General features: G+C 45.5%; 30 protein-coding genes. 13 read left to right on the forward strand and 17 right to left on the reverse strand.

Translation table 11 applies throughout. From position 1 onward, the window contains the following. Nucleotides 1-388 precede the first annotated feature (388 nt). The 11 genes from I3248_RS08470 to I3248_RS08515 all read right to left on the reverse strand — a co-directional run bounded on the left by I3248_RS08470 (nt 389) and on the right by I3248_RS08515 (nt 17,632). Entirely contained in the window at nt 389-3,052 is a 2,664-nt protein-coding gene (locus tag I3248_RS08470; RefSeq protein WP_238063292.1) for a TrlF family AAA-like ATPase, read from the reverse strand. Between the two features lie 80 nt (nt 3,053-3,132). After that, nucleotides 3,133-3,288, reverse strand: coding sequence for a DUF2256 domain-containing protein (locus tag I3248_RS08475; RefSeq protein WP_238063293.1), 156 nt, complete (start codon nt 3,286-3,288; stop codon nt 3,133-3,135). A 147-nt stretch (nt 3,289-3,435) separates the two neighbouring features. Continuing rightward, nucleotides 3,436-3,597, reverse strand: a complete 162-nt coding sequence (locus tag I3248_RS08480) for a DUF2256 domain-containing protein (RefSeq protein WP_075106903.1) — start codon at nt 3,595-3,597, stop codon at nt 3,436-3,438. 80 nt (nt 3,598-3,677) lie between these two features. Continuing rightward, on the reverse strand, nt 3,678-9,884 hold the full coding sequence (locus tag I3248_RS08485) for a DNA repair ATPase (protein WP_238063294.1): 6,207 nt from the start codon (nt 9,882-9,884) through the stop codon (nt 3,678-3,680). A gap of 255 nt (nt 9,885-10,139) precedes the next feature. Further along, a complete protein-coding gene (locus I3248_RS08490; RefSeq protein WP_238063295.1) occupies nt 10,140-12,149 on the reverse strand; it encodes a hypothetical protein in 2,010 nt (669 codons plus the stop codon). A 118-nt stretch (nt 12,150-12,267) separates the two neighbouring features. Then, on the reverse strand, nt 12,268-12,936 hold the full coding sequence (locus tag I3248_RS08495) for a hypothetical protein (RefSeq protein WP_238063296.1): 669 nt from the start codon (nt 12,934-12,936) through the stop codon (nt 12,268-12,270). Between the two features lie 182 nt (nt 12,937-13,118). Then, nucleotides 13,119-14,141 (reverse strand): Xaa-Pro aminopeptidase, encoded by a 1,023-nt coding sequence (locus tag I3248_RS08500; RefSeq protein WP_238063297.1) that lies wholly within the window; start codon nt 14,139-14,141, stop codon nt 13,119-13,121. 156 nt (nt 14,142-14,297) lie between these two features. Next, complete coding sequence (locus I3248_RS08505) at nt 14,298-14,783, reverse strand: META domain-containing protein (protein WP_238063298.1); 486 nt, start codon at nt 14,781-14,783, stop codon at nt 14,298-14,300. 345 nt (nt 14,784-15,128) lie between these two features. Continuing rightward, nucleotides 15,129-15,251 carry a hypothetical protein gene (locus I3248_RS12130; RefSeq protein ID WP_264673187.1) on the reverse strand — a complete coding sequence of 41 codons (123 nt, stop codon included), beginning with the start codon at nt 15,249-15,251 and terminating at the stop codon, nt 15,129-15,131. 176 nt (nt 15,252-15,427) lie between these two features. Further along, entirely contained in the window at nt 15,428-16,531 is a 1,104-nt protein-coding gene (locus I3248_RS08510) for a lipase secretion chaperone (protein WP_238063299.1), read from the reverse strand. Between the two features lie 27 nt (nt 16,532-16,558). Continuing rightward, on the reverse strand, nt 16,559-17,632 hold the full coding sequence (locus tag I3248_RS08515; RefSeq protein ID WP_238063300.1) for a triacylglycerol lipase: 1,074 nt from the start codon (nt 17,630-17,632) through the stop codon (nt 16,559-16,561). 343 nt (nt 17,633-17,975) lie between these two features. Here I3248_RS08515 and map point away from each other — a divergent pair, with 343 nt between their 5' ends. Both map and glnD read left to right on the forward strand, forming a co-directional pair. Continuing rightward, nucleotides 17,976-18,767 carry a type I methionyl aminopeptidase gene (gene map / locus I3248_RS08520; protein WP_238063301.1) on the forward strand — a complete coding sequence of 264 codons (792 nt, stop codon included), beginning with the start codon at nt 17,976-17,978 and terminating at the stop codon, nt 18,765-18,767. A gap of 150 nt (nt 18,768-18,917) precedes the next feature. Further along, the gene (gene glnD / locus I3248_RS08525) at nt 18,918-21,668 is read left to right on the forward strand and encodes a [protein-PII] uridylyltransferase (RefSeq protein ID WP_238063302.1); all 2,751 of its coding nucleotides are present in this window, start codon (nt 18,918-18,920) and stop codon (nt 21,666-21,668) included. A 147-nt stretch (nt 21,669-21,815) separates the two neighbouring features. Here the strand turns inward: glnD and I3248_RS08530 are convergent, their stop codons facing one another. Then, entirely contained in the window at nt 21,816-22,892 is a 1,077-nt protein-coding gene (locus tag I3248_RS08530; RefSeq protein WP_238063303.1) for a transposase, read from the reverse strand. 99 nt (nt 22,893-22,991) lie between these two features. Continuing rightward, complete coding sequence (locus I3248_RS08535; protein WP_238063304.1) at nt 22,992-23,693, reverse strand: hypothetical protein; 702 nt, start codon at nt 23,691-23,693, stop codon at nt 22,992-22,994. A 246-nt stretch (nt 23,694-23,939) separates the two neighbouring features. Here I3248_RS08535 and dapC point away from each other — a divergent pair, with 246 nt between their 5' ends. From dapC to I3248_RS08565, 6 genes are all read left to right on the forward strand, one after another. Further along, complete coding sequence (gene dapC, locus I3248_RS08540; RefSeq protein WP_238063305.1) at nt 23,940-25,193, forward strand: succinyldiaminopimelate transaminase; 1,254 nt, start codon at nt 23,940-23,942, stop codon at nt 25,191-25,193. Between the two features lie 159 nt (nt 25,194-25,352). Further along, nucleotides 25,353-27,278, forward strand: a complete 1,926-nt coding sequence (locus tag I3248_RS08545) for a DUF294 nucleotidyltransferase-like domain-containing protein (protein ID WP_238063306.1) — start codon at nt 25,353-25,355, stop codon at nt 27,276-27,278. 68 nt (nt 27,279-27,346) lie between these two features. Next, complete coding sequence (locus I3248_RS08550) at nt 27,347-27,952, forward strand: 3'-5' exonuclease (RefSeq protein WP_238063307.1); 606 nt, start codon at nt 27,347-27,349, stop codon at nt 27,950-27,952. A gap of 95 nt (nt 27,953-28,047) precedes the next feature. Then, a complete protein-coding gene (locus I3248_RS08555) occupies nt 28,048-30,096 on the forward strand; it encodes a D-alanyl-D-alanine carboxypeptidase (RefSeq protein WP_238063308.1) in 2,049 nt (682 codons plus the stop codon). A gap of 47 nt (nt 30,097-30,143) precedes the next feature. After that, nucleotides 30,144-30,608: an ABZJ_00895 family protein gene (locus I3248_RS08560; protein ID WP_238063309.1), complete on the forward strand. Its 465-nt coding sequence runs from the start codon at nt 30,144-30,146 to the stop codon at nt 30,606-30,608. Nucleotides 30,609-30,871: 263 nt separating this feature from the next. Continuing rightward, entirely contained in the window at nt 30,872-31,417 is a 546-nt protein-coding gene (locus I3248_RS08565) for a YetF domain-containing protein (protein ID WP_238063310.1), read from the forward strand. Nucleotides 31,418-31,542: 125 nt separating this feature from the next. Here I3248_RS08565 and I3248_RS08570 read toward each other — a convergent pair whose 3' ends face one another. Further along, entirely contained in the window at nt 31,543-31,989 is a 447-nt protein-coding gene (locus tag I3248_RS08570; protein WP_238063311.1) for a DUF2147 domain-containing protein, read from the reverse strand. Between the two features lie 199 nt (nt 31,990-32,188). On the opposite strand from I3248_RS08570, the gene rlmH reads away from it, so the two are divergent. Further along, nucleotides 32,189-32,677: a 23S rRNA (pseudouridine(1915)-N(3))-methyltransferase RlmH gene (gene rlmH / locus I3248_RS08575; RefSeq protein ID WP_025646669.1), complete on the forward strand. Its 489-nt coding sequence runs from the start codon at nt 32,189-32,191 to the stop codon at nt 32,675-32,677. A gap of 65 nt (nt 32,678-32,742) precedes the next feature. After that, nucleotides 32,743-33,633 carry a class III extradiol ring-cleavage dioxygenase gene (locus tag I3248_RS08580; protein ID WP_238063312.1) on the forward strand — a complete coding sequence of 297 codons (891 nt, stop codon included), beginning with the start codon at nt 32,743-32,745 and terminating at the stop codon, nt 33,631-33,633. A gap of 15 nt (nt 33,634-33,648) precedes the next feature. Here I3248_RS08580 and I3248_RS08585 read toward each other — a convergent pair whose 3' ends face one another. Both I3248_RS08585 and I3248_RS12175 read right to left on the reverse strand, forming a co-directional pair. After that, nucleotides 33,649-35,142, reverse strand: coding sequence for an amidase (locus I3248_RS08585; RefSeq protein WP_238063313.1), 1,494 nt, complete (start codon nt 35,140-35,142; stop codon nt 33,649-33,651). A gap of 142 nt (nt 35,143-35,284) precedes the next feature. After that, the gene (locus tag I3248_RS12175; RefSeq protein ID WP_238063314.1) at nt 35,285-38,725 is read right to left on the reverse strand and encodes a DNA translocase FtsK 4TM domain-containing protein; all 3,441 of its coding nucleotides are present in this window, start codon (nt 38,723-38,725) and stop codon (nt 35,285-35,287) included. Between the two features lie 463 nt (nt 38,726-39,188). On the opposite strand from I3248_RS12175, the gene trxB reads away from it, so the two are divergent. The 3 genes from trxB (at nt 39,189) to I3248_RS08605 (ending at nt 41,561) form a co-directional block, all read left to right on the forward strand. Continuing rightward, on the forward strand, nt 39,189-40,202 hold the full coding sequence (trxB, locus tag I3248_RS08595) for a thioredoxin-disulfide reductase (protein ID WP_238063315.1): 1,014 nt from the start codon (nt 39,189-39,191) through the stop codon (nt 40,200-40,202). A 41-nt stretch (nt 40,203-40,243) separates the two neighbouring features. Further along, entirely contained in the window at nt 40,244-41,050 is an 807-nt protein-coding gene (gene aat / locus I3248_RS08600) for a leucyl/phenylalanyl-tRNA--protein transferase (protein WP_238063316.1), read from the forward strand. A gap of 67 nt (nt 41,051-41,117) precedes the next feature. Then, nucleotides 41,118-41,561: a MerR family transcriptional regulator gene (locus I3248_RS08605; RefSeq protein WP_201600234.1), complete on the forward strand. Its 444-nt coding sequence runs from the start codon at nt 41,118-41,120 to the stop codon at nt 41,559-41,561. Between the two features lie 2 nt (nt 41,562-41,563). Here I3248_RS08605 and rimI read toward each other — a convergent pair whose 3' ends face one another. Continuing rightward, on the reverse strand, nt 41,564-42,055 hold the full coding sequence (rimI, locus tag I3248_RS08610; protein ID WP_238063317.1) for a ribosomal protein S18-alanine N-acetyltransferase: 492 nt from the start codon (nt 42,053-42,055) through the stop codon (nt 41,564-41,566). Nucleotides 42,056-42,293: the final 238 nt, after the last annotated feature.

The raw sequence follows: 42,293 nt of genomic DNA on the forward strand, positions 1-42,293 counted from the left end.
TTTGCTGGTATCATTAATTCCGAGCTTAAACTATGACTTTTGCAAGAGGTCTAATACATCTGCAGATCTAAGAAAACCTGAGATTACCAAATGCTGAACAGGTATGTCATATGCTTGAATATCATGCCCAAAAAAGCCGATATATCCGTCTCTAAACCAATAACCATACCAATAGAAAAATACTGTTAAGATTGATACTATAACTGGCCAACTAAAAATATTTTTCATTATTTATATCAATCTCCTAGAATATAAAAAATCTTTTCTTCTATTGGTAGAAGAAAATTTTAATTTAATAAATTCTAACGATAAAATTTATTTATTAATATTTAATATTGTATTTTTAATTCAAAATTTTATCTTGAACTATAAAAAATATATTTCTATTTTAACTAAAACCATATTTCTCTCTACGTATATTAAAAGCTGTTTCACCTCCTTCTAATATTTTGGCTGCAAGCTTTTGGACTGTGGGTACGTCGATAGCACCTTGTTGCTCAGTTAAGATTTTACCTTTATTTTCCTCAACACTAAGTACCCCAATCCATTCAGCATCTCCAAAAACTGGAATATTTGCATTATGAGTTGCGAATAAAAATTGTCGCGTTAGCTTAGCATCACGTACTTCATGGACAATGCGATCTGCAATAAATGCATTGTCCAAATTATCCTCCGGTTGATCAAGAATTAGAGGATCATTATTTTCTAGTAATAGAAGATGGAGAACTGCTGTACATTGCTGACCAGTCGATAGATCTTCAATTGAACGATAGATTGGTTGTTCTTCTTCATCATGTGTTACATTAAGATCAATTGACATAGTGTCAGGGATTATAAACTCCTCTAACTCTAATAGTTTAGATTCTGGCAAAAGGCCAAAGGCACGAACTATAGAATCTACAATACTAAATTTATTTTTTAATTCCTGTTCACCCTTGCGTATAGTAGCGGCTAAATTTGCTGGCGAAAATTCTTGGTCTTTAACCCATTCAAGTCGCCTTTCACCTATTTTATCAAGATTACATTTATTTAGAAAATCTACTAAAGCCTGTCGATCTCCTTCTGAGACTAGCTTTAGCTGTACTTTTTTAGATAATTTATTTGTCAGTCTTTTCACTAGTTTTTGCATAGCACTTGCTCTTAAACTTGACAGCTGACTTAGTTCAAGTAATAGCTTTTGACGTCTTGAATATAAATTTTTAATAGTATGTTCAATCTCTGAATATTCTTCCTGTTTAGGTTGGATTTTCTCAATTTGTGTTAACAAATCTTGATACTCAACCCCAATTTGGCTACCACTCTTACCATGAGATGAGGGAATACCTTTAAAGGTCTTCTTTAGTTGTTCGTCTTCTTCATTTATCTTGACAACTAATTCATCTTCCAATGCCTCTATCTGAATACGGGAATCTTTAATACTAATTTCCTGTTTTTCTATATACTCTAGTAACGATATGTTTAGTGCATTCACAATACCACGTTGACTCTCGAAAATTTTCGAATGAGGTAATTGACTTATTACATCATCACTTAAATAATCAATACCTTTTATATTTTCTTTGAATAGACCAAGGGAGCTCTCAACCAATTCAATTTCAGCTGAAATACGACTATTAATCTGTTTTTCTTTTTCTAACTTTGGAATAATCTCAAGCTTATCGTCAATACCAAATTTTTTGTACTGTTCGACCCGATCTTTTAATTTTGGTAACTTCTCGACTTCTTGCTCAATATCGTCTTTTTGTCGAAAAACACGAATAATAGATTCTCTATTATCTTTAAGTTTTTCTAAACATTTGGCTATATCTTCATCAAATTGTTCATAGGAATCTTTTAAAAACCTTTTTATCAGTTGTGTTCTACTACTTTCTTTTCTAGTCATATCATAAATTTCATTTTGACCATATAGCTCAATATTTGGTAATAGATCTCTAGGGTAATGAGGCGAGATATTCCCTTGGTCATCAGTTACAATAGCATCATCTCCATACCTTCTGCTTATTACAAACCTGCGACCATGCATTGCTGCAGAACGGATTGTTACCTCAACAATACCCTTTTCACTACCTAAGTTACTTTTTATAATTGATTCATGCTGTCTTTTAGCTTCAAGACCAAATGGTTCTAAATTGAGCGCGAATCTAATACATTCAATCAATGTTGACTTACCAGTTCCCCTACCTCCTATAACAGCATTTAGATGATCTGATAACTCTATATCCACCTCATCTAAATAGCCACCTACAAATTTTATTTTTTCAATTGCAGACGCATAAGTCACAGTAAAGTCTGAGTGCAAACGAACTCTTGATCCTGCATCTAAAAAAGCTTGTTTAAAAGATGAAAAGCATGGCTTAGTCATTTTTATCAAGCATGAAGCTCCAATTTTTTTAATATCTTCTGGAGTAGACACATCTGCAGAGTTTATTACTGATATTTTCCTTTCTCTTTCATAGTTTGGATCTTTATTTAGTATAACTCTTCGATAGAAGTCGCTTTCAACTCCTTTCAAATCTTCGATAGAACCAGGAATTTGTGCAGCCAATAAGTGTGGATTTAACCAAATATTGTTCATACGTTTTTTCAGGACACCGTCATCATTTGTACAGTGAGCTGCAAAAACAAAGCCACCTTGATCATTAACATACTTTATAATTTCACTAGAGGCTAACTCTACTGGAGCAGCAGTATTATCTAAATCAACTTTCAAACCACCTAAATACATTGTAAGCTGGGTTGAAGTTGTGGATTCATCAAATAAGCATACAAAATGAACTTTCTCACTTGATGCAATTTCGAATCCCGGAAATACAACAATATTGTTTTGCGAGAAAAGTTCTTTTATTGCATCAAACCCATCTACGGAACCATGATCAGCAAGACCAATTATCTTTATGTCCGCTTCAAGGGCAGCGCTGAGTAACTGGTTATTGTATTCACTTTCAGAAAGTTGCTGCTCTTGGCCTCGGTATTCGATATAACTGAATGGATTAACCTGTAGGGCACATTTAAAAAAACTTGCTTTAGTGTAAACATTTTTATTTGGATTCATTCCATTCCCCTTTAGTAACTAGCTCATAGTTAAGCACTAAAACAAAAAATTTAAATTTTATAAAGTGTTATTAAGTATTTTTAAACTCTTAATTCTTTCAAATCCTTCCCCCGCCGACACCGCTCAGAACAATACACCACCTGCTCCCAGTCTTTCTCCCACTTCTTGCGCCACGTAAACGGACGCTGGCAGACGGGGCAGGTTTTTTGCGGTAAGTTTACTTTTTTATGTGCCATAACTGCCCTACCTTATCTATTCGACCTATGAATTATCCATACCATACACAAAAATTAGAGTAGCAAGGAAAAAGAGCGCCAGTACTACGCATTGTAGGCTAAGCGATTTTGACACAGCTAATCGTATTTTTGGCGTTTGGTATCATCTTACTTTTGATGCTCTACGCCCTCATACTTCTTGATTCGACGGCATTGGTCTGAGCAGTAGACCATGCTCTCCCAGTTTTTATCCAGCTTTTTAGTCCAACTAAACTCACGCTCACAGACGGGACAGAGTTTTTTTCGGACGTTCTTTTTTTTGTGCGCCATACATTTCTCATTGGTTTATTTACGACATCAGTCACGTGTCACTATAGCCTACTACGTATCATTGCTATTAGTCACAGTGACTAGTCATAATCGTCAAATATTTTATTTAGGCGATTGAGACTGTTGACGATCAGCTTACCAGATTGATCAGTACTACTATCAATCGCGAGCTTCTCATCCATGCGCATCGTCAGTGGTGCCAGCGCCTGCTTGAGGGCATTTGCCATCAGTGTGGTCTGCTCATGGATATCAGGCGCATCGCTACCTGTGGCTTTACTATCATCATTTTTAATCAGGCTTTCGGCTAAACTACGAGACAAGCTATCCGCCATATTGTGTGCCAGTTGCTCCACGGCATCGACCAGCTGCACCATCAGCGCTTTTTGCGCGTCCTGGTTTTGCTTGAGGTACTCGCCCTCGGCTTTGTGGTCATGCTTATATATTTGTAGCAATTGGCTCACGCTTTTCTCAAAGCCATTATCGATACTATCGCTGACGACTTTGGCATTGTTAATCACGCTATCGGCGAGGATTTTTTGTGAGGCTAATTGCGCCTCTATCTGAGTCTCTAACTGAGTTTGGCGCTCCACCTCTCGTAAGCGCGCGATTTGCTCTGGATCGTTTTTGGTTAAGTACGTCTCAAACTGACGACTGATGGCATTGAAGCCACTCGCCAAGTCGACCAACTGCGCGACGATACGCGCGCCTGTATCGCCGTCTTCGCCGCCCATGGCTTTATTACGTAAGAAGTCGGCTTTGATTTGCGCCCAACGTTCTTTTTCTGCCTCAGTTAAGGTACCGCGCATCTCGCCAAGCTTGAGCAAGTTGCTTTCTGCGCCTTGGGTCAATAGCTGCGACTCGCCCAGATAGTGATCGTCTATCAGCTGGTTTAGCTCACTCTCATTCATGACCGCCGACAGCTTTTCGGTCATCTTATTCATATTACGATAACTGCCTTGTAGCTTAAATATTGGCTCGACACGATACTTATCATCTTGCGAGGCGGAGGCGATATAGGCTTGGTTGACATCCAAAATGACTGCTTGCACGGCAAACATATGACGCAAGATGGCGACAATCTCATTAATCTCTGAGGTGCTATACGGATAGGTTAGATCGCTACTTTGCGCTTGGGCGAGGTTGGCATTGTCCGTTTTAGCCATTTTAATCAGGCGATGCACATCGCTTAGGTCACGGTTTGCCAGTGGCGCGAGGACACTATTAGAAGTGAGTGCGTTTTCGATATAACTGAGGGCAAAGACGTCTTCCATACCGCTCATGATGTCGCCTAAGTTGTAGATATCGGCACGGTTGGCGAGCATGTCAGGCACTTTAAAGGCTTCGCCGCTCTCGGTATAAGGGTTACCCGCCATGACCACGCAGAACTTTTTGCCGCGCATGTCATAAGTTTTGGTCTTGCCTTGCCAGACGCCATCGATACGGCGCGTCCCATCGCCGAGTGAGATGAACTTCTGCAAAAATTCCGCGTGCGTATGCTGAATATCATCAAGATACAGCATGACGTTGTTACCCATCTCAAAGGCTAAATTTATTTTATTCAGCTCTTCTCTTGCTGTGGCATTTGGGGCTTTTTCTGGGTCTAATGAGGTGACGTCATGACCGAGTGATGGACAGTTAATCTTCATAAAGATCAGGCCAAGACGATTGGCCACATACTCCATCAAGGTGGTTTTACCATACCCTGGTGGCGATATCATCATGAGGATACCCATCAAATCCGTCCGCTTATCCTCGCCGACCGTGCCCATCTGTTTGGCAAGGTTATCGCCGATAAGCGGTAGGTAGCTCTCGTTAATCAGACGGTTACGCACAAATGAAGACAAAGGACGCGGCATAAATTCGTCCAGTCGCAAGGTTTCTTTTGACGCGTGTAATATCTCTGAGCGCATCGCCAGATAACGTCGATAGGCAGGAATCACTTGGGTGTCATGGTGATGTAAACGGTTTAAAAAGTCATCAACGGCGAAGGTTAGGCTCTGCTGATGAATACGCGAATGCTCACCCAGTAGATTATTGACTTGTATCTCAAGCGATACCTTGCCCGTGTGACGCGCAAAGCTTTGCACTTGATTAAGCGGGTTATTGATACTGGTCAGTGACGTTGATGATGACGCTGAAGGTGAGGAGAACGACAAGGTGGAAGCGGCATTAGCTGTGCCTTTATGCGCGCCGCCTTTATCAAAACTCGCGCCCGAATCAATGAGTCGTTGTACCAAGGCTTCACGCTGAGCATCATTTAACTGGGTAAGTAAAACGGCAATCGCCTCAGGCACATAATGACGACCGCTTTCTAGCTGCTGCTTGCGTAGTGCCTCTTTTTCTTGACGTTCAGCCAGCTGCGCTTCACTGAGCGCCTCGCCTGCCTCATTCAGGCCATCATCTGCTACGTTAGCCGACTCACTATTACTGTAAGTCTTATCAAGCAGTGCATGAAACCATGTGGCTAGTAGCTCGTAGGCTGATTTGGGTTGGAAACCCAGCTTACCAATTGAGGACTGTAGCTGCGCAAAACTGGCCGTATTTTGCATACTGACGGGCGAGCTACTCAGCGTTTGGCTTAGCTGCTCACACAGCTGCTCGGCCTGCCTACTGGTTTGCCAGTTTATTGTGTTATATGCGGCGGCATTTGGTTCTGCTGACTGACCCATGACACTGACTAAATATTCGCAAGCCAGCTGCACGTAGCTAGGTTTAAAGATATTGGTATTATGAATATCGCTGGTCGTTGAGTCTGACTCTGACTCCAATGCAGCGCCTGATGGCTGCTTAGCATCATGACTACTACCAATACGTTCGTCACGATAGGCTGTGACAAAACGGTGCATCACTTGGCTCATATCCTCGACCAGTAAGGATTTGGCAGTGTCGCTACCAAGGGCACGGCGCAACTGCTCGGCGGTCGCCGCTCTATCCGTCCAGTTGCTCGCGCGAGTCAGCACAGATTCGTTCAGCCAATTGTCGTAGCCAAATTGACGTAGGCTGTCTAAACCCAGCGCTTGTACGATATTTAACTGCCAATAGAATAATTGCGCCAGTGCGCGGACTTGCGGGGTATAAATCAGTAGCCCGGCCTCACGCAAGGTCGGTAGTATCTGCATCAATAGTAGCGTGGCATCATGGTCATGAATGCCTTTGTCAAACCCAAGCTGATAGCGCGGGGTTGCGTAGGCTTTGACCAGTTTTGCCAGCGGACTGTCATTATCAATATCACCATTGACGTCCAAAGTAATGACGGTTTCGTCGTATGCTTGGTAGAGACGCGTTTCGGTCAGACCGTCTTGACTATTTTTGGCACTCTCGATGATGCTATAGGCCAAGTACTCGGCGCGGTATACCTTGTCGGACTCGGAGGCGATATTCATCTCCCAATACGGACGTAAAGCATTTAACTCAGCGTTGTTAAGTACTTCATAATAGTCAGTGCCCGTCAGATGCAAATTGAGCACACGCGTGCCATCTGATTGCTGACGACTGAGTAAGGTTAAGTCTAGCGGTTGGGTGTTGACCGAAAAGCGATGCTTGCCAAGCTTGATGATCTGACCGCCATCTTCGAATAAGTCCGATTTGTCTTTTAGACTCTTATAGCTTTCAACCTGAATGGCTTTTAGGCGCGCATCAATGTCATCGGCTTTGACGCTAAAGCCCATCGCCTGTAACTCTTTTGCGATGTTGCGGACTTTTTGCACCAGACCATCTGACGCAAAGTACGTATTGAGCGCTTCTTCCTCGGTAAAGCCCGTGACGCCTGTGCTTTGCGTGCGCTTTTTAATACTCTCAAGCATCCGCAGCGCGCCATCGCCTAGGTTTTGCGCTTTGCGATTGCGGGCATCAAGCAGTTGCTGCTTATGATTTTCAAAAGTTTCGTAAATCTCTTCACGTTTACTGATGATATCGGCTAAAAACTGATCGCCGCTATTGGTCTCAGGATCCGCGAACTGGCTTTCTAATTCCTCTAACTGCACGAGTAGCTTTGCCATTTGCTCATCTGATTTCTCAGGCGTATTGGCAATGGATAAAGCATTGGCAATCGATTGTCCGAACAGCTTAAACTGCGCGCCAAATTGCGCGACCGCTTCAGCCGATCCTAAGTTTTTGCGTTTATGATTGAGCTTGGCTTTGCTCTGGTTGAGGCTAGCATAAATAGTCGAGATGTCATCGATGATTTGGGTGCGTACCGTGGCATCAGCAACATCCAACGTACCGAGCAGCTCGGTCAATAAATCTAACCCTTGCGCCGTATCGTCAATTTTATCCAGCACTGGCTTTAATTCAGCATTGGTCTCCGCCGTGTTTAAGCGCTCACTGACATCGACCAATATCCCTTCGTAGCTTGATAGCGCTTTATCACCGCTTAAAAACAGTACGGTTTTTTCGGCAAGATCGCTTTCTGCTTCTTCTAGCTGCGCTTGTAACGCTTCTAATTTATCGCTGTCTAAATAACGCAAATCCTCTAGGCTAACCAAACGACCTTTTTGTCGTCTTAATGCCGACAGCTGATCGACATAGTCACTGGCAGACTCAAACGTCGTGACCCGTATCAGCCGCAAAATCTCATTTTGCTGAGATTCGGCATCGGCAAGCGCGGTTTGGGTTTGCTTTTGGATACTTTGTACTTTGGCAAACTCATCAATGACCATCTCAGCGGTCGCCGTCACTTCTTTAATACTACTGGCGACGTCGCTCAGCTCAGGCTCAGACAGCCAGTAGTAGCTATCAAAGAGGCGACTGGTATTGTCCGACAGCTCTTCATAGAGTTTTTGCGACACGCTTTGATTGTCGATTAGGCGGGTAATGCTATAAAGATCTGAGATACCGCGCACTAGCTCTTTGTTGCCGATTTTGCCATAGAAGCTCGTGCTTTCAGGCAATTCGCTCACATACTCAGGCGAGGCGTAAGGGGTGTGCCATATCTGCATCGGATGAATGCGCGACGGCTCGCTTTGGTCGCTAAACAGCACCAAGCGACCATTGTCTGCCAAGGCCATACCATTACAATAAATCGGGTTTGCCAGCTGTTTTTTGATCAGATTATAAGGGAATAATCCCGTGATGCCCAACTCTCTGTCATAAAATAAGAAGAGAACGTCTTCACCATTTGTCGAGATAATCTTGCGCTTAAACTTTAGGTTTTTGGCACCGACACTATTGGCATCGAACAGCTTATACTCGCCCGTCTGTAGATAATACCCACCCGGAAATATAATGCCGTGATCTTCGGGCAACTGTACGCAGGACTGGCCAATCGCATCCAAACGCAGCACCGCTTCGGTCAAGGTGTTATAAACAAAGTAACGATAACTGTCCTCGCGGTAAGGCAATATTTTGAGGAGGATTAAGCTACCGACTTTGGCATAAGCAATTTCAGCATCGGTGAGCGACTGGGTACGGTCATTAACAGGCTCGCTATAGATACCATTCCCTGACTGGGTGTTGTCCTCAATCTTGATGGTCAAATCGCCGCCAACCGTTTCCACAAATATCGTGTCCAAGATATTCATGTGCGGATATTTGCCATTGATCATCTGCTCACGCGTGGTCTCTATCCACTCAAAATCATAAGCAGGTGGTAGCTCAATATCGCGCTCACCGCGATTGTCGACATAAGCCACTTGCGCCGCCTCTGGTGTGCCTTGGCTAAAATCTAATGCAAAACGAAACACGCGAATATCGGTGATGCGCTCACCGATTTGGAACGCCATGAGCAGCTTGCTGTCTTTCACGGTTAGCTGAATCAGGCGTGTTTGCTTGTAATAGCGATAGAGCTCATTGAAGTCTTGTACAAAAGCATCTTGATCTAAAAAAGTGCCTTTTAAATCGACCTCTTCGAGCTGATACTCTTGTTCTGCACTATCACCACCAACATTGCCCTGCGGACTCTCATCGCTGTCGCCTTTATCAGCAGGGTCTATCAAGCGATATAGCGACAATACATCCTTGACATTGCTAGCGCGCTTTAGCCCCATAAATACGTTATAGCCAAACAGCAGATAGTCGCCAACTTGCACCATATCCTGCGCCACACAGTTATGCTCGGTACGGATGCGCGTGCGAGCGATCACCTGCATCTGAGTACTGCCGAACTCCGTCAGGCGTGCAGCATTTAGTTTGGCGGTCAGTTGCTCTAGACGGCTACCTTGCTCTGTCAAGCGTTTTTTGATGAGCTCATAAGCATTACCGGCGGCCACTGCCTGATCGGTTTGAGTTGCTTGGTTCGCGTTAGGATCACTGTTGCTATCTGAATTGGTTTGGTTTTGCGTGTCCGCCATCGTTGCTCGTCCATTTCTATATTTTGGCAATAAGGAATCATTGAAGGTAAAGAAGCGCTTGGCTAATCTAAAAAATCGCATCACTTCTACTGATTTTTTAGATTAGCCAACTCATCATAAACAATGAGTTGGCTATCGCGCTTTAACACGCTTAGCGCGAATGAGTCATAGCTAGCACGCTGCGACCTAAATGACAGCATGCTTATAAATGCAACGTACTTATAAATACTGACATGTATACCAGTCGCACATCACTTAAGCAGTTCTGTCATCATTTGACTGGTTCGCTTTCATGACTTGGTTCGCCATGACCCCATTGATGATACCGCTTAACGTGTCTGACTTACCCGCTAGACCATCAATGGCTTTACCGATAGACAATGATTTGGCAAAGTTATCAAAGAAATGCGCTTCACCGCCGACGATATCGATTTTGGCTTTTTGTAAGGCTACTGCCAAGACTTCGGCGTTTTCTTTGGCAATCTCTTTACCTGCATCAATAGAAGCCATCGCTTCTTGTAGCGCGGTCTCAAGCCCCATACGGAACTCCTCGTGCTCACGAGCCTCTTTACTCATGCTGCCCATGGCGTTGAACTTCTCGACCAGACCATCTGCTTCAGCTTGGAAGTGCGCACGAGTGACTTCGGCTTTTGCCAGTCCAACGTCACGCTCGGCCTTGGCGTTTGACTCACCGCGAGCGGCGATAACTTCAGCATTGGCCATACCGACATCACGTTCGGCTTTGGCATTAGACTCACCGCGAGCCGCGATAACTTCGGCTTCAGCCATGCCTTTTTCACGGTCTGTTTGAGCCTGAGCCTGTCCCGTCGCTTTGATGACATTGGCTCTCGCAATACCTTCTTTTTCAAGCGATACTGATTTGGCTTCTTGAATCGCGGCTTCAGCAAAGCCGTGCGCTGACTCTTCTGCTTTGATACCTTCTGCCATCTTGATTTTTGCTTCGGCATCTTTCGCAGAGGCTTCCAGATTGGCATTGGCAAGCGTGGTAATCTCGACGGCTTTATGCTTCGCTGACAGCTCTTCAGCTTCGGCTTTTTTCACCTGGCGCACTTTGAGCTCTTCAGCATCTGCTTCCGCCGCCAGTACGCGTGTTTGCTTAGAGCGATCCGCTTCGCTGACTTCACGAACTTCTTTGATACGTTCTTCTTCTTGCGCCACGGTTTTGTCGACCGCGATACGCTCACGAATGACGTTGGCGATTTCTTTTTTCTCAAGCTCAATCGCGCGCTCAGCTTCGATCTTTTGTAAGTCAACTTCACGCTCACGCGAGACAATTTCTAGATCGCGAGCACGCGTGACTTTTTCTTCTTCGATGACCACAGCGCGCAGACGGTTCTGACCCGCCACTTCGATTTCGCGTTGCTGATTCTCACGCTGAATCGCCACATCTTGCTCTACCATGATGATGGCGGTTTCTGACTTTTTGCGTTCTTCTTCTTCAATCTTGCGAGTTTCAGCGGTTTCACGAGCGATGACTGATGAGATTTCACGCTTTTGTTTGGCTTCGGCATCGGCTTGTTGACGCTCTAGCTCCAGCATTGCCTCTCGGGTTTCGACGTTCTTTTTCTTAACCGCTAGCTCTTCGTCACGCTCAAGCTCATTGGTAATGACATTTTGAAAAGCCGTGAGCTGAGTGATCTTTTTGATACCCTCAGCATCTAGGATATTGCTGGAGTCCAACGATACTTTTGGCGTTTGCTCTAGATAGTCAATCGCCACATCTTCTAAGACATAACCGTTCAGATCGTTACCGATTTCTTGGACGATACTGTCACGGAACTGACTGCGGTTTTCGAACAGTTTGACAAAATCAATCTGCTTACCGACCGTCTTTAACGCTTCAGAAAACTTGGCATTGAATAGCTCATTGACCGCGACTTTATCAGACGCTCTCTCTACGCCAACGGATTTGGCAACTTTGAGGACGTCCTCTTCGGTTTCATTCACTCGCAGATAAAATGCGACTGTGATATCGGCACGCATGTTATCCGCGCAAATCAAGCCTTCTTTACCGCGTCTGTCCACCTCTAAGGTGATCAGCGAGATTTTCATCAGCTCTTTTTTGTTGATGACAGGCCAAACAAACCCGCCATCAAAGCGCACGGCGATTTTACTCACCCCGTTGATAATGAGTGCTTTGCCTTGCTCAACCTTCACATAAAAGGCTTTGAGCATCAAAAGTGCGACCATCATAAAAACAAACGCCAGCACCACAACCACGCCGACGATAATGAGTTTGTCCATATCCATTCCTTTAATTAAAACATTCCAAGCGAATTTAAAACCCTTGCTCTATTTACTAAATGCTTATTTTTTATCTGTTATTAAGCCACCATTTACTGACCAATATCTTTGATGAGCATTATTTGTCTTCAACAGGCGTGACTCGGTAAGTGTTGGCATCATCTAAATACGCTACCAACACGACTTTATCGCCTTGTTTTAACTGATTGTCACTCATATCTGAGCGAATCTTGAGTATCAAGCCTGCGCCGCCATCATTGAGTACTGCCTCTCCATGCTTGTCAGTCACGCTCAGCGTACGCACCACAGCGATTTTGCTGATATTACTAGAAGCATTGCGTTTAGGGATTTTGGCGATATTTTTACGAATTGGCGAGATAATAAGACCAGTTAGCCACATCGATATCACCAAAACAAAGACCAGTGCCCCTGTACCAAATACATAATACAAAATGCCTGAGTCAACGTTTTGGTGCAAAAAGCTGGTGTATAGATAGCTTAGTAGCCAACCGATTAAGCTTATGAGACTGAGTATGATGATAAGAGGAACACCATAAAGGCCAAACTTGAGCATAAGACCGGTAAAAAACCCCGTTGAAGATAGGTTTGAGACATCTGCCTCACCACCTACGTCACCGCCTACATCCCCAAGATCGACGCTATCCATATCTGCCAGACCAAGCAAAGAGACGACCCAATACAAGGTCACAAACATCACAAGCCCCGTAAAAATAATCGTGGGATATAAACTGATATTAGTAATAAATACTAAAAAAGCCTCTTGCATGACATCTCCTCTCCCTTTGCCTACTTAATCTAGTATCTTAATGACCCAATTACATAATTTGGTATGACATGAATGACTTTTGCTCGACTTAATGCCGTTATATTTATATTTTTAGAATTAACTTATGTTTCTCTGTTAATGATTATATATACATTTCATTACATAATATATAGCTGTGTCAATCAGCGGCCCCATATCGGTGAGCGTACGACCCCACCATTTTGACTATTGATAGCATAGCTCATATTTCCTGAGAGCGAATGAATCACCAAATCTCCACCTTTTTGACGTCCTAAACTTTGACCGCCTACTTGCCCGCTGATTTTTGAATGACGCGTTGGATAGACTGCATACTTGCCAGAAGGAGATAGACGAGCCGGCTCATCGAGACCAGTCTCTGCAAGATTGATCACTTGTCCAGTCGTCAGCGTCATGACAGCAGCCTTGCGGCCATTTAGATAAGCCATACGCTGACCATCCACACTGAGCTGAGGACTGGCGACATAGCCATTTGTCGGTACAGATACGGATTTACCAGTCGCGAAGTGATAGCGATAAATACGGGGACGACCTGCACGGACTTTGTCACTGGTATAGACAAAGCTTTTGCCGTCAGCGGCATAGCTGGGCTGTACCTCAGTGCTCGGTAGTGTCGTTAATTGCTCAGTTTTCCCATCACTTAGGCGCATCTTATAAATATCAGCATTGCCGCCGACCGTTGAGCTATAGAGCAGATATTGACCATCAGGTGAGAATGACGCTGACATATTACTGCCTTCAGCATTGACCACCAGATTGCGCGTTTTACTGCTTTTATCATACATATATATTTTAGGATGCTCGCGCGGTGCTTGTTTGCTATAAGCGAGAAGTTGCCCATCAGCTGACCACGCTGGCGCATAGATATAGCCTGTGATCTGATCAATGCGCTGACGATCACTGCCATCAGGACGGATACTATAGAGTGTCGATACTTTGGCGCTTCCTACCCCTTGCTCTTCTACATAAGCAATGTGTCCTTGACGATCGATGGCAGGCATAGCAGCAGTTAACGGGTTACTATCCACTACTATATTGTTCGGCTTTTTGATTTCAGTGCTAGGCAATGTCTGACAGCCAGTGAGAGCTGCCAATATAGCGATCGTCGTCGCCCCTTTTATCATGATGTTATTCGTGGTTGGTTTCGACATAATGGTTTTAGACATAAAGTAGTATCCAGTGAAATCTATAAGACATAACAGCAGCTTTACGCTAGTGTAGCGCAAAGTTCGACAAACTTCGGATAAAAAAAGGCCCCACATATGAGTGAGACCTTATCAAATCTAAACAGAGTGTTTATATTGCTCTGATACATCGTTAGCTTATTTAGACACAGCTTTAAAATGAGCCACTTGATTGTCATTACGAATGGTCAAGATAGGCACATTGTTCGCATTCTTATTTAGGCTATATTTGCCTTGTACCGTCGCCATAGTAGCAGTATCAAAGCTAGCTTGTGGTTCAGGGCAGGCCTTCATAGTGCTGATGACGTTGCCTAGCTGTACATTATTATTGACGATGTGATAAGTGCCACCGATGTTATTACAGGTATTCATAAAGCTGACGCGCTGGTTGCCGTTGTCTTTAAAAAAGTTCAAAGTCAGCGGATTATTTGGCATAGTAAACAGCTGAGTTACTTTTTCGCCATTTACGCGCTTAGCATCAACTAACTGCCAGTTATAGGCTTCTAATGCATCAACGGTTAGCGGCTGAGCAGTAGGAGCAGTAACGCCAGGAGTGGTTTGGCAACCGGCAAGCGTACCAACAGCTAGTGTGGCAGCCATAGCTAATGTAGTCATGTTTTTCATAGTCTCTCCTAGTAATCATTGAAGGTAATTATTAAAAATAATTTGAGTTATTTATTTTTCTAAATAGAGTAACTATTGTGCCTAACAACAGTATCACTGTCATCATTAGTTAAGTATATGCTTAACCCTCGCTTTGTTCCACTTTGCAGTGGTTTTGCTAACGGTATTTGCTTGTTGATGTCTGAGCTGCTAACCACCTAACTGCTAACTTGTTACCATATGATAGCTCGTAACAAGTTGCTCTAAGATAAATTTGACTCTAGAACTAGCCAAAAAAACCTCGCTAATTAGCAAGGTCTTAAAGGTTGAAAGAATAAAGTAGCTTCTACGCGCTGTAACCTCAGTTTAGATCACATCGGTACCAGTAATATTTGGCTCAGCGGTTGGCTGCGTGGCTAATGACTGGCAACCTGCTAAGACGCTAACTAAAGCTATGCTGGTCATTACTAATTTAATTGTGTTTTTCATGTGAACTCCTAAGTTAGTATTTAATAAATTTATTACTATAGTTATCAAATAAGAGAAATATAATGATAAGAACGCTCCAGCTAATAAACTTAGCTTAATGAGCTACTATTAACTACTGTTTTTACCCTTGCTATAAGTTACTTAGTGTTAACAGCTAGATTTTAATGTAACAGGGACTATTCAAGCTCACTCTTTTGCAAGGCGGCATAACCGGTCAAACGCTTACGCTCCGCATTATTGAACAACTGTTTTTCTAACTGAGTGATTTGAATTTGTGCTTTCGCCTTGTCAGTAGTTTGCGCCAGAATTTGCTGCTTTTGGCTTTGTAGCTGTTGAAAACGCTGATCAAAATTGGCATCTTCTTGATCGACCTGTGCCAGTCTCTCTGCAGCTGGTGCGCCCACTAGCTCTCGACGCATATTGTATAGTGCTTCAGGGCTGGAACCTGCCGCTTTCATCTGTTCAGTACGCGCCATAAGCTCATTAAGATTGGCTTGCTGCATGATATTGGTTTTGATCGCACCATCTGGTAGACGGCTCACATAATCTTGCCTGGCAGCCTGTTTTTGTGCCTCACTCATTTGCTCATTTTGATTGATTCTGACCATCTCCATACTATAGTCGTCATAACTATCGCTAGCACCAAAGAAAGCTTCGATGGTGGTTTTGTCAAAATACTGCTGACGTAAACTCGCCACATCCTGCTTTTGCTGAGTAATGGCATTCAAATCTAGCTCACCATTTTTGGTCGCTTGCAGTTGCAGATTGCCATAGTGTTTTTCTATCTCAGGAAGTGCTTTGAGATACGCCACATAGTTGCCAAAGATAGCGACCGCTTGGCTGGCAGCTGGCTCTGGCGTGTGATGGCGAATATAACTCTCAACGCGAGCATAGATAGTGGCTTCCTCCTCTTCACCAAGCGCCGATAAAAAATAATCGAATAAACGCCGTAGCCCTTCAGTCACCACCAATTGCTTGTTTTCATTGATGATGATTTCGCCGTCCACTTGCGTGTCTCTTAATGAGCGCGGCAAACGCTCTAACCCAGTGACAAATGCAGACTGGCTTTGGGCTAAAGCGGTTTGTTCTGTTTGCTCACTATTTAGTGCAGTGGACAACGTACTCTCAGACTTATCAGTGGGTGAAGCAGATAGCGACTGCTGAGTCGCCATCGGTTTATTATCTGGCTTAAACCACACAATCACCGCCGCCGCGATGACTATGATGACCACAGCGATGATAGCGATTGGTAAATAGGTTGGACGGCGATTATTCGACATAGATGAGAGTTCTTTTTACAAGTCAGCTTAAAGATTGGCGTTTTTTAGGCGATTGACCTGAGTACGATAGATAGATTTTGGCTTAGACTCGCCCCATGCCGTCAGACCTAATACCTGATCGGCTGAATCTAGATGGTTCATGATGTAGTTGTCACGAATCACATACCCGAGTCGGCTTGAGCAGACAGAGACCAGACCATCATTGGCATCAAATAAAAACGGTACGCCTGTTACTGCAAGCAGATAATCACTAGGGTCAAGGGATCTCATGACTTGTCCGACGCCACTAAATGAGTAATATTTGATACCGTTTGCAGAGGTACTGGTTGGCTGACCACAGTAACTTGTTGGCATTGCTGCGGGGAATTTGGCATTGAATTTGGCCGCACCATCGGTTGATAGCGCCATGAGTGCTTGCCAGCCATCTTGCGCTTGTATCTCTTTAAAGCTGATGCCTGATCCCACATCTGTAAAGCCGCCAATCAAATTAAACACCCCTGATACCAGCTGTGTCGTGACGTTTGATGGCTCACCTGTGTCATTGTTTGGTTCAAGGACGTTTTTGACAAAATCGGCGGTTTTTGAGCCTTGCTCTGGGCTTGATACGGCGGTGACCGAGGCGACGTATTTTGGTGCAACGCCAGCGACATAGCGGATGTCTATACCGCCTTGACTGTGCCCAAACAAATTGACTTTTGGATCGCCTGAAATGGCAGTGATGGTTTTGACTTGCTGTAATAGCTGCTCGCCGCGAACTTCGCTATTATTCACCGCTGATGTTTTGGTGGTGTACACCTCTGATCCACCTTTCATCAGTTCACTAGGAATCCCGTTGAAATAGTCTAAGACCCCAAACAGCTTGGTAAAACCGCCAAGCCCATGAGCCATGACCACTGGATACTGAGTCTTGGTATAACTGGAGGTAAAGTATTTGCTATCGACTAGCGTGCAGCCATTGGCGTTGGCACAATGATAGTACTGCCCTGCCGCTTGCGCTGAGGTCGCTGGCATAGTCATTAATAGCGCACTAGTACCTAAAGCACTGAGCACAGGCAGCAGTTTGTTTTTTGAGGTCGTGAGGAGAGTTGTCTTAAATGTCATGAGCACTTCCTTGTCTTTACTGAGGTTAATTGGTCTTTTTATAAGCTCAATAACACAAACTACTTAATACAGCATATTTGATTGCAGTCAGTAGCAGCTCGCAAAAAACCTATGCCAATCCATTTGGCATTTCAATTACACTACTCATATAATTTGCAATAATCAATTGACAATTGGTTTTTTTTTAAACTGACAGGTCAATAGCCAACTTTTGATTATTAAATAGATATTGTGATTTACGCACATTATCTCCATATAATGAACTATAACCTCTTCAATCCTCTAATAAAGCATTTATGCTATAATTAGAGCACTTCAAATCTATAACTGTAAGTATAAGAATATGATAAAGAAATCCCTCATTCAGTCTCCTGAAGCCATAGATAAAATGCGTGTAGCGGGCAAGCTCGCCAGCGACGTCCTAGTCATGTTAGATGAGCATGTCAAAGTTGGCGTCAGTACCGAAGCGCTAAATCAAATCGCTCATGATTATATCGTCAATGAGCAAGACGCTATCCCAGCACCGCTGAACTATAACGGCTTCCCAAAATCTATCTGCACCTCTGTTAATCATGTGGTTTGTCACGGTATTCCTACCGAAAGCAAGCTGCTTAAAGACGGCGATATTATCAATATCGATGTAACGGTCATCAAAGATGGCTACTACGGTGATACCTCAAAGATGTGGATCGTTGGCGAAGGTTCTATCATGGCTAAGCGCATTTGTGATGTCGCGCAAAAGGCACTGTATGCGGGTATGAGCGTAGTCAAAGACGGCGCGCGTCTCGGTGATATTGGTGCGGCGATTCAAGAGGTGGTCGAGCCTGAGCGTTTTAGTATTGTACGTGAGTTCTGTGGTCATGGCATCAGTAACGAGTTTCACCACGAGCCGCAAGTGATGCATTATGGCAAAAAAGGTACAGGCTTTGAGCTAAAAACGGGCATGACTTTTACTATTGAGCCGATGATCAATCAAGGCACTTGGCAGACCAAGATCTTGCCGGATGAATGGACGGCCATCACCAAAGATCGTAAGCTCTCAGCACAGTGGGAGCATACGATGGTGGTGACGGATAATGGCTGCGAGGTCTTTACCACGCGCCCTGAAGAAGATTTGAGTTTTTTGACCCAATAGTTACCTAAAAAAGATCGCTTACGCGGTCTTTTTTTTGCGGTTGATTTATACTTTATAGTATTAAAAAAAACATAGTATGACAACCCTCAGTATAGCTTTATAGCTCTCGGTTTTCTGCTTTCTAAGTATTTGATTTATGGAATAACAATCATGTTTAATTGCGATGTTGCCTCTGTTTATATCACGCCTCTACCTGCATTAGCTGCTCCTGATGAGTCAGCAGGCACGCCTTTATTGGTCGTCAATGACCCTAGCAAAAAGTCCTTGCTAGGCATTCCTGAGTGGCTAGCTCAGATCAATGAAGATATCAGCCGAGCGCTTGAGCGCGGGGTCAATATCAGACAATTAGTTGCGGCGCGCGCCTGCGCTATCGATGAGCTGTTAAGCAGTCTGTTTTTATGGTTTGAATTGGAGCAGACTGATCTGGCACTGTTTGCTATCGGCGGCTATGGTCGCGGTGAGCTGTCTTTGTATTCAGACATCGATATTTTATTACTCTCTCCTGATGATATCGGCACAGAAGTCAGCACAAAAATAGATCGCTTAGTTGCTATGCTTTGGGACGTTGGCTTGGATCCTGCGCTTGCAGTACGTAGCGTTGACGAGTGCTTAGAGGCCGCTCATGATCATACCGTTGCCAGCTCCTTGCTCGAAGCAAGACTACTCATCGGTAATAACGATCTAAAAGATACACCTATCGCCGTCGTTAATAAGCTATGGTCGCAGCTCGATTTCTACGAGATCAAAATAGAGGAAGCCAAAAACCGGTACCTACACCACAATGCCACTGAATACAATCTTGAGCCGAATATAAAAACAGCCCCTGGCGGTCTACGTGATATCCATATTATTGGCTGGGTGACTAAGCGCTATTTTCGAGTCGGTAAGCTCTATGATTTAGTTCAGCAGAGCTTTTTGACCGAAAAAGAGTTCGATGAGCTCAGCTTTGCTGAGAGTTATATCTGGCAGATACGTCATCATTTGCATGAGCTGACCGGCCGCAATGAAAATAGGCTGTTGTTCGATTATCAGCGTGATATCGCGCAGCTCATGGGTTACGAGACTCAGCCTGATGACGAGCCCAACGCCGCAGTCGAGCGTTTTATGCGCGATTACTACCGCTGCGCTATGCAGATATCGACGTTATCTGAGATGCTGATCAATCATTATTTTGAAACTATCATAGAGCCGCACTTGCCTGAAGAGCAGCGCCCAAAAAAACGCCCTTTGAATGCGCGTTTCAATCAAATCGGCGATCAAATCGCTATCGCCCATCATCGTGTGTTTGCTCAGCATCCAGAAGCGATACTAGAGATGTTCTTACTGATGGGGCAGCAAGGCATAAAAAAAGTGCGCACCCGTACGCTACGCGCGCTCAAAGTCGCAGCCCGCGGTATTGATCAGAACTATCGTGACACACCTGAGCATCAAGCGCTGTTTTTAGCCAATCTTAAAGAGCAAAACTATTTATTCCACCGTTTGCGAACGATGAATCGTTATGGCGTCTTAGGCAACTACATCCCCTCCTTTGCACAAGTAACAGGACTCATGCAGTATGACTTGTTCCATCGCTATACGGTCGATGCGCATACGCTGTTTTTGATTCGTATTTTGCATCGCTTTACTGACGACAGGTTTCAGCAAGACTTTCCGCTGGTTAGCGCTATCTTTCAGCGTATCGAGCGAAAAGAGATCTTAGTGCTCGCGGCGATGTTTCATGATATCGCCAAAGGTCGCGGCGGTAATCATAGCGAGCTTGGGCAGACTGAATCCATTGAGTTTTGTCTCAAGCATGGTATGAGTCTCGCAGATGCTAATCTGGTAGGCTGGCTGACGCGCTATCATTTACTAATGTCGATGACCGCGCAGAAAAAGGACATCTCAGATCCTGATGTGGTGACTGTATTTGCCGATCTTGTCGGCAATGTTACCCATCTCAATCATCTATATGTACTGACTGTGGCGGATATGAATGCCACTAACCCGCAGCTTTGGAACAGCTGGCGCGCCAGTCTTATGAAGCAGCTATATTCGCAGACGCGGCGGATATTACGTGCAGATATTGACGCGCCGACTAATCGTCAAGATATGATCCGTGCCACGCGTCAGCAGGCTACGCAGATGCTGGACTCAGCCGACAATCAGCACATGGACCGTGAAGAGGTGCTAAGCCTATGGGATGACTTAGGCGATGAGTACTTTTTGCGGGAGATCGCTGAGGACATTCTTTGGCATACCGCAGCGATTTTGGCGCATCCGCCGATTGGCCGTGCTTCAAATGCTGATAGTGCACCTTTGGTCGTCTTGCGTGAGCATCGGGAGCTGGCGCTAGATGCGGTACAAGTATTTGTTTACACCCAAAATCAGGACAATCTATTTGCAGTAACGATGGCGGTCTTTGATCACATGAACTTGGATGTATTAGATGCTCGTATTATCACCGCCACACGCGATTTTGCTCTGGACTCTTATGTGTTACTTGACCGTAGCGGTACTTTATTGACGGAAACTGACGAGCAAGAAGAGTTAAAACAGCGCTTAATCAATGCGTTCAAAGATCCTAGCGCTCCTAAATTAACCAGCAAACGAATGCCTCGACAACTGCTGTATTTCGATGTCCCAACGACGATTAGCTTTGAGTTCAATGAAGCGTCTAATCAGCATATTATGAGCTTACAGACGCTCGATCAGCCTGGGCTACTATCACGTGTGGGTCAAGTGTTTTTGCAGCAAAGTATAGAAGTGCACGCCGCTCGTATTACGACTCTAGGCGAGCGCGCTGAAGATATGTTTTATATTAGCGATCAAAATGACGCGCCCTTATCTGACAGTAAGCTTGAAACCCTAAAAGAGGCCTTGATAGCCAGTCTAAGCGTTCGCCCTGATAATAGTCATAGCTAGTGGAGAACTAACCGAGTTACTTTATTAGTTACTTTAAAAGCATTCAGACTTAGTACTAAATAGCAGTCAATAGCTATAATTACAAATCACGGCGAGCAACAGTGCTTCTTTGACTTCCTCCCCGACCTAAAGGAACGGGGATTCCTACTAAAGACGGCCAAGCCCGACCGCGAGAATGTTTTTCGCTCCATTAACATCTCTGTTATGGGTCGTTTTACAAGAACGACAAAACCATACTCTTATACCAAGACCTGATCTACCTTTTGGACTGTCTTGGCGAGAGCCGCAACACGAGCAGGTTTGGGTAGTGTACGCTTCATTGACTTCAATATAGTGGCAACCTGCGTTCGCGCATTTGTAGTCCAGTTGCCGCTTAATCTCAAACCAACCAGCATCATAGACGGATTTGGCCAGTTTGGATGAAGTGAATGATGTTGATTTGATTTTACCAACAACGATTAAGTTGTTGGCTTTGACTAATTTATTGGTAAATTTATGAATTAAGTCTTGACGGGTATTTTTGATCTTGGCGTGAATGGCACGGACCCGCTTTTTGTTTTTAGCTCGCCCAGCGATAGCCAGTTTTTCGGCGTATTGATGGGTGACTTTGATTTGTAGCTGATCACCATCACTACTGACTGCTGAATCCTTACAGCCTAAATCAATACCGACTTGTCCATCACCGCAGTTGGTTTTTGGAAATTCTTTGACGGTGATACAGGCATACCAGTAGCCGCGATTGTCTTGCACTAGCTCCATAGTATTGATGCTGTACAGGGCTAGGTTATAGCTGTCCCATAGATCAATAATCAGCTTTTCACCCTTAGCAAGGCTTAGCTGAATAGTAGATTTAAGGCTTTTCTTGCCTGATTGACGGGTTGCTAAGTGCTTAATAGCGGTCTTTTTAAAAGGAATCCAGCCCAAGCTTCTTCTCTTGGCCTTTGGGTTGTTGGTGCGCCAGTTTAGTTTGGCTTTTTTAAACTGTTTACGGCTTTTGGCATGGGTTTCAGAGATGGCTTGTAGGGTTTGGCTGTGCAGATTTAGATATTCGCCACTACCTTTGGTATAAGCGACCAAGTCATAGGCTGAAAAGAATTGACCTGTGCGCTTAAGATGTTTAAAACTTAGCTCATTGACGTAATTCCAGACAAAGTTGACTGCACCAGCTAAGATATTGAGCTGCTTGGCGTGTTTGTCTTTGATGCGTAGCTTTAGCGTTTTCATGGGATAATTATGATCTCAATGCAGCTGGGTATCAAGGGGTTCACCATACTGGGCGACAACGACTGACGCCTGATATCCACGCCCTAGAAGGACGTGGTTTTACGGCGCTGGATGATAAACAATGTCGTCAGCGACATCATTGAGCTCATCTTCAGCCAGATCTAAGGGTAAGACATCAGCATGAGTTTGCTGCTGTAAGATGAGTCTGCCCGCATCGATTTCATGGTTGAGCAATGCATGTAAGCTCACGAGCCGCAACTGGTGATGATTGTTCTCGTAGATGCGCTGTAGTGACAGCGGTGCCTCAGCATGCACATTAGGAAACAGACTATCTGAGGCAAGCACCATCATCTCATTAAAGGACTGCTCTCGCTTCAGCTGCGCTCTATGTATCTTATTTTGTAGCAGATTGGCCAGATTACCCTTAAAGACAAGCGCGGCGATAAAGACTAAAGTCTGTAAGGCGAATATCAGCACATATTGCTGGATAGACAGCGAGAAACTAAGCGTCTTGCTTGCCAGCATAAGCACAATCGCTACGACGACATAGCTGACTAACTGCCAAAGCAGCCACATCATTAGGCTATTATCACCGAACCAAAACATCTGCCGCTCTTTGAGATCTATGAGACGTTGACGCGCTTGCCACCACTGCTGCTCACGGCTCTTTAATTGTTCACATACTTTACACGCATGTGTTGAGTCGTACGCATGCTCTACTGCTGTACTTGCGCTATTATCCAGATCCGTACCGCTCATGTTCTTACTCTCAGGTTTAGAAGCTATGTAACTTTTAGTCATAATTATCAAGTCCTCTAAAGAGCACAATCCGTGTTGCTTGTCGCATTAGATGTTATCGGTTAAAAGTAAGCGTTTGCCAATCGCTCTAAATAACGAGGGTGGGCTATTTCTGCTATCGACCTTGCTATATCAGTAGCGAATAACCACGATAAGAAAAAGACAAAAAATAAGAGAGGTGCTACACTGCGTTAATGTTATTTTTCTTTATTACTTTATTATTAATTGTCTATTATAGTTACTACGTCTATGAATCACAACTTACAAGCCCTGCACCCTTATCCTTTTGCCAAAATGAGCGACCTACTCGCTAACAGTAAGCCAAATCCAAGCTACAGCGAAATCAAGCTAGGTATTGGTGAGCCAAAACATGAGCCGCCTGCCTTTGTTTTGGACGTTCTACAGCAAAACTTGGACAGTTTAAGCCGTTATCCCACTACTAATGGGACTTTTGAGCTGCGGCAAACGATAGCGCACTGGTTAGAAAAGCGCTTTTTTTTGCGTCATGTCGATGCTTATAAGCAAGTACTGCCCGTGATGGGTACTCGCGAGGCTATCTTTAGTTTTGTGCAAGCGGTTATCGATCATAGTGACAACTACAGTAATAATAATAGTGACAATCATAGCGAAGAGACGTCGCCACCGATGGTGGTTATGCCCAATCCTTTTTATCAGATTTATGAGGGAGCGGCGCTACTGGCCGAGGCGACGCCTTATTTTGTTCCTTGTACCTTAGACAATAACTTTAAGGGTGATTATCGCTCGGTGCCGGTTGAGGTTTGGGAGCGCACTCAACTGCTATTTGTCTGTAGTCCAAACAATCCAACAGGCTCAGTGATGAGTTTGGACGATTGGGAATTTATCATGCGTTTATCTGATAAATACGGCTTTATCATTGCCAGCGACGAGTGTTATAGCGAGCTGTACTTTGACGAAGCCCCTATCGGCTTATTACAAGCGTGCACAGCGTTTGGTCGAGATGATTTTAGGCGCTGTATCGTTTTTCACTCCTTGTCTAAGCGCTCAAACTTGCCCGGTCTACGCTCAGGCTTTGTCGCAGGTGACGCAGCCCTGTTAAAGTCTTACTTGCAGTATCGCACTTATCAAGGCTGCGCTATGCCTATCCCGCATCAGCTCGCCTCTATCGCAGCTTGGCAAGATGAGAAGCATGTCGCTCATAATCGAGCGCTATATAAAGAAAAATTTGCCTTGTGGATGGCAGAGCTTGGCGATTTATTAGAGCTGCGGATGCCGGATGCTGGGTTTTACTTTTGGGTAAAAGTGCCGGAGCTATTTGCAGGCGATGATGAAGCGTTTGTAAAGGCGCTTTATGAGCAAGCAAATATCCATGCTCTAGCGGGGCGCTACTTATCCCGCGAGGTCAATGGTAAAAACCCTGGACAAGGATATGTGCGTATGGCACTGGTAGCAAGCGTTGAAGAGAGCCGCGAGGCGATTGAGCGTATTCGTCAATTACTGACTGGCGCGGCTGATAGCAAATAACTAGTAAATAACTGGCAAATAACATTAGCGCCAATGTGGTCACTAATCCTTAATAACCCTAATATTATTAAGGATTATTTTTTATATAATGCTATAGTAATCAGACAACGACCCTATTTATTACTATAGCGGATTGATAACGCTATCACGGATGATGCCATGATCCCACTTGATTTCACCCAGCCGCCCTTTGATGTGTTGAGCTTAGCGGAACGCCAAAGTATCAGAAAACACACGCAGATACGTTATCTAGCTGCCGATGAGCGCTTAACGAGTGATGATTTACTCTACTTTTATGTGGTGATAAAAGGTCAAATCGAGCAGACCTACGCGGACGAGTTTGTCGCGGCCTACTTTGGTAGTAATCACTCCGACCACTTTCACAGTAACGACTGGTTCGATAGCCGCCGTACCCCTAAAAAAGCAACCAACACGCGCTCGCCTTCTTCCTCTTATGACTACCGCGCCGTTGAAGATACGCTACTGCTACAAATAGACGGTACGGCTATTGATAAGATTAGCGCCCAAAACCATCTAGTGCGTCAGCTGCTCTCGGATAAATTACCCGAAAAGCTCAAGGCCCTACAGCAGCGTCAAAGCACTAAGTCGCAAAAGCTATCGCTGAGTCATAGTGGCTACACCGCCCAGCAAGAAGTACAGCAAATCATGCTGCAGCCAGTGACCGATGTGAGTTTATTACCGGTACATATCGTTGAGGCAGCTTCTAGTCTACAGCAAGCGGCACAGGTCATGACCGAAGCTAAGATGAAGCACGTGTTGGTGCGTCCACTAGCAGATAAAGCCAATAATATTAGCGACAGTCCGCTAGGGATTTTGACTGATACCGATGTTTGTAGGGCTGTCAGCGATAGACAAGACCCAGCAACTACCCCTTGCCAAGACTATGCCAGCTTCAACCTACGTACTATCAACGCTGATAGTGAGATTGGCGATGCACTACTGACTATGACTCGCTACCGTATTCATAGGCTACCCGTCCTCGATGATAGTGGCCAAGTCGCCGGTATCTTGGGGCAAAGCAATATGCTTGCCTATATTGGTCAGCACTCGCAGCTGATCAGTATTCAGATCGAGCAAGCCAAGGATTTTGCTAGTATTGATACCGCTGTCGAGCTGATTGGGCGCTATATTCGTGCTCAGCAGCAAAACGGTGTCAAGATTGGTAACGTCAGCCGCATGGTTCAGACGCTTAATGCGCAGGTATTTACTAAACTGTGGCAGCTTATCGTGCCAGAAGAGGTCTTTGACAACACTTGTGTGATCGTGATGGGCTCTGAGGGGCGCGGCGAGCAGATCATGCGTACCGATCAAGACAATGCGCTGATTATACGCGATGGCTTTAGTCATCCAAATCTCGCTGAATTCGCCGACTCTTTCAATCAGCAATTAGCGGCATTAGGCTATCCGCTGTGCGATGGTAATATTATGATGACTAACCCTATGTGGCGACAACCGCTACAGGAGTTTACCGCGCAGATCAGCCGGTGGTTTCAAAATACTGATCCGATGCAGGCGATCTATCTGTCCGCGATACTCGATAGCGAATATGTTTGCGGTGATGAGACGCTATTGACTCAAGTTCGTGAGCATCTCAAAGTTGCGCATCGCCACTCTGACCCTATGTTTGTGCGGCAATTCGCGCGCGCGGCTTTGCAGTTTGGCGATGTCAATCAGTGGTGGCAGCGCCTTGCGCCTTTGTTGGGTAAGACCAATGACGCCACTATCGATCTCAAAAAGTCTGGCCTGTTTCCGTTAGTGCATGGCATACGCAGTATGGCATTGGAATATGACATCCTACACGTGCCTAGTACTAGAGGTCGGCTCAGGGCACTCGTGCAAGCTGGAGTATTCAATCAAGAGCGAGCGACCACCTTAAACGAAGCATTGGAGTTCTTTATGGGTCAGCGCTTGGCAGTAGCGCTTGCGACTGATAATAAGTATGCTCGGCAAGTCGACCCTATGACCCTATCGGCGCTTGAGCGCGATGTATTAAAAGAGTGCTTATCGGTCGTGAAGAGCTTCAAAAACCAGCTACGCCAGCACTACCAGCTCGAGATCGGTTAAGGCAGAATTAAACGGTGTAAGCGCTATACTGCTTATTGACTACCACTATTATTGAGAAGCAAACACTTATGAGTTGGCTTAAGCAATTATCAAACCAATGGCAAAAAAACAAGCTACAACGTGCGGAGCTTGCCCCGATGTTTGAGCCGCCTATAAAAGATCAATGGGTGGCGATAGATTGTGAAATGACGGGTCTCAATCCTCGTAAGCATCACTTGCTCTCAGTCGCCGCCATTCATATCAATGGCGATACTATCGATACTGGTAATGGCCTACATCTAGTCTGTCGCCCGCCGGTCATGCCCGATCGCGATACTATCATCATTCATGGTCTACGGAGCGCCGATGTCGCTCAGGGTCTGAGCTATGATGAGATGCTGTCCATGCTACTGCCCTTTATCAGTAACCGTCCTATCGTTGGGTTTTGTCCGCAGATAGACATCGCGTTTTTAAATCCCTTAATCAAGCAATATATGGGTACTACTTTGCCCAATGAAGTGCTTGATGTTAGACGCTTATACAGTCAACGTATGGGCGAGCGCGACCCGAATACGCCCAAAGCATCACAGCAACTGTCCAAAATACTCGCTCATTACAATATCCCTGAGTTTGGTAGCCATGATGCTTATAATGACGCCCTAATGACCGCTATGGCTTTTTTGCATGTGCGCTAAGAGTGCGATTTTAGTCTGTGTTTTATGCGCTTTTTGAGACTCGCATAGCCACTCATGTTACTATACGCCGTTTTACGATTTAAGCTCGATGCCTCATGACAATACTCTCTAGATTCTCAAATCTGCTTACTATCTCTTGTGCTACTGACTCTGCTAGTCGCCATCGGCATGTCCAGCGCTCAAAGCTATTGACGGGCCTTATGCTGAGCGTAATGCCGCTCACCTCACAAGCCGCGCTACCCGCTTCTATCGAGGCGGCGTTAAACAAAGCCGAGCTCAGCCCTGATACGATAAGTATCCTCATTACTCCACTCGGCGATACAACCAAGAGTCGTTTACCCGCGATTATAGAAGTCATCGATAGCGATACTAATGATAACTCTAACCATGATTCTGAGGGCAGTGCTGAGCGTAATAGCGCGGATTCGACGACGGTATCCGTAGACAAAGTGGCAGCAAGCGCCAGTGATGCTCCTGTGAACGATCCTGCCGATGATAATGTTTCTGTTAATAGTAGCAAAGCTAATAGTAGCAAAGCCGCGAATGTAACCATTGCTGTCGACAAGCAAGCCATCGAGCAACAGAATCGTCAGCTGCAAGCTTATACCGACGACCCTTACACTTATCAAAGCTTAGAGAACCCGCCGGTACTGAACACCGATGAAAGCCGCAGCGTCCGCCATAGCGAGAGCAAAGATACTGGCAAACGCCAACTTACACCTCTGATTAGCCATAATATCGATACCCCGCGCACCCCTGCCAGCACTATGAAGCTGATACCTAGCTTTGTGGCACTCGACACACTAGGCGCAGATTTTGTTTGGTTTACTCGGGTCTATCATACCGGCCTCATCCTTGGCGATAGACTGCAAGGCGACTTGATCATTCAGGGCAGCGGCGACCCCAAAATGACCCACGCGCGCTTAGAGCAGCTCCTTTATCAAGTACAAAAAACCGGCATTCGCCACATCGATGGCGATATCATTGTCGACAGCTCAATATTTAATAACGTCAGTAAAGATCCAGCCGCTTTCGATAACGCCCCTCTGCGCCCTTATAATGCCAGTCCAGATGGTTTTTTAGTGAACTTTAATAGCCTTGCTATTAGAACGTATCCTATGGCAAATGGACAAGCAAAGCTCACTTATACCCCGCAGTTGGCCAATTACCAGTTACCAAGTCACATAGGCACTCGCAGTGCCCGCTGCTCGCAGGCTCGTAATAGCTTAGCGCCGCGCTGGCAACAAGATAAACTCGCCCTTAATGCCAAGCTGCCAGAGAGCTGCGGTGAGCATGTCTTCTATGTAAACCACCCAGATGCCAAAGACTTTGCCGCTCGTGTCATCGCTAGTAAATGGCAGGCGCTTGGTAATACGCTTAGCGGAGAGGTACTCAGTCAAGAAAAGCCTTACGCGGCGTACCACTCAACTAGTGGTTTATCTTCTCTCCCGTTATCGCCTTTACCGCTAGTCAGTTATCCCTCTTATAATTTGACGCGGCAAATATACGATATCAATCACTTCTCCAATAATGTAATGACTGAGCAAGTAGCGCTCTCCATTGGCAGTTATTATGATGCTAAGCGCCCAGATATTATTGATACAAATAACAGCGCCGCGAATAGCAGCGCTGTTAAGGGTCAGACTATAACTGACGTTAATAATACTAAACCAAACGCTACTAGCCTGTATCAATTTGGGCAAGCAACAACGACTGATTACCCGCAGGCATTAGCGCGCATCGATGACTGGTGGCAAACCAATCTGACCACTACCCCGCCGTATCTGACCAATGGTTCAGGACTATGTCGCGATTGCACGCTGACCGCCGCCAATCTTAATGAGCTACTGAGCTTTGCCTATCGCCATCCCAGCTTTGACGCTTATGTCAACTCATTAGGCGTTGCAGGGGTTAGTGGCACAATTATGCATCATAGCGAACGCTTGCCAGAGTCAAAGGCTATAGGCCGAGCTTGGATAAAAACCGGCACTTTAAGCAATGTCACTGCCATGGCAGGTTATGTCAAAGGACAGTCCGGACAAGACTATGCGGTAGTCGGAATCATAAATACCGACAGCGCGCTAAATCCTTATTTGGCACGCCCGGTACTCGATGCTATGCTTGATTGGACTGCCGAAAAATAGTCTTAGCTGTATCGTTCAGCTCGTAATATGTTTATATAGGCAAAGTTATGTCGCGCAAACCTGCAAACTTAAGTAAATCTAAAGCTCAGTCAGTCAAACTCGCGCAGTATTTAGGGTTTTTTATGGTGGGTTATATTCTCGCCAGCGCTTTATTAATGCTGCTGCAAACGCAAATTGCGCTCAATCCGCAGTTGGTGACGTTACTCTCTATCTTAGTCGGCGCTTTTATTGCCGTGCACAAATTTATCAAATATTACAGCCGTGCGTTATGTAAAGCTGAGATGGTCAGACTAGCTATTGGCGGTACGGGCATTGTTTGGTTGCTGAACGCGCTGTACTTTTTTACTATTTGGCTATGGCTATTTGATGAGGCCAATCGGCAAGTCTTTATAGAAATGAGCCTACAGCAGCCGCTGCCATTGTTGTTCGCTCTAATCGCGATTGTGCTGCTCACCTTTGTCAGCGCTGGCATCGGTATTTGGCTGTTTAATCGGCTACTAAGCCCAAAGTAGCTTTTGATCAACCTATCAATCTCTCCACACGTCAACCTACTAGCCTGTCAACGACTGGCCGCTACGCAAAATGTGGTGAGTCAAAACAGTGCTATGAGCTGATTTTTATTAGTTTGTCTCTAAATTCTATGTGAATACAAAACTTCTATCCTACTGCGCTATTACTACGCCACAAAATCCGTTAGGCTGAGCAAATTATGCACTGCGTTTAACGAACAGCGGTTTGCAATCAGTAGCTAGAAATATAAATAGAGGTGATCGTTATGGATATGCTGTTTTTTGACAATATAGAAAAGCTTTTACGTATCGTGCTGACGGCTGTGCTGGTCTACATCTTAATTGTCGTCACCACCAAAGTCTCAGGTAAGCGCTCAACCTCGCAGCTCAATAACTTTGACTGGATTGTGACGGTGATGATCGGCTCGTTGGGTGCTAGTACTATCTTGCTCAAGGAAATCCCCTTCATTGAAGGTAGTGCCTCTATTGTGACCTTATATCTATTACAGTATGCGGTGACCAAGTACGCTTCTTACTCGCCTTACTTTGGTCGTCTTATTCTCTCTGAGCCGCGTATTTTGTTTTATCAAGGAGAGTTTTTGACAACGGCGATGTTTGAGGAACGGCTCACTCGGCAAGAACTTGAAAGTGCGATGCGTAAAGAAGGTATTCATAATATAAATGATGTCGAAGCTATCATCTTAGAGTCTGATGCTATGCTCAGCGTCATCCCTAGAAAGCACGATGGCCCTAATGACACCGACAACACTGACCCTAGTGACACTTTAGAGCCGCTCATAAGACAGCCGTAATGCGCTGATCATGAGAACTTCGTTATAGCTTTGTTGCTTATTCCAAAGAGTCAGCATAGATCAGTATAGAAAAGGAGGGCTAATAATGATTAATCCTCCTTTTTATTTATATCTATTTGCGCCGACTATTTGATACGCTGCCAAGTCTGTGAGCGGCCAAACAAAGGCGTACCCACGTAGCCGCGCAAATCTAAGCTCTGACCATTGTCACTCAACGTAATTTTTCCTGAGTAGACTTTGCCAGACTCCGGATCAACCAGTTTGCCATCGCTCCACTGATTATTACCGTCTGCTTTTAGACCGGTTAGAATCTGCAGCCCTTCGACTGGTTTGTTTTTTAGGCTGCCGGGACATTTGGTACAGACTGCCTTTGCTTTTTGTTTATCGAGTACCTTGATGATTTTGCCGGAGACTTTGCCACCTTTTTCATTTAGCTGAATGATGGCTTTTTTTTCGCCGGTTTTGTCATCGACTGTTTGCCACTGAGTGCCATCTAGCGAGGCGGCAAACACAGAAGTAGACAGCAATGCTGCTGCAGTTAAGGTGAATGTGCTTGATATAGTACGGTTCATAAACGACTCCTTTCGTAAAAACTTTTGATTAACTCCATAAAAAAGATAACCCAGTGACAGGTTAGTGACAAAACAAACTATTGTTTGTCGAATGCTAGTTAAGCATAAAAAAAAGGCAGGTAAAAGGCTTGTTTGTTACATTAACTTAAGCGTAGACTTCTTTTGTTATTTTTACTCAATTATTGGAGTGCTAACTGTCATGAAAATAAGAATACTGAGCGTCGGCAATAAGATGCCTAAATGGATACAGACCGGGTTTGATGAATACTTCAAACGTATCCAACCTATGATTAGCACAGACATTGTGGAGATTGCGGCGGCAAAACGCGCAAAAAACCCATCGACCGCTAATCTAGCTCAGTACCGTGAGCAAGAAGGACAGGCGATACTGGCGGCGCATAACGCTTCAGGTCATGAGCAGTTATGGGTGCTCGATGTCAAAGGCAAGATGCTCTCAACTGAGAAGTTGGCAGATAAGCTTGCCGATGTAATGCCGCAAGGCATGGATGTGGCGCTCGTGATAGGCGGCGCTGATGGCGTCTCACCTGCTGTACTGGCAAAGGCTGATATGATCTGGTCATTATCCGCGCTCACGTTACCGCACCCGCTAGTGCGCGTCGTGCTGATGGAGCAGCTGTATCGCGCGATGAGTATCAATAACAATCATCCTTATCACCGCGGCAACTAGTACCAGAGCTAAGCGAAAACAGCCAATCGGATTGAAAAACGCGAATCTGCCCTAATAAAGCTGACATGAATCAATCAAAGTCAGCTACAGCCACAAGCCCGATAAATCACAGCTTGCATCATGAAAGCCTGAATACCACTGCGCCTATCAGTGGTGCGGCGGCTTGGTCAGATGCGCCTATAGGCTTGACTAACGCGGCCAAACTGCCTGCTTTATTTATCTCGCATGGCGCGCCGACCTTAGCTATCGAGCAGTCTGCGACGACCAGTGCGCTTGCACGTATCGGACAAAACCTACCTAAGCCGCGCGCCATTATCATTATGTCAGCGCACTGGGTATCTACTCAGCTTGAGATTAGCAGTAACCCGCAGCCCAAGACTTGGCACGACTTTTCAGGTTTTAATCAACAGTTACACGAACTACAATACCCAGCTTTAGGACATGCCGCGCTTGCTGAGTCTTTAGCGCAGCAGCTCAGCACGCGCGGTATCAATACTGCAGCGAATCCGCTACGAGTCAGCGATCATGGCGTTTGGTCACCGCTTCGTCATCTCTATCCTAATGCCGATGTACCTGTGGTACAAATATCGCTACCACAGCATTATGACAGCATAGCATGCTATCAATTGGGCGCGCAGCTTGCTCGTCTGCGCGAGCAGCAAATTCTAATCATCGGCTCGGGCAACATTACTCATAATCTACAAGCAATGCGCTGGGAAGCTGATAGCATTGATAAGACGGCAAAGGATTTTAAGCTCTGGTTATTGCAGCAGCTCAAAACTGATATCCCTACCGCCTTAAATTGGCAGCGATATCCCAATTACAAAGATATCCATCCAAGCGATGAGCACCTATTGCCGCTGTTTTTTGCTTTAGGTGCGGGTCAACGCGTCAGTGTCGTGCATCAAAGCATGGCGCATCATAGCTTAGGAATGGATATTTACCGCTTCGATTAGCGTCTTCTTATCTACCTATTTTGCAAACGCTGGTTTAGTAAACATGCCAGTGCGTTCCATCTCTCCTGCCACACTAAATAGTGTCGTCTCATCATTCATACGCCCGATCAGCTGCATGCCAATAGGCAAGCCTTTTTTGCTCATGCCGACGGGTACAGAAACTGCAGGCAAGCCTGTGACATTACCTAATAAGGTAAAGGCCATTTTACTGAGTACCGGATGGCTAAGCTTCTCTATCATGCCAGAGCTAAAGGCATACTTACCCATATCGATGCCTTTATTAAGCAGCTCAGCGCTGCGCATCAGCATCTCATCCATCACGCTTGGTGGCAGTACACCGTGTTTGACCGCTGGCGTCGGTACGGTCGGACACAAAATCATGTCATAAGTTTCTAATAACAATCCGGTCTGATATTGGCTATTGTGCCAGCCTTGCTTAGCGTGCGCTAAATCAACTGCGGATAGCGAGCGTCCTAGTAGCGCCATGTTTTGAGTTTGAGGTTCTAGCTTTTTGACGTGATGAGCACCATAGTGGCGCTCAATATCATCGATAGTAAAGGCGGTATGAGTACAGACGACCACCATAAAATCATGCCAAAACTGCTCTATGTTGATATTCGGCTCGGCAGGTACCACGCGATGCCCCATGGCCTCTAACTGCTTAGCCGTTTGCTCGAGTACCGCTAGCACCTCTTTATCCACTACTGTGCCAGCAATCAGCGGCTGCTGATGCAGCGCAATGGTCAGCGGCTTAGGTGCGCGCATCGCCGCCTCTAAAAAGCTACCTTCGGGCGGTGCAATCACGAACGGCGCACCAACCTCGGCCCCGCTCGTGGCATCAAGCATCGCAGCACTATCACGCACACTGCGGGTAATCACGTGATCAGCAACCGCGCCTTCCCAACCTTCTCCTACTTTAGGACCCATTGGGTTACGACCGCGGCTAGGTTTGAGACCAAACGCGCCGCACCAAGCCGCTGGGAAACGAATAGAGCCGCCGCCGTCACCCGCGCCTGCCATGGGTACGATACCACTTGCTACGGCTGCCGCGCTACCACCCGATGAGCCGCCCGAGCTATAGCCTTTTTTAAACGGATTATGAGTGGCACCATGCGCTTTGGGCTCAGTGGTAATAATCAGTCCAAACTCAGGCGTATTGGTCTTGCCAAAGGTATTGACTCCTGTGGCCTTCATACGTTTGACAATTTCACTATCATAATCTGACTGAATATTAACGCTACGGCTACCCATGGTCAAAGGCTCGCCCTCGAAGCTGTATGATAAGTCTTTGAGTAAATAAGGCACGCCTGTAAACGCACCAGACGGTAGCCCTGCTTGCGCCTGATCGTAAGCGCGCTCATCGAAACGGTGAATTATGGCATTGAGTTTGGGGTTGAGCTTGTTGGCGCGTGCAACGGCACTATCAAGCAATTCTTTGGCGCTGACTTCGCCTTTGCTGACGAGATCTGCTAAGCCTAGCGCGTCATATTGGGTGTATTCTTTAAACATAAAGCATCCTTGCATAGCTCTTGGTTGTAAAACATATCAGCAAACACTATAGCCCAGAATTAGGCGAGAACACAATGTACAACAAAAAAACGAGCCACTCTCGTGACTCGTTTTTTGCTAGATAAACCCAATCTAATTGCAGCTACATCAGCAGCTCACGCTTACCGCTTTTACCCATAGAGCTGACCAGACCGGCCTCCTCCATTGAGTCTACGATACGCGCCGCGCGGTTATAACCGATACTAAATTTGCGCTGAATGGACGAGGCGGAGACTTTGCGCGTCTCCATAATAAAGGCCACTGCTTCATCATAAAGATCGTCATCTTCGCCCGACGCGCTGCCACCAGAGCTACCACCGCCAGAGCTTGATAACTCAAAGTTACCCGCCATATTATCGATATAATCTGGAGCGCCGCGCTCACGCCAGGCATCACAGACACGGTTGACTTCCTCATCACTAACATAAGCGCCATGCACGCGGTCTGGCTCAATTTGACCTGGCCCTAAGAACAGCATATCGCCATTACCGAGCATGTCTTCAGCGCCGCCACTATCTAGTATCGTACGCGAATCGACTTTTGAGTTGACGCGTAGAGCCGCGCGTACGGGAATATTGGCTTTGATCAGACCGGTAATCACATCAACTGAAGGACGCTGAGTCGCTAGCATCAAGTGAATACCAGAAGCCCGTGATTTTTGCGCTAAGCGGGTGATCAGCTCTTCGGCTTGTTTGCCGACTTGCATAATCATATCAGCAAACTCATCGGCGACGATGACGATCATCGGTAATGTTTTAAGCTTAGGCGCTTGATCGATACTGACATTGTCATTGGGCCGCCATAAGGGATCGAGCATTGGCTTACCTGCTTTTTCAGCGGCGAGGACTTTCTTATTAAACTCATTAAGTTTACGCACCTTTAGCAGGCTCATCAGCTGATAGCGGCGCTCCATCTCTGCCACACACCAAGACAAGCTACTGGCCGCCTCTGTCATATCGGTCACCACAGGCGTCAGCAAATGAGGAATCTCATTGTAATTGGCCAACTCAAGCTGCTTGGGATCAATGAGGATCAGTCTGAGCTCATTAGGCGTGTATTTCAGTAGCATCGAGAGCAGCATAGAGTTCACCAGTACCGACTTACCAGAGCCTGTGGTACCGGCGACTAACATATGCGGCGCGCGCGCCAGATCAGTAATGATAGGCTTGCCGCCGATGTCTTTACCCATCGCCATGCTGATTTGCGCGCTAGGGTCTTTATACTTATCGGTATTTAATAGCTCAATCAAACGTACCATCTCGCGCTGCTTATTAGGTACCTCGATACCGATATAAGGCTTACCCGGGATGACCTCGACCACGCGTAATGATGCCATAGATAACGAACGAGCCAAATCGCGCGCAATACCGGTGACTTTACTGGCTTTGATACCGGCAGCAAGATCAACTTCGAAACGGGTGACGACTGGTCCTGGAATTGCTTGGACAACTTCGGCTTTGACATTGAACTCTTGCAGCTTGATCTCTAGTAGCTCTGATAATTGCTCAAGCTCGGCTTCGGTATAGCTCGGCTTGCGATCAGGATCAGGCTCATCGAGAATGGACAGCTCTGGGATTTTACTGAGACTACTGCGGTACTGAGCGGTTTGCATCGATCTTGAGCGCTTAGTGAAAGCGTCATCATCATGAATATCCGGCATGACTGGCTCATCCAAGTCCTCATTACTTGCCGGACTATTGTCTTCCGGCATCATATCAGTAATGAGATTGCTCGAATCGCCATCAGGTACCGCAAAGCTTACCGCAGGTTTTGTCACTGGTGCTGACTCTACCGGTAATTCCTCAGTCGTTTCCTGCGCTTTAGGCGCTTCTTTTGGATTGGACGGCGGCGTATTGGTTGGGGTCATATCTGTAAGCGAGGAGGCACTGGCTGTCGGCGCTGGCTCACCAGCAGGGCTAGCTATTGATGTCGTTTGCGTAGCTGCACGCTCTGTAGCCACTGCAGCGGCGGAAGGTTTTGTTATAGGATTCGCAGCCACAGCTGATTCAATCGCATTATTTTCGCTAGCTGCTGTCTCACTGTTACTTTTTTCTATGTTATTTATTTCGGCGCTAGTTATTTCAGTGTCAGTGGTTTCAGTACCAGTGGTTTGCATGGGCTCTAACTCAGCATCAGCCTGCTGAGTAGTTGAAGCTTGAGGAGCGCTTACGGTTTGTTCAGCGGTGCTAGGTTCAGTGGTGCTAGGTTTAGCGATACTCGCTTCGACAGTGCTATGCTCAGCCAACCAAGCATCAGCTAGATCATCAACCTGAGCTGACACTGCTGGTACTGCTTTGCTGTCTAATACCTCATTAGGAGTATCAGTATTGGCTGATTCATCATGACCTTCATTATTGATGGTAGCGTTTGCTCGATGCATTTCTGCATCACTAGCATCGCTAGCAGCAGTCTCAGTTATCTCTTTTGGCTCATCAAGCGTTGTTTGCTTAGATTCTAAATGAGTCATGTGCTCGATTGGACCGCCCTGCTCTGCTTGCTCGATAGCGGCATCACGCGCGAGCAAGTCAGCTACCGTTTCGTCATCATTCCAAGCAAAGCTTGGCTCAACTTTGCGTAGCGGCGCAGTAGCGGCGCTAGTGTTTTGTTGGCGCGGATGAGCCAGCTCCTGAGCGTTCTGCGTATTTGCGGTAGCAGTAGCGGGCTGTAGATGATCGCTCGCAGCTTTATTAGTCGCCGCCGCTTCAGCATTTGCTATCGCCTCTTTGACGCTAGCGCCCAATCCTGACTTAGCTAAAAAGTCAGTCAACACATGGCTAAAGCGGCCGCTATCTTGGGCAGCGGTGCTAGACTCTTGTTGCAGCTCAAGTGGTAGCTGTTCATAGTCTGCAGCTGGCGTAGGGGCAGCGCTGCTTTGATCGATCACATCAATGCCATCATCGCGGGTCAAGGCACCGCTATCCAAAGCTTGGTCAGTATCAGAGACTGTACTAGCTGTACTGCCTATGCCAGAACCGAGCCAATGCAGATCAGTCAATTTACGATATAACGATAACCAATGAATGTTAAAAGCAAAAGTGGCCGTCACTACTACAAAAACACTCAAAAATAACAGGCTACCCCATTTCGTTAATAACAGCGCTAAGCGTGCCTGTAGCTCAAGCCCGATGATACCACCAGCGACGCCCTTGAGACCTGATGTCACCGGGTCTGCCACTTGCTGGATTAATGCTATTAATTGCGCGAATAAAGCGCTAGCGCTCAGCAGCAAAAAGACATAAGCCACCAAACGTAATATCCAAAAGGTAGGTTTGTTATTCCACCAAATCAGGATAGACTCATAAACCATAAATACCAGCAGCCACCACGCGCTATAGCCAAAAAAGCTATAAAGCAAGTCAGACAACCACGCACCTGTCGCGCCGCCCATATTATTGATGGTTGTCATATCGCTACTGATATGTGACCAGCTAGGATCATTCCCGGTATACGTCACCAAGATAATGAACAGATAGACTGCTAGCATTAGCCCAAGAATGGTAAATATCCCTTTTTTTAAATAGTCTATAACTGCTGCTGATATCACGTAGGATCTGCCTTTATCAATATATTGATACTAAATAAATGGTAACACACGATTGCTGACAATCGTGCTTAGGTGTTTTTATGCTTAATTTCTAAATTTTTAACTTTCCAGCTCACTGTCAGTAAAGCTCAATCCATATGACTTTATATTTACAAGTCGCTGTTTCTATAGCTTTTACTGCGGCTTTTACTGCTTTTGCTATCACTGCTTATGATAACAAATACCTAGCCAAAGTGGTGACTGTGTATTAAGAAAGCGGGCTTTAATTTTGAGGTGTCGTTTAGTTCTAATCATAGCGATGTTTGTTTTAGCAAACTTGCACTTTTTGCCCACTGCCCTTATGTTATTATCACATCGCACTTTAACAAACTACTTTAGTCGCAATTTTTTATTTTTCATTTTAATAACTTATAACGCTTTATATCTATAACTAGATCATTAAACCATTAGTAAGGAATATGTTATGGCAACTGACACTACAGCGCCGCGTCACGAAAAACTCATTATCTTAGGCTCAGGCCCCGCAGGTTATGCCGCTGCTGTCTATGCTGCGCGTGCTAACCTCAAGCCGGTCATGATTACCGGTCTCGAAGTCGGTGGACAGCTGACGACCACCACTGAAGTCGACAACTGGCCAGGTGATGCTCACGATTTAACAGGTCCGGCGCTGATGGATCGCATGAAAGCGCATGCCGAACGTTTCGGTACCGAGCTGGTCTATGATCATATTAATGAAGTACAACTAACGGAGCGCCCTTTTACTTTGATTGGTAATAATGGCAGCTACACTTGCGATGCGCTCATTATCTCAACTGGTGCCTCAGCGCAGTATCTCGGCTTAGAGTCAGAAGAGAAGTTCAAAGGCTTGGGCGTATCTGCTTGTGCCACTTGTGATGGTTTCTTTTATAAAGATCAAAAAGTCGCGGTCATTGGCGGTGGTAATACGGCGGTTGAAGAAGCGCTATATCTATCCAATATTGCCTCAGAAGTGACTTTAGTGCATCGCCGCGATAGCCTACGCTCTGAGAAGATCTTGCAAGACAAGCTGTTTGAAAAAGCCAAAAATGGCAATGTCAAAATCGAGTGGAATCATACCGTTCGCGAAGTCGTTGGTGATGATATGGGCGTCAATGGCGTCGTTATCGAGTCCACCGAAGATGGCACAACCAAACAGCTAGATATCCATGGTATATTCATCGCTATTGGTCATAAGCCCAACACTGACATGTTCAAAGGCCAGCTTGAGATGAATGATGGTTATATTATCGTCAATAGCGGTATCAATGGTAACGCTACCCAAACTAGTATTGAAGGCGTATATGCCGCAGGCGACGTTGCTGATCATGTTTATCGTCAAGCCATTACCTCAGCAGGAACTGGCTGTATGGCTGCTCTCGATGCTGAAAAGTACTTAGATGCTATTGGCGAAACAGTTGCTGCTGATCACACTTACGCCTCGACTTTGACGATAGATTAGTTAAAGCAATCGCCAAAAGACTGAGTGACATAAGAACCTATATGCTCAATAAGCTTAATATGCACAACATGACGCCTGAGACTTTTTATAAAACCGTTAAAAGTCTTGGGCGTTATGACTTTCCCCATCCTAACGCGGTCGATCCTGATGGCTATGGCGTAGTAGCGCTAGGCGGTGATCTGGCGCCTGAGACGCTGATATCGGCGTATGCGCAAGGGCTTTTTCCTTGGTTTAATGAAGATGAGCCTATTGCTTGGTGGTGCCCGGAGCCGCGCTGTGTCATTGTGCCAAGCGACTATCAGCCCAGCAAATCGCTACGTAAGCAAGCTCGGCGCTCGCGTTGGCAGTTGACGGTCAATCAAGCGTTCGATGAAGTCATTCATGCTTGTAGTTTGCCACGTAGTAATGGACTGCCTGAGGGTGAGCACACTTGGATTCATCAGGAGATGATCGAGGCTTATACCGAGCTCCATCGCTATGGTTTCGCTCATAGCGTCGAGGTGTGGGATGAGAATGGACAGCTGATAGGCGGGCTCTATGGACTAAAGATTGGCCACATCTACTTTGGTGAGTCGATGTTTCATCGCGCCTCTAACGCCTCAAAATTAGCGTTTTGGGGTTTGATGCAGCTCTGTATTGATAGCGGCGTAGCGTTAGTCGATTGTCAGCTGCCTAATGACCATCTACTAAGCTTAGGCGCGACTACTCTTGACCGCCATCAGTTTTTAGCGCAGCTGGAGCGTTTATTACACAAAGGCGCTATTAGCTGGCCCATTCAGCCCCATCAGCCACTGCCTGTGGCTCAGCTTGATAGCTCTAATGGGCATTCAAAATTTTGGCCACTCTAAACTGCTACTAATGGCTCAAAATGGACGACATTTAATCGATAAGATTGACAAACACAAAGAGACTGCGATGCCAGATACTGCGTTTTTACTCATAGGAGCTTTGGCCAAAAGAGCCAATACCACCAAAGATACCGTGCGTCATTATGACGAGCTAGGTCTGCTGAGGTCTCGTAAGCGGCAAGCAGGTTCGCGGCTTTATACTGAGTTTCATCCTGAATGTATTGAACGTATTGAGCTGATCAAAAGCGCGCAGGCTATCGGCTTTACGCTAACGGAGATAAAAAATAGCTTGGATGACTATTACGATGGTAATCTAAACCTTGATGAGCAACTGCTAGTCACTCAGCAAAAACTAGCACAAGTCAAAAAACAACAAGCCAATATCAATCTGATGGTGGAGATGCTAACTCAGCGTATTACTCTGCTGACGCGTATGCAAGAAGATGAGAGTTATGTACCTTCTATAGAAGACTGCAAAAATAACAGCTCTAAGCTGCCTTATCATCGATAACCTTATCCACTCCTATCTGCTTTATTTTTATAATTAAGCTGCATAATCAACGCATCGATAGCAGGCTTGTATGCCGTTTTATAATAACCTTTGCGCTGATGGATCGTCTCAAAGCCTTGCTGCTCATACAGAGCTATCGCTGGCAAATTATCTGCCCGCACTTCTAATAATAAACTCTCAACATTTAACGCTTGTAGCTGCTGATTTAACTTAGCGAATAGTTTTGAAGCGATACCTTGGCGCTGATAATTAGGGTGCGTGCCTATACGCAAGATTTCTGCCTGCTCGAACATCATTCGATAAAGACAGTAGCCAACGACTGCATCGCTTTGATAAACGACTAATAAATCAATGCTATCTTGCTCAAGCAAGTCTACTAGAGTCTGATAACTCCAAGCATCTTGCGGTTGTATAAGAGCTTCGATATCGGCAACAGCTTGGATAATGCTTTGCGCTTTAAATAAGTGTTTATTGAGTAACTCTATGGTTAGCACCACTCCCTCTCCTACCTTTAATCATTATTAATAAATACAACTATTAGTATAGCCGTGTAAAGACTATCTTAACTCTTATTACCACCTATAAAAAATATAGCCACCCACAAAAAAAGCCGCCCTCAAAAAAGAGAGCGGCTTTCATGTTTTAGTAATCTTAAAACTGATTACTAAAGCATTGGCTATTAGTTGCTTACGCTTGCAACCACACCAGCACCTACAGTACGGCCACCTTCAC

The sequence above is a fragment of the Psychrobacter sp. Ps3 genome, assembly GCF_022129275.1.
In the GTDB taxonomy this organism is placed as follows: Bacteria; Pseudomonadota; Gammaproteobacteria; order Pseudomonadales; family Moraxellaceae; genus Psychrobacter; species Psychrobacter submarinus.

Bases quoted from the DNA above. Each gene is read 5' to 3' on its own strand.
- I3248_RS08470 (WP_238063292.1), bottom strand. From the start codon at position 3,052: ATGAATCCAAATAAAAATGTTTACACTAAAGCAAGTTTTTTTAAATGT.
- I3248_RS08475 (WP_238063293.1), bottom strand. From the start codon at position 3,288: ATGGCACATAAAAAAGTAAACTTACCGCAAAAAACCTGCCCCGTCTGC.
- I3248_RS08480 (WP_075106903.1), bottom strand. From the start codon at position 3,597: ATGGCGCACAAAAAAAAGAACGTCCGAAAAAAACTCTGTCCCGTCTGT.
- I3248_RS08485 (WP_238063294.1), bottom strand. From the start codon at position 9,884: ATGGCGGACACGCAAAACCAAACCAATTCAGATAGCAACAGTGATCCT.
- I3248_RS08490 (WP_238063295.1), bottom strand. From the start codon at position 12,149: ATGGACAAACTCATTATCGTCGGCGTGGTTGTGGTGCTGGCGTTTGTT.
- I3248_RS08495 (WP_238063296.1), bottom strand. From the start codon at position 12,936: ATGCAAGAGGCTTTTTTAGTATTTATTACTAATATCAGTTTATATCCC.
- I3248_RS08500 (WP_238063297.1), bottom strand. From the start codon at position 14,141: ATGTCTAAAACCATTATGTCGAAACCAACCACGAATAACATCATGATA.
- I3248_RS08505 (WP_238063298.1), bottom strand. From the start codon at position 14,783: ATGAAAAACATGACTACATTAGCTATGGCTGCCACACTAGCTGTTGGT.
- I3248_RS12130 (WP_264673187.1), bottom strand. From the start codon at position 15,251: ATGAAAAACACAATTAAATTAGTAATGACCAGCATAGCTTTAGTTAGC.
- I3248_RS08510 (WP_238063299.1), bottom strand. From the start codon at position 16,531: ATGTCGAATAATCGCCGTCCAACCTATTTACCAATCGCTATCATCGCT.
- I3248_RS08515 (WP_238063300.1), bottom strand. From the start codon at position 17,632: ATGACATTTAAGACAACTCTCCTCACGACCTCAAAAAACAAACTGCTG.
- map (WP_238063301.1), top strand. From the start codon at position 17,976: ATGATAAAGAAATCCCTCATTCAGTCTCCTGAAGCCATAGATAAAATG.
- glnD (WP_238063302.1), top strand. From the start codon at position 18,918: ATGTTTAATTGCGATGTTGCCTCTGTTTATATCACGCCTCTACCTGCA.
- I3248_RS08530 (WP_238063303.1), bottom strand. From the start codon at position 22,892: ATGAAAACGCTAAAGCTACGCATCAAAGACAAACACGCCAAGCAGCTC.
- I3248_RS08535 (WP_238063304.1), bottom strand. From the start codon at position 23,693: ATGACTAAAAGTTACATAGCTTCTAAACCTGAGAGTAAGAACATGAGC.
- dapC (WP_238063305.1), top strand. From the start codon at position 23,940: ATGAATCACAACTTACAAGCCCTGCACCCTTATCCTTTTGCCAAAATG.
- I3248_RS08545 (WP_238063306.1), top strand. From the start codon at position 25,353: ATGATCCCACTTGATTTCACCCAGCCGCCCTTTGATGTGTTGAGCTTA.
- I3248_RS08550 (WP_238063307.1), top strand. From the start codon at position 27,347: ATGAGTTGGCTTAAGCAATTATCAAACCAATGGCAAAAAAACAAGCTA.
- I3248_RS08555 (WP_238063308.1), top strand. From the start codon at position 28,048: ATGACAATACTCTCTAGATTCTCAAATCTGCTTACTATCTCTTGTGCT.
- I3248_RS08560 (WP_238063309.1), top strand. From the start codon at position 30,144: ATGTCGCGCAAACCTGCAAACTTAAGTAAATCTAAAGCTCAGTCAGTC.
- I3248_RS08565 (WP_238063310.1), top strand. From the start codon at position 30,872: ATGGATATGCTGTTTTTTGACAATATAGAAAAGCTTTTACGTATCGTG.
- I3248_RS08570 (WP_238063311.1), bottom strand. From the start codon at position 31,989: ATGAACCGTACTATATCAAGCACATTCACCTTAACTGCAGCAGCATTG.
- rlmH (WP_025646669.1), top strand. From the start codon at position 32,189: ATGAAAATAAGAATACTGAGCGTCGGCAATAAGATGCCTAAATGGATA.
- I3248_RS08580 (WP_238063312.1), top strand. From the start codon at position 32,743: ATGAATCAATCAAAGTCAGCTACAGCCACAAGCCCGATAAATCACAGC.
- I3248_RS08585 (WP_238063313.1), bottom strand. From the start codon at position 35,142: ATGTTTAAAGAATACACCCAATATGACGCGCTAGGCTTAGCAGATCTC.
- trxB (WP_238063315.1), top strand. From the start codon at position 39,189: ATGGCAACTGACACTACAGCGCCGCGTCACGAAAAACTCATTATCTTA.
- aat (WP_238063316.1), top strand. From the start codon at position 40,244: ATGCTCAATAAGCTTAATATGCACAACATGACGCCTGAGACTTTTTAT.
- I3248_RS08605 (WP_201600234.1), top strand. From the start codon at position 41,118: ATGCCAGATACTGCGTTTTTACTCATAGGAGCTTTGGCCAAAAGAGCC.